Origin of the sequence: Candidatus Pelagibacter sp. HIMB1517 (assembly GCF_052047895.1) — a bacterium.
Lineage (GTDB): Bacteria > Pseudomonadota > Alphaproteobacteria > Pelagibacterales > Pelagibacteraceae > HIMB114.
Genome location: NZ_JBNAIW010000006.1, coordinates 1 through 57,671, shown reverse-complemented (window position 1 = coordinate 57,671; position 57,671 = coordinate 1). Strand labels below are relative to the sequence as shown.

The window sequence follows — 57,671 nt, the reverse complement described above, 5'->3', positions numbered from 1 at the left end:
TTCATTGTGATGTAGTAGATATAAAAAATATTTCTTTAGATAAAGCTCAAAAATTTATTGAGTCGCACAAATGTGGTGCATCTTTATTTTTTATTGGGACAGTAAGAGATCATAATAATGAAAAAGAAGTCACAGGAATTACATACGACTCTCATGATACAATGGTGAAAAAAAGCTTTGAAGAGATATATAATGAAGCAATTAAAAAATTAGATTTACAACATCCGGTAGCATTTATTGAACATGCTAAAGGCTATGTACCACTTGGTGGTATTTCAATTATTATTGCCGTTGCGTGTAAACACAGAAAACAAGTCTACGATTTTTCGAGATTCATTATTGAAGAAATTAAAAAAAGAACGCCCATCTGGAAAAAAGAACATTACAAAGGTGAGGATGCTGAGTGGTTAGATGGGCAAAAGCTTGAGGTTAAAAAATAGTTAGCTTTTCTTCAACTTTTTAAAGTAATTATAAATTTGCATACCCACAATTGCTAACGTGATACATAAAATCACTACTGTAATTGGTCTGCTCCATAAAAAATCAAATGAACCATCACTAATTAGAAGAGATCTTCGAAGATTAGTCTCCATCATTCCACCAAGTACAAATGCTAAAATTAATGGTGGCATTGGAAAATCATAAAGTCTTAAAATCATAGCTACAGCTGCAATAAAAATCATTAAGAAAATATCAAAAGTGTTAAATGAAATCAGGTACACTCCAATGACTGAGAAAAATATAATCATTGGCACTAAAACATTTCTAGGAACTGCAAGTAATCTTGCAATGTAAGGTATTAATGGCAAATTTAATATCAAAAGCACTATATTTCCGATGTACATTGATATTATTACCGACCAAAAAATATCTGGATTTGTATTATAAAGATTGGGTCCTGGCTGAATTCCAAACGCGAGTAACGCTCCAAGCATAATAGCTGTTGTTCCACTTCCTGGTATTCCAAGAGTTAAAAGTGGCACAAAAGAACCTGAACATGCAGCATTATTTGCGCTCTCAGGTGCAGCTAAACCTCTTACGCTACCTTTACCAAACTTTTCTTTATCGGCATCTTTTGCCAAGTTTCTTTCCATTCCGTAAGCTAAAAAAGATGCAATTGTTGCTCCCGCTCCTGGAAGTACACCAATTAAAAAACCAATCACTGAATTTTTTGGCCAAGTTTTAATCATTTCTTTTCTCTCTTCTTGTTCAAGTTTCATAGAGCCAAGTTCTTGAAGAGAAATTTGATCTGCTTTGCTCGCTTTGTCTTCTTTTTTAAAAATCATTATTAAAGCTTCGCACATTGCAAAAGTTGCCATAGCGACGAGAATAAAACTAATTCCATCCGATAATCTTATATTATTAAATGTGAATCGAGTAAGATCTGATAAAGAATCTTGGCCAATGGTTGCTAGCATCAAACCAACTAGGGTCATTGCAATTGCTTTTAAAAATTGACCTTTTGAAGAAAAAGCTGCAACAGCAGTTAATCCTAAAATCATTAAAGCAAAATAATCTGGAGATCTAAAAGATAAACTAATTACCGATAAGGACGGCGCTGCTATTAATAAAAATACAGCAGAAACAGTTCCGCCAGCAAAAGAACTGTAAGCAGCGATTGCTAGTGCTTTACCTGCTTTTCCTTGTTTTGCCATTGGGTAACCATCAAATGATGTAGCAACGGTACTAGCAACTCCAGGAGCATTAATCAAAATCGATGAGGTTGAGCCTCCAAATACTGCTCCATAATAAACTCCTGCCATTAAAATTAACCCCGCAGCTGGATCTAAACCATACGTAATTGGTATCATCAGAGCAATTGCTGTCATTGGACCAAGGCCTGGAAGCATTCCAATTATTGTTCCAGCAGAACATCCAACAAATACCATAATTAAATTCTTAAAATTTAACGCAGTACTAATTCCCGATAAAATTCCATCAATCATGAAATTAATCCAATCATTTTAAGGAAAGGATCTCTTAAATAAATATCTAAACCCTTAATTAAGATTAGCATAAAAATAGCTACAAATGGGAACGAGAAAAAAAACAAAACTTTTTTTCTCCTTTCGCCTAAAGCATAAAAAGCAAATAAAAGAAAAAAACTAGTTGAAAGAAAAAAACCTACTGTTTGAATAAAAAAAGCATAAACTAACATCAAGATTAATAAAATTGCAGTATTCTTAAAGTCTAAAGCTTTATAATTAACATTTGGTTTTGAAGCTTCAGGTAAAACTATAAATAGAGCAGAAATACCTATTCCGACCATCCCAATAAATTTGGGGAAAGTTGCTGCATTAAATGGCGCATTTAAATCAAATGCATGAATTGGAATATTATATGATCCATACAAGTAAAGACTTGAAATTACAAAAAATATTAAAAAAATTATTTTGTTTTCACTAATCATAAAAAAAGGCGGCCCTATATCGGGCCGCCATTATTATTTAAAAATTATAAAACTCCTAATTTTTTCATTAGGCTTGTCATAACTTTTGTTTGATCAGCTAAGAAACTGTCGAACTTAGAACCTGGATTGTAAATATTCACCCAAGCATTTCTTTTTCTTACAGCTTCCCACTCTGGAGTTTTTTGAACATCGCCAAGTAATTTAGCAACAGCATTTTTATCCTTGCTGCTCATACCTGGAGGTCCAAAGAAACCTCTCCAGTTAACAAAAGTTACATCGTAACCTTGTTCCTTTAATGTAGGAACATTTGGAGCATCTTTTAATCTATTTGGAGCAGTGATACCTAAGATTCTTACTTGATCTTGAGCACCAACAACTTCACCTAGACCTGTAGACATTAAACTTACCTCTCCTGATAGAAGACCAGCCATTGCTTTTCCTCCAGCATCATAAGGAATGTAAGTTACTTTTGCAGGATCAGCACCAGCGGCTTGGAAAGCAGCAGCACCAATTAAATGGTCCATACCACCTCTTACAGATCCACCAGACATTTTTACTGATTTTGGATCTTTTTTGTAAGCTGCAACTACATCTTTAAAGTTTTTAAATTTAGAATTTTTTGCAACAACGATTGCACCGTAGTCACCAATAATTCCAGCAATAGGAGTTACATCTTTGTAAGATAGCACTCCTCCACCAGATTTTTTAAAACCTTTGTGATTAGTAATTGATCTAATCACAATTGGTGTTGAATTCACCATGATTGTACCTTTTGGTTTTTGAGAAATCATGAATGAGATCGCTTTTCCACCACCACCACCTGACATATTTTCAAATGATGCAGATTTTAGCATACCTGATTTAGTTAAAGCCTCTCCAGTTCCTCTAGCAGTTCCATCCCAACCACCACCAGCTCCACCAGGAATGATGAAGTGCAATTTATCAATTGCAAAAGATGATGAAGGAGCTGAAAGAGCTATTGCAAATACTGAAAGAGTTGCAAATAGTCGCTTAAAAGTTTTAAGCATTTATCCCCCTTGTTTAAACGTTTAATATTAATAAGTTATACAATATAAGAAATGTATTCAATATTTATCAGATGAAAAAATACAGAGTATTAGACCTTACAAATGTATTAGCTGGACCTTACTGTTGCCACCTTTTGGCACACTTAGGTTGTGAGGTAATTAAAGTTGAAAACCCCTCCGGTGGAGACTTGGCAAGACAACTAGGTGCATCAATTAACTTTAACAAAAAAAAGATGGGTATTTCTTTTTTGGCTCAAAATGCTGGTAAAAAATCAATTGCAATAAATATCAAATCAAAAATAGGAAAGGATATATTTTTTAAATTAGTAAAAAAATCTGATGTCATTGTAGAAAATTTTAAACCAGGAACTATTAAAAAACTTGGTATAGGCTTTAGCAAATTAAAAAAAATAAATAAAAAAATTATCCTTGCTTCAATTTCTGGTTTTGGACAAAATGGTTCTTTATCTAAACTTCCTGCCTATGATCAAATTATTCAAGGTTATTCAGGTGTAATGAGTATAACTGGTAAAGGTAAAAATATTTTTAGAGTTGGTTATCCAGTTGCTGACACAATTGGCGGACTTAATGCTGCTTTAGCTATTACATCATTATTAAATAATAAAAACAGAAAAGCTTCTCATATTGATATTTCAATGTTGGACTCGGTTATTTCTTCTATGGGCTGGGTTGTATCTAACTATCTTAATGCGAATGTAATACCAAAACCACTTGGAAATGAAAATTTTACAGCATCCCCATCAGGAACATTTAAAACAAAGAATGGTATGATAAATATTGCTGCTAACCGACAATCTCATTTTGAAGGAGTATGTATTGCTTTAAATTTAAAAAACTTAATTAAAAATAAAAAGTTTTGCGATAGACAAAATAGGTTAAAAAACAGAAAACTTTTAAAACAAATCATTGAAAAAAAACTACTAAAACAAAAAACAAATGATTGGGTAAAAAAATTTCAAAAATTTAATGTACCTTGTGGACCTATTCTTTCAATTCCAGAAATCTTAAAACACAATCAAATTAAAAGTAGAAAAATTATTACCTCATATAAAATAAAAGGTTTCCCAAAGTTAAAATTACTCAAAACCTCAATGAGAATTAATAATAAAATTAATCGTGTAAAATCACCACCTCCTAAACTTGGTCAAAATACAAATTCAATTATGAGAACGTTAGGATATACTAGTAGGCAAATAACTACCTTTAAAAAAGAAAAAATAATAAATGAATAAAATTGAAAAAGAAATTTTAGACTGGTGGTCAACATCTATTATCAAAATGTCACCAAATAAGATTTCCTATAGAGGTAATAAAATTGAAAGTTTGATAAAACAAAACTTTAGTTTATCACAAATGATTTTCTTATTAACTCTAGGGAAAAAAGTATCTAAAGATAAAGCCAAGTTATTAGATCTTACATTAATGGCATCTGTGGATCATGGACCACAATCTCCAGCGATTGCAGTATCTAGAATGGCTATGACTTGTGGTATTGGAATTAATAATGCTATGGCTTCTGCTGCAAACGTTTTGGGTGATGTTCATGGGGGTGCAGGTCAACAATCGCTAGAAATGTATAATGAATTACTTAATAGCAAGCAATCTATTAAAGTTTTTTTAAATCAAAAAATAAAAAATAAAAAAAATATACCTGGTTTTGGGCACAGATTTCATAAAATAGACCCTCGGGTAAAACCACTAAAAAATGCGCTAAAAAAATTAATTAAAAAAAAACAGATTAAAGGAAAAATATTAAAAATTGCAGAACAGGTGGAATTACAATTAAAAAAAATTAAAAATAAGTCTATTCCAATGAATATTGATGGAATATCTGCAGTAGTTTATGGCGAACTTGGTTTTCCACCAATTTTGGCAAGAGCACTTTTTGTAATTTCAAGATCTATTGGGATTATGGCTCATGCTTATGAACAATCTCTTGAAAATGAAAAAAACAAAGGTCCAATTCCAAAAAGATATACTTGGACTTATAAAAAATAAATAATATCTAACATTTTCTTTTAATGGAACTAAATACATTGTTTTTCATATGCACCGCTCCTGCAGTTATTCTTTTTGGAATAGCAAAAGGTGCAGCGATTGGATCATTAGCCCTAATCGCAACACCATTGATGTTGCTGGTCATGCCATTGCCACAAGCGCTCGCGGTTCTTTTGCCAATTCTTATGGTTATGGATTGGTTAGCTTTTTACAGATACAGAAAAAACTTTAGTAAAAAAAATTTACTTATAATGATTCCAGCTGGGCTGGTTGGAACGATAATTGGTTTTTATACTTTTACGTTTTTTAAAGAAGAGGATCTCAAGTTAATTATTGGTATTATTGGTCTAATTTTTACACTTAATTATTACATAAAAATTAATAAAGAAATCATTAAACAAAAAACTTCTTTTATTAAAGGCAGTTTCTGGTCAATTGCATCAGGCTTTGCAGGTTTTTGTGTTCACTCTGGAGGAACACCAATTAGTGTATACCTAGTACCTTTGGGCTTAGAAAAATCTGTTTATGTTGGAACTAGAATTACATACTTTTTTTATCTCAATATATTTAAGTTGATGTTTTATATTCCATTAGGAATAATTAATCTTGATAATTTCAAAACATCTTTGATGTTATCTCCATTTATACCAGTGGGAATTTTATTTGGATTTTGGATTGTAAAAAATGTTCCTCAAAAAATTTATTATAATATTATTTATGCTTTAATCTTTTTATCTAGCTTAAAATTAATCTATGAAAATTGGTTTAAAGTTTTTTAAAAAGTAAATGCTCTATAAATCATTGCAGCTCCACCCAGAATTACACATACTTCAATTATAATTGTATGTAACTTGACCCCAAGTTTATCTGCAATTTTTTTAGCAGTATAAGATCCAAAAATCGCAACGATACCAATCATTGATCCAACATAAAGAGCATCAAGATTTAACAATCCAAGATTCCAAAATGAAATTAACCGAATGATAACATTGATTAGAGTAATAAAAGAATCTGTTCCTATAATTTGTGCACCGACCATTCCATTTGCAGCTAATGCTGTAAGTAATACTGATCCAGGTCCTAAAATAACTCCGCTTATAGTTCCATAAAATACAGCCATTACTCCCAAACCAAACCATCCAATATTTAGATTAATTTTTTTAAATACTCTTCTTAAGATGACAATAAACGCTAATCCAAAACCTAGACAAAAATATAAAGTCTTGGGTGAAACTGCTGCGTAAAAATTTGTACCAGCAATTAGAAACGGTGTTGAAATAGCAGCAAAATAAATACCTTTTTTCCAAAAAATATTTTTTCTGTAATAGTACATTCTTGAAAAATTAGAAAATAAAACAAAAACTGACATTAATGGAACAAGTAACTTGATTGGAATAAATGGTGACACCAAAAGACCAAGTGTCATTCCACCGCCGTATCCAGATATTCCTGAAACCACTGATGCAAAATAAGCAGTTAAAATTAAAATACTTAATTCAAAAAAACCAAGACTTGCAAATAACGCCGCTATATCAAAATCAGCTTCCATGATTTGAATTATTGAATAATAATTTTTGTAAAATCTGGTTTTTCAAAAATTGTATCAACAAAAGAATTTAAATTTTTTATCTCTTTATCGCTAATTTTGGAAAATTTTAAATTTGCTTGATATTTTTTCTCAATATCTTCTTTGGTAACAGGTTGTTTTCGGCCACCTCTAAAACAAGGTTGATGCTCTTCAAAAACTCCATCATCAGTTTCACAAATCAATGTTCCGGTGTAATTTTTTGGGTATTCATCATTAGGATCAATCTCATATTGAACTTTATGAGCTAATTCTAAGATCTCTTTGTCTTTAATACTTTGTTCATTAAATTCACTTAAACCCGCATCACCTCTTAAAAAACCAACTGCAACACAATATGGAACAGAGAATTTAGCTGAATATGGAGTGGATGGATTTTTCTTTTCTTTTGAAGGTTCCCATAATCTATGAACCGTTCCTTCTCCAACTTTTGCTAAAATTGATTTAACTTTTTTTGGATCTTTTACTTTTTCTTTTAATTTCACTGCACAATCTACAAATGGTTGAGCCATAGTTCCACAAGCATATGGTTTAAATGCTAAATTTTCTGTCTCCCATCTTGATCCTAACTTATCGGTTAAATGAGAATAATCTCTTTCAATTTCTCTTAACGCAAATGCTCTAAAGAAACCATGCTCACCTTCAAATACAGTTCTTGGACCGTAAAAATCAGACTTTGCCATTAAAGCCGCATTCATTCCTGAATTTGCAGACCAACCTGGGTGTACTCTTTTGGTCCACGATCCTTCGGCTAAGTATTCAATAATACCAGAAGTAAAACTTCCAGCTACTCCAAGTGCAGATGACATTTGTTTTTCTGACATATCAAGAACTGATGACAAACCTGCTGCAACTCCAAAAGTTCCACATACAGCTGTTGGATGAAAACATTGTTTGTGCATTGCTGTAGGAGCAACTAAAGCTAATCTACAAATCAGTTCAGAACCTACAATCATTCCCTTTAAAATTTGATCTCCAGATAAATTAAATTTTTGTGCAGCAGATAACATTGCTGGTATCATGGATGCTCCAACATGCATTGGATTACCTTCAAATGTATCGTCAAAATCTTCTCCATGTGCAGCGGTGCCGGCAATAATTGCGGCTGAAAACATATCAAAATCTTTTCCGTGACCAAGAGAGATAAGAGAACCTGTTCCTTTATAAGTTTTTACTAAACTTTGAACATAATTCTCGTTTCTAGCCGAAACGATGACTCCACAAATATCTTTAAATAAAAACTCTAAAGTTTGTCTTGATTTATCTGATATGTCTTTTGTTGAAAGGGATTTTGCCCAACTTGAAAACTCTTCAGCTATTGTCATGGGGTATAGCTACCACCATTAACATGTAGTGTTTGACCGTTAATATAATCAGCTTCTTTTTTGCATAAATTGGCAATCACCTCTGCAACCTCATCAGGATTTCCGAATCGATTAAGAACAAGATTTGGTGTTTGAGGATGTCTTAACCAATGACCTTTAAGAGCTTTTTCTTTACTGTCAAAATCTTCTATAAAACCAGGTACAACACAGTTACACGTCACACCTCGTTCTAAAAACTCCATACTTATAGCTTTTGTCAAACCAATTAATGCAGCTTTTGAGGTTACAACATGCGCTCTTTCTTTTGCTCCAATGTGAGCTGATAAACCACCAATATTAATGACTCTTCCCCACTTCTGTTTAGTCATGTGACCTATCAATGCTTGTGTACAAAGAAATGATGCATCAACATTTACAGTCATTACTCTCTTCCAATCTTCATAGGTGATTTTCTCAAAATCATCATGAATTCTTAAACCTGCATTATTAATTAAAACTGAAGGGGTACCTAACTTTTCAGCAGCACTTTTAATTTTATCAATTGTTTTAATATCTGCTAAATCGCCATCAATAAAATCAGATTGAACTCCATATTCCTTAACGATAGCTACAGTTTTTTTTGCTTCATCAATACTTTTGCCGCCTGTATGAATAAGAATGTTAAAACCTTGATCAGCTAATTTTTTAGCAGTAGCGCGGCCAATTTTTTTTGCCCCACCAGTAATAACAACAACTTTATCTTTATTAAAAGGCTGATTCACTTTTTTTACCTGATATCGCTTGCTTTATCTTACCCCAGAAAGGTGTAGATAAACTGATAACGGTTAAAATCATGAAGAATATAAATACTCCACTTTCAAAGAAATTTAAGAATTGACTGTCATAAATCACCATTGATTGCGTGAATGTCTCCTCAACCATTTTACCAAGAATTAAACCCATCACAAATGGTGCAGGTGAAAAACCATTTCTCAAAGCAAAGTAACCAATGATACCTGAAATTAACATAACCCAAACATCAAAAATTGCAGAACTGTAAGCGTAAGAGCCTATTAAAGAAAATACAAATACTGATGGCCATAAAAACTTTTTAGGAATGAATGTTACATAAGAAAAGAATCTCGCTCCTGCTAAACCAATCCCCATAAATGCAAAGTTTGCAAATAACATAGCTCCAAAAATAGCATAAACAAGATGTGGAGTTTCAGTAATTAAATAAGGCCCAGGTCTAAATCCATGCATAACTAATGCAGCTAAAATTAATGCAGTTGTTCCACTGCCAGGAATACCCAGTGCTAAAGTAGGAACCATTGCGCCACCGGCCGCAGCATTATTTGCAGCCTCTGGACCAGCTATTCCTTCAGCGTGTCCGGTACCAAATTTTTCTGGCGTTTTAGACCATCTTTTAGCTTCGTTATAACCCATCATTGCAGCAACAGTTGATCCTTCTGCTGGCAAAATTCCAATAAACGTTCCAAGTCCTGATGATCTTAGAATTGTTCCTTTTAAACTTTTTAGCTCTGCCCAAGTTGGTAATCTCAAAGCTTTTGCTGACATTCTTTCAACTGCAGCATTTAAAGTTTTTGACTGTGTCAGTAATTCTGACATCGCAAATAAACCAATTAATACTGGTACGAATTTAATACCTTCGGTTAATTCCTCTACTCCAAAGTCAAATCTTTCTACACCTGTCGCTAGGTGTACTCCAATTGTTGAAACCAATACTCCCATAGTTCCTGCAATTAAGTTTCTTATAGATGACTTTCCACTCATTGCCGCTAACATTGAAAGCGCAAAACAAGATAATCCAAAGTATTCAACTGGACCAAACTTTAGAGCGATTTCAGCTAGTAAAGGTGTTGCAAATAAAAATATGATAATAGCTATAATTCCACCAATCACGCTAGACATTGCAGCTAGTCCAAGTGCTCTACCAGGTTCACCATTTTTAGCCATTTGATAACCATCTAAAGCTGTAGCAACAGCAGGTGGTGCACCGGGTGCATTAATTAAAATTGCAGTAATAGATCCACCAAAAGTTCCTGCACAATAAAGTGCTGCCATCATTGAAATTGATGCAACAGGATCTAAACTGATTGTAAAAGGCATTAATAAAGCAATTGCCATCGGAGAACTAAGTCCAGGCAAAGCGCCAACTAATACACCAACTAAAACACCGCCAAATATCAAAGCGATATTTTGAAACTCTAATAATAAACCAAAACCTCTAATGACATCTTCCATAACTATTTAAACATCTCCAATAATCCAGGGTTAAAATATAATCCAAGTACTTTATTAAATAACAAATAAACACATACTGGAAAAATAATTGCATAAAGTGCAACGGCCACATATCTCTTCTCACCCCATAACAATGGAATTGTCAGACAAATAACAAACATAGTTAAAAAAGAACCTAAAAATTCTGCAAGAGCTACAATAGTTAACAAAACTCCAATTGTAATCCACGTAATTAATGGTGTTTCATCACCTCTATCTTTGTCAATTTTATCAATCTTTTCTGGAGTGATTTTAAATTCAAAAGGAACGATAGCTACTAAAAAAAGTAACAGCACAACTAACATTCTAGGAAATACTTCAGCATTAAGTGTATCTCCTAAAACTAATGGTGCTTCTGGAAACTTTCCGGCTTCATAATACATGAAAGATCCAAAAGCTATTAGCAATAAAGCTAATATCAAATCTTTTTTATGAACTAACCCTGCGCCTAGTGTCCTAGGCGCAAAGTCGATAGATTTTTTTTCGTTAGACATGAATGAACTACTTAATTAATCCAAGTCCTTTTAAAGCAGTCTGAGCTTTCTTAAAGTTTTCTTTAAGTTGCTTGTCCCAAACCTCTGTACCAGCTGGACTAGTTGCAGGATCTAGTGAAGCACCTTTAAGATAATTTGCGAAAGTATCATGTTTCATTGCTTTAACCATAGCTTTAGAAATTTCCTGAATTACTGGCTCAGGAGTTCCTTTAAGCACTGCGTAACCTCTAGTAGTCACAACTTTAACTTCGTGACCCATAGAATATGACGTAGGTACTTTTGGATAGTCAGCTAATTTTTTATCATGCAATAAAACAATCGCTTTAACTTTTTTATCTTCAATTAAAGCAGCAGCTTCTGAAGGGTTTAAAAGTGCAGCATCAATTTTTCCAGATGCTAAAGCTTGTAAACTTTGTGCACCAGAACCGAATGATACAGCTTTAAACGGAATACCAGCAGCTTTAGAATAATTGTACATTCCAATGTGCTCAGTACCACCAATAGATGCAATACCTACACTTACAGGTTTTTTATTTGCTTCTTTGATGAATTTTTTTGCTGTGCTTAATTTTTTATTTTTTGCATTAACTACAACGAAAGTTGGTTCTTCCATTGCTCTAGCAACACCAACAAGATCATCGATCTTCATGTTAGATTTGCCTCTCGCCATTGTGTATAGGTGAGACTCGGTTAATGCCATGATCGTACAACCATCTTTTGGTCTAGTTAAAGTGTAGTTCTGAGCTTTCGCACCAGATCCACCTCTTTTTCCTACGATCTGCATATCTGCTTTTAGATATCTTCTTGTTCTGATTGACATCATTCTTGCAGTAGTATCTGTACCACCACCGTATGATGCGTGAATCACAACTTGAACAGGATCACACTTATCTGTTGCATAACTGCTTTTTTTCTTTTTATGAGATCCAGCTAAAGATGCGTCACCAAAAGAAGTTAAGATAAGAGCGAATAATGCAAATAAGCTAAAAAGCTTTTTGAATTTAAAATTGAACATATATCCCCCTTTAATGTTAAGTTTAATTGATCAATTAAATTTACAGAAAGTTAACATAAGTCTATAAGATATCAATATGTAAAACTTCGTTTCACATTATGAAACTATAATCAAAATAAATGATAAAATTTAATATTAATATCCAACAATCAGGCGAGAAATTAAAAAAAGAAAACCAATTAGCTTACCGCATTGCCGTAATGTCATCTGAAGAATGGAATTTAACAGATGAAATAACTGAAATGGTTGGCAATAGAATAATAGATAATGCTGGTGTTGCAGTAGCAGCTTTAAACAGAGAAGCGGTTAAAATTTCAAGAGCACAAGCTATGCAATTTGAGAATAAAAATGGCGCCACACTCTTTGGTCTTGAGGGTAATAAAAAATATGATTGTCAGTGGGCTGCTTGGGCTAATGCTGTTGCAGTTAGAGAATTAGATTTTCATGATAATATTATGGCTAAAGAAACTTGTCATCCAGGAGATTGTATTCCAACAATTTTAGCTGTAGCTCAACAAAAAAATTGTAATGGTGAAGATTTGGTAAAAGCAATAGCAACAAGTTACGAAACACAATTAAGATTATCAATGTCAATTGCGCTAAATCCAAATCGAATAGATCATGTTGGTCACTTGGGTCCAGCAATCACTAGTGCATTAGGTAAACTTTTAAAATTAGATGCTGATACTATTTATCAGGCAATTCAATGGAGTGCACATACATCAATTTTTACAAGACAAGGAAGAAAAGGTGAGCTTTCAAGCTGGAAAGCTTATGCGCCAGGTCTAGTTGGAAAAAATGCAATCGATGCAATTGATAGAGCAATTCGTGGTGATACCTCTCCTAGTCCAGTGTGGGAAGGTGATTACGGAATCATTCCAATATTATTAAAAAAAAATAATGATGATTTAGATATTGAGTTACCTGTTGGAGATGAACCTAGAAAAGGAATTTTAGGAACATTTACTAAAGAACATTCTGCTGGGTATCATGGCAACTCTTTAATCGATATTGCATTTAATATGAGAAAAAAAATTAAAAATACTAAAGAGATTAGTAAAATTAATATTCATAGCAAACAATATACCCATATTGTAATGGGCAGTGGAAGTAATGATAAAGAAAAATATAGCCCTAAAGCAACACGCGAAACATTAGACCATTCAGCTATGTATATATTTGCCGTAGCATTAGAGGATGGAGAATGGCACCATGAAAAAAGTTACAGCGAAGAAAGAAAAAATAGAAAAGAAACTGTAGAACTTTGGAATAAAATTGAAACTTTTGAAAGTCCTGAATGGAATAAAAAGTATTATGATGAACCAGATCCTTTAAAAAAAGCTCAAGGTGCAAAAGTTGAAATTATTTTAAACAATGGTGAAAAAATTATTGATAGTTTAGAATTTGCAAATGCTCATCCAAGTGGCAAAACCCCATTTGGAAGACCAGAATATATTAAAAAAATGGAACCTTTGTTTGAAAACATGGTAAATGAAAAAGAACAAAAAAGATTTTTAGATTTAATAAATAATTTGAAAAGTCTTTCTTCTGATGATGTTAAAAAACTTAATGTAACATGTGATGAAAATAAAATTAATTTTGATAAAAATAATATTAAAGGGATTTTTTAATGGATATTCAACAAACGCTAACAAAATATATATCTGAAGCATTATCACACGAGTTACCAAAAGAAACTGAATTAAATACAAGGTTTCATCTGTTAGATACCATGGTTGCTATCCTAACAGGAAGACTTTTGCCTCCAGGTAAAAAAGGTTTTGAATTTTCTAAAAATCAAGGCGGTCCTAAAGAAGCAACATTATTAGGTAACGATATTAAAGTATCTGCAATTCATGCAGGCTTTGCAAATGGAATGGCAGCGCACGCAAACGAAACTGATGACTCACATACAAATGGTAGGTTTCATCCAGGATGTGCAATTGTTCCGGCGACATTAGCAATCGCTGAAAGAGAAAATTTAAGTTCTAAAGAAATTTTAAAAGCAATCGCACTTGGATATGATATTGGCGTAAGAATTACCACAAGCTTAGGTTATAAAACTCCAAAAACAACAATCTTTGCAACACATAGTTTAGGTCCAATTTTTGGGTGTGCTGCATCAGCTGGCGCATTATTAAAATTAAACCACCAACAATGTAATTATTTATTATCTTATACGATACAACAAGCTTCAGGTTTAGCTTGTTGGAACAGAGATCCTGATCACATTGAAAAGGCATTTGTATTTTCTGGAATGACAACAAGAAATGCAATTTATTCAGCGCTTCTTGCAAAAGAAAACTTTACATCTGTAACTGATCCACTTCTAGGAGAAAGAGGCTTTCATGAAGGTTTTGCTCATAATCCTAAGCCTGATTTAATAATAAGTGAACTTGGAAAAAAATTTGAAATTGATCATTCATCTTTAAAAAAATGGTCGGTAGGATCTCCTATTCAATCCATGATGGATGCAGTTGAATATCTTTTAAAAAATAATGATTTTGATCATAAAGATATCAAAGAGCTTACAATTGAAATACCATCGGATCGTTTTCATATTGTGAATGACAGAGAAATTCCTTCAATAAGCGCACAACATTTAATTGCTGTGCATTTAATTAAAAAGACTATGGGATATGAAGAGGCTCATGATGAAAAGCTTTTTAATGATCCAGATGTAGTAACATTAAGAAAAAAAATTAAATCGGTATCAAGTGATGAACTGGCCAAAGCTAGACCTGAAAGACAATCAAAATTAACAATAATACTTAATGATGGTAAAAAGCTTTTTTATCATGCAAGTTCAGTCAGAGGTACACCAGATAATCCAATGGATAAAGATGACATCACTGCAAAATCTAAAAGATTATTTAAAGTATTTAATAATTCTAAAACTGATGATCTAATTGATTGTATTTTAAATAAGGACTTTACGATTAAAGAATTTGTTGAGCTTTCAAACTTAAATATTTCATGAAAAAAAATTTTTTAATTGCTACTTTTGTCGTAGCGATCGCCGAGTATATATCTTTACTATTATCTAATTATTCAATTGTAATATCATCTGCAATTGTATGTATCCTTGCAGGGCTTTTGATTAATCATTTTCAAATAAGTAACTTTGAAAATATTAATAACATTCTAACCAAAAATTTTTTAAAAATTGGAGTTGCTCTAATTGGAATTAAAATCAGTTTTTTTGAGTTTTATAATTACGCAAGTATTTCTTTTTTTATTATTGTTTTAAATTTTGTTTTAATTTTTATTTTAATTAAAGTTTTAAACTCATTTTTTGACTCAAATAAAGGAATGATAAACTTAATAGGAATCGGCTCTGCAGTATGCGGTATTACAGCTATTATGGCGGCAAGCTCGGTCATGAATAATAAAAAAAACGATATTACATGTGCAGTTGCTGTCATTACTCTGATTGGTACTTTGTCTGTATTTTTTTCTCCTTTTTTTGCAAATCTGATATTTGAACAAGAACAAATCAAAGCAGGCATACTGCTTGGTGCAACAATTCATGATACATCACAAGTAACAGCTGCAGGTACTATTTTTCAAAATATTTATGGTGACGCTCAATCTTTTAATTCAACAATATCAACTAAATTACTTAGAAATTCTTTTTTAATTATTTTGATACCTTTGCTAGCGTTTTATTGTTCATCCCAAGAACAAAAAAATAAAATAAAATTTTTTAATCTTCTTCCACCCTTTATTATTTTTTTTATACTTTTAGCGGTTTTTAGAAGTATAGTTGATGCAACAATTGAAGTCTCAATGTTATCTAATTGGGAAAAAATAGTTAGTTTTGTTTCAACGGTTTCTAAATATTTGATATTATTTGCATTATTTGGACTTGGGTCTAGTATTTCCATTAATGATTTAAAAGGATTTGGTTTTAAACCTTTCTTAGTTGGATTTTGTATTAGCGTGGTATTAATTGTTTCTACTACTATTTATTTGAAATTAATTTAGTGGAATTAATAAATTTATATTTACCTGACTCTGTATCCTTGGCTGGAGCTTTAGCGTTAATATTAATTAATTTATTATGCTCATTTATTTCAACTGCACTGAGCTTAGGTGGGGGGCTTTTAATGCTAGTAAGTTTATCCTTCATTGTACCTCCGGTAGCTTTAGTTCCTGTGCATGGAATAATTCAACTTGGTTCAAATTTTGCAAGAATATTTGTTTCACTCAAAGATTTAGATATAAAAATAATATTACCCTTTATGGGTGGGACGCTAATCGGTTCATTCCTTGGAGCAAATGTTGTGGAAGTCTTATCTCCTGCAATTGGGCAAATTGGAGTGGGATTGTTTATTTTATACTCATTGTTTGGAAAGTTTCCAAAGCTTGGAAAAAAATATATTTTTTTTGGAGGAATTGCCTCATCAACCATGTCAGTAATGTTTGGAGCCTCTGGACCGCTTGTTGCAACTTTAATAAAAAATATGAATTTTAATCCTATAAAACATGTTGCAACACATGGTTCAATGATGACTTTTCAGCATTTATTTAAATCTTTTGCGTATTTTTTTATTGGGTTTTCTTTTCAACAATATTTGCCGTTAGTCACTGTGATGATTTTAGTAGGTTTTCTTGGAACTTACCTTGGAAAATTGGTTCTTATTTCAAAGGGTCAAAGTTATTTTAAAAAGATCTTAAGTATAATTTTGTTTTTTGGAGCAATTAGATTGATTTATTTTGGTTTTCAGAACCTCTAAAATTTGACTATAATTTAAAAAATAATTAATATTATTGTATGGAAATTATCAAAAGTGGTCTAGCTCTTGGTGCTGAAGTCAAAGGTATGGACTTAAGCAAAGATTTAAGTTCAAATGAAGTCGACCAGATTAACAAAGCATGGGATGAAAATTTAGTTTTGGTTTTTAAAAATCAAAATCTAACTGATCCTGATTTAATTAAATTTAGTAAAAATTTTGGTAATTTGGATCACCCAGCACCAAATCCATTTGGTATAAATTTTTCTCCAGAACATCCAGAAATCAATGTAATTTCTAATGTAAAAAAAGAAGGTAAACCTACTGGAATTTTAGGAGATGGTGAAGCAACCTGGCATTCTGATATGTCTTATCAAGATGTGCCACCTAAAGCTGGTATTTTATATTCTTTAGAAGTTCCAAAGGATCAAGGAGATACTCATTTTGCAAACATGATCGCGGCTTACGAAGATATGCCAGAAGATTTAAAAAATAGAATTGAAGGAAAAATTTTAATTCATGACTCCGCACACAACAGTGCTGGACAATTAAGGAAAGGGTATGAAGAAGTTTCTGATCCATCAAAAACACCGGGCGCAAAACATCCAATAGTCTTTAAAGACCCTAATACTGGAAAAAAAGCTCTTTTTATTGGGAGAAGACCTCACGCTTACGTTATTGGATTGGAACTAAGTGAAAGTGAAAAATTGCTTGATGATATTTGGGCACATGCAACTCAAAAAAAATATACCTGGACACAAAGGTGGAAGGCAAATGAATTGCTAATGTGGAAAAATCTTTTCGTTCTTCATAAAAGAGATGCTTTTGATCCTAATGCTAGAAGAGTAATGCACAGAACTCAAGTTACGGGTGAAATAAAAATTTCAGCTTAGACTAAAACTTCACCTCTCATAAGAGGTCTAAAAGTTCTATACATAATTGCCGATTTTGCATGAGGCTTCCCATCAACTTGTTCGATAATGGCACCAGCGGTCATAACTCCCGATGGATTTCCAGCTCTAAGCTCTAAAGGGTTTGAACCTTTTCTTTTTATTAGATTTGGAATTGTGCCTTCAATTGCTGCTGCAACTCCAATATTAACTCCAGCGGTACCCATAATAGCTTTATGAGTTTTTCCCATTGAAAACATTCTTGCGGTAATATCTTGATCATCACCTTTAATATTTGATTTATCTAAACTGATATAATCTTTGGGTGATGTAACAATACCAATTCTCGGCGTATTCATTGGAGCTTCATGTTCTGACTTTGATAGACCAGTCATAAAAGCACATTTTCTTCTTATCTTTTGAATGATTTCCATTTTTTCCGCATTACCGTCTAGCTCATCAGGACTTTCAGTTCCTTTAAGGCCTAAATCTTCTGCTTGAATATAAATAAGTGGTGTAGCAGCATCGACAACGCTAACTTTTATTTTTCCAAAGCCATCAATTTCAATTTCATCTACAACATTTCCCGTTGGTAATAATTTACCAGTACCAGAGCCACCTGGTTCTAAATAATCAAGTCTTACTTTTGAGCTTTCACCATAAACACCAGCGATAGTATAATCACCTTCAATTTCAGGTTTTCCATTTTTAACATTAAAAGTTGAATGAATAATTTTATCGGTATTAACTTGATAGATTCTTATTTTATTTTCACCCTCTTTTGGTTTTATAATACCTTCTTGAACAGCATAAGGACCAACGGCACCTGATAAATTTCCACAATTATTATTCCACTCTGCAATTGGTTGATCTACTGCAATTTGAATAAAATTATAATCAACATCTGCGTCATCTCTTTCAGATGGACTGATAATTACACATTTTGATACTGAAGAAACTCCGCCACCCATGCCATTTAATTGTCTTCCATTTGGATCGGGGCTTCCAATAACTTTTAAGAAAATTTTATTTAATTCTTTTTCATCTTGTGTTGGTAAATCTTTTTTTTGAAAGAAAACTCCTTTGCTAGTTCCACCCCTATAATATGTTGCTTTAATCCAATTTTGACTCATTAGGCTTCCTTATAAGCTGTAGGCAAAATACCTCCATTTTTCCAAAATGTAACTTCTTCAGGAACATCTAGCCTAACATTTAATTTCACATCTATCACATCGCCACTATCTTTGTGAATTTTCATCGTAACTTTTTTATTATCATTACTAATTTTATCTAAACCAATGATGCTAAATTGATCAGTACTCATTATCTTTAATTCCTCTATACCCTGTCCTTTTTCGAACTCTAAAGGCAATAATCCCATACCTACTAAATTTGATCTGTGTATTCTCTCAAAGCTTTTAGCAACTATAGCTCTAACACCAATTAATAATGGACCTTTAGCTGCAACATCTCTGGATGATCCACATCCATAATTTTCTCCAGCTAAAACAATAATTTCTTTGTTTTCTTTTTGATAACCCATCGCGGCTTCATAAAGTCTCATAGTTTTATTCTCAGGATACTTAACCGTAATACTTCCTTCCTGATCAGGAGTCATAAGATTTCGCAATCTTAAACTTGCAAAAGTAGATCGTGCAACGATTTCATGGTTTGCTCTTCTTGTTAAATAATTATTGAAGTCTTTTGGATCTAATCCTAATTCAGTTAAATAATCCCAAGCAGCAGTTCCTTTTGTAATTACACTAGATGGAGATATGTGATCTGTTGTTACAGAGTCTCCTAAAAGAACAATAGGTCTTGCTAAATCAATATCTTTAATGACATTATTTTCAGCATTACTCATATAAGGAGGTTTTTTTATATAAGTGCTTTCTGGCCAATCATAGTTACTAGAATTTGAAACTTGAAGACCTTCCCAAAGATCCCCCCCATCATTTACCTCTTTATATTTTTCACTAAAAGTCTCTGATTTGTAAAATTGATTAATAATTTTGTTTACGTCTTCATTTGATGGCCACACATCTTTAAAATAAACATCTTTACCATCTTTATCTTTTCCCAGGCTATCTTTTGTTAAATCTTTTTTTATTGTCCCTAAAATAGAAAATAGAACTATCAAGCCTGGTGACGCCAAGTAGGATGCTCTAATGTTTGGATGAATTCTACCTTGAAAATTTCTATTTCCTGATAAAACAGCAATTGAAAAAACTTTTTCTTTCTCAATAGTATTTGTAATATTATCGTCTAATGGTCCTGAACTCCCGTTACAAGTCGTGCAACCAATACCCACCATATTAAAACCAAGCTCATCTAAATATTTTTGTAAACCTGTTTGAGATAAAATTTCGGCAGTAACTTTGCTCCCTGGCGCAAATGATGTTTTAACTTTTTCATTTCTCTTAATTCCAAGCTCTACTAATTTTTTAGCAATCAGTCCTGCTGCAATCACATTTTTAGGATTTGCAGTATTTGTACAACTTGTTATCGCTGCAATCATTATGTCTGCGTCTTTAATTTTAAAACCAAGCTTAGGAACTTCAAATTCTTCATTGCGCAAATCTTTTTTGTAAAGCATTTGCGAATGTTTATTTGCCGAACTTGAGAATTGATCTAGATTAATCTTATCTTCAGGATTTTTTGGGCCAGAAACACATGGGGTTATTGAATCAAGATCTAACTCTAAAACTCTATTATACATTGGAGCATCTCCAGGATTTCTCCAAAGTTTTTGATTTTTAGAATATTCTTCAACAATTTTAATCTCCTCATCTGTTCTGCCAGTCATTTTTAAATAATCTAAAGTTGAATTATCTACTGGAAACAAAACATTCGTTGCACCATATTCTGGTGCCATATTGGAAATAGTTGCTCTGTCGCCAACTGTTAAATTTTCAACACCATCTCCGAAAAACTCTATGAAACTTCCAACAACTTTGTTCTCTCTTAACAATTTAGTGATATATAAAACTAAGTCCGTTGAAGTGATACCTTCTTTTAAGTTATTTTTTAAATTAACTCCGACAACCTCGGGCACCGTCATTGGAATAGTTCTACCAAGCATTGATATTTCTGCCTCAACACCTCCAACTCCCCAGCCCATTACACCAATTGCATTAACCATAGGAGTATGGCTATCCGTTCCAATGCAAGTATCTGGATGCATTAAATTATGACCTTGCTTTTTCTCTCTCCAAATAACTTTTGATAAATATTCAATATTGACTTGATGACATATTCCAACTCCTGGAGGTATGACGTTTACCTTATCTAAAAACTTTGAGCACCATCTTAGAAATGAAAATCTTTCAGAATTTCTTTCATACTCTTTTTGTAAATTTTTAATTTTAGCTTCATCATTACCAAAAAAATCAACTTGCAAAGAGTGATCAATAACAACATCAACTGGAACATCAGGTTGAATTGAATCAGAACTGATACCTTTTTTTTGTAAAGCTTCTCTGTATGCTAAAAAATCAACTAGCATAACTTTTCCTAAAATATCATGACTTAAAATTCTGTTTGGTGCAAAATTAATTGCAGAACCAATCTTATTATCCAAAATAGATTTTACTTGTTGATGTGCGTTCTCGTTTCTTCCAAGCAAACTTTGTCTGATAATATTTTCAATTAAAATTCTGTAAGAAAATGGAATTTTATCGATATCATTTATATTGCTAATATCAGCAACATCATAGCCTTGATTTTGAATTGTTATTTTTTTAAAATTATCTGGTATCATGCATGCTATTGTAGCATGTTTCTTAAAACATACTGAAGAATTCCACCATTAATGTAATATAAAACTTCATTATCCGTATCAATTCTACAAGTCGTATCTATAGTTTTTGCAGTTCCATCAGCGTATTTGATTTCAACTTTAACATCTTGAAGAGGTTTTAAACCTTTCTCCACATCAATAATTGTAATCAATTCTGATCCAACTAATTTTAAACTTTTTCTATCCATACCTTCTTTAAATTGTAATGGCAAAACTCCCATTCCAACTAAATTTGATCTATGAATTCTTTCGAAACTTTCAGCGATAACAACTTTAACGCCTACTAATTGAGTCCCTTTTGCAGCCCAGTCTCTTGAAGACCCTGTTCCATAAAGTTTTCCTCCAACAACAACTAGAGGTGTTCCTCTTTTTTTATATTCCATGACTGCATCAAAAACTGTTGCATCTTTTCCTTCAGGATAAATTTTAGTAAATCCTCCTTCAGTACCTGGTGCCATTTCATTTTTAATTCTTATATTTCCAAAAGTTCCTCTCATCATCACTTCATGATTTCCTCTTCTTGCTCCATAAGAGTTAAAATCTTTTTGAAGAATTTGATGTTCCATAAAATAATTACCTGTTGGACTATCTTTTGGAATAGATCCAGCAGGTGATATATGATCAGTTGTAATCATATCTCCTAAAATTAATAATGGTCTTGCGTCTTTAATTTCTTTAAAACCTTCTGGTTCATCTGGCATACCATCAAAAAATGGTGGTTTTTTTACATAAGTTGAACCTGGGTCCCACGAATAAATACTAGATTCTTCTGAGGTAATTGATTGCCATTCTTTAGGGCCTTCAGAAACTTTTGAATATCTGGATTTGAACATGTTAGCATCTAAGCAAGACATTAGAGTATCTTCAATTTCTTTATTTGTAGGCCAAATATCTTTTAGGAATACATCTTTTCCATCTTTGTCTTGTCCAATTGGATCTTTGTATAAATCAACATTCATTGATCCTGCAATTGCATAAGCAACAACGAGTGGTGGTGATGCTAAAAAGTTAGCTTTGACCACTGGACTAATACGACCTTCAAAGTTTCTATTTCCAGATAAAACTGAAACAGCTAATAAATCGTTATCTAAAATTGCGTTATTAATATCATCCGGTAATGGACCAGAATTACCAATACAAGTCGTGCAACCATAACCAACAGTATTAAATCCTAATTCATCCAAATAAGGAGTAAGGCCTGCTTTATTTAAGTAGTCTGTTACAACTTGAGACCCTGGTGCTAATGAAGTTCTGACCCAAGGCTTAGATTTTAATCCTAACTCTGCTGCTTTTTTTGCAACTATTCCAGCGCCAACTAAAACACTTGGATTTGATGTGTTGGTACAAGACGTAATTGCCGCAATTACGATTTTTCCATCTTCAAGTTCAAAATCATTGTTTTCAACTTTAACAGACTTAGGGTTATCTCTTTTTGAAATATCTTTTAAAACATTTTTAAACGTAGCCGCAGCTTCTGTTAGCAATACTTTATCTTGTGGTCTTTTAGGTCCAGATATTGTTGGAACCACAGTTGACATATCAAGAGATACCGTATCAGTATAAACTGCATTATCATCAGCCCACAAACCTTGTTCTTTTGCATAAAGTTTTACAAGTTCAATTGTTTCATTATCTCTACCAGATAATTCTAAATATTTTATTGTCTCATCATCAATTGGGAAGAAGCCACAAGTTGCTCCATACTCGGGAGCCATATTTCCAATCGTAGCTCTATCTGCTAGTGTAAGATTCTTTAAACCTTCTCCGTAAAATTCAACAAATTTTCCTACAACTCCTTTGTCTCTTAAAATTTTAACAACTGTTAAAACTAAGTCAGTTGCAGTAGTACCTTCAGGTAATTTTCCCTTGACTTCAAATCCAATAACTTCAGGAAGTAACATTGATATAGGTTGACCTAACATTCCTGCTTCAGCTTCAATACCACCTACGCCCCAACCTAAAACAGATAGTCCATTAACCATTGTTGTATGACTGTCTGTTCCAACTAAAGTATCTGGATAAGCATATGTTTCTCCATTAACATCTGCTGTCCAAACTACCTTTGATAAAAATTCAAGATTAACTTGGTGACAAATTCCAGTTCCTGGAGGAACGATTCTTAGGTTATTAAAAGCTTGCTGTCCCCATTTTAAAAAAGAATATCTCTCACCATTTCTTTCAAATTCTTTTTCAACATTTTTTTGAAGCGCATCTTTAGATCCATTGATATCAACTTGAACTGAGTGATCAATTACTAGATCAACTGGTGATAATGGATTAATCTTATTAGGGTCTTTGTTTTTTTCTTTTACGATTTCTCTCATTGCAGCCAAATCTGCTACAGCAGGAATACCAGTAAAGTCTTGTAATAAAACTCTAGCGGGCCTGTATGCTATTTCTTGTGGCGACTTCTTATTTTTTAGCCATTCTTTTAAAGATAAAATTTGATCTTTATTAACCGATAGATCATCTTCAAATCTTAAAAGGTTTTCTAAAACTACTTTTAATGATTTTGGTAATTTTTCAGTACCATCTAAACCATTTTGTGCTGCTTTTTTAAGATTATAATATTTGAATTTTTTGGAACCAACTTGTAAGTCTGATAAAGACTTAAAACTATCTAAACTTTTCATGAATAGCTAAATATTGAAATAAGACAACAAAATCAACAATTAGAGCTGTAATTACCCTGTGGCATAAACATCTATCAACAACCTATGATTTAACTTTATTGTTATTTTAACTTACTTTTTTGAACATGTACGTCTCCAGACATGATTAGTCTAGCGTGCCTAGTTGTTCCAGCAACTAAATTTACAATTTCATCACCTTTATAATCAATTTCTAAATTTAGTTTTGAAATACCTGTTGGATGTTCAATTTCAAATGAACCTTTATCAGAATAATCTGAATAAAACTCAGAACAAATAGTGCCTCTTGATTTTGAGGCAGCCATTAAACAAATTGATCCTGTGATAGCATATCCGTTATGACAGCTCCATGGCATAAAATATCTTGATTTAATAGAACCTTTATCTGGTTTTGATACTAAAGCTACTTTTGGAATCACAGATTTGCTTACATCTCCAAATCCAATTCGTTTTCCAAGTTCTATTCTTATTTTACCCATTTCATCAATTAAGTTTTGATTTTGATTTAATTCCAAGTGACTTTCGTTTCCAGTGACGCCAAAATCTGTTGCTCTAAAAAAAACTACTGGCATAGCAGCATCAACGAGCGAACATTCTTTCCCATTAATTTTATCTATTTTGTTTCCAGTGGGGAAAAGTTTTTTTGTTTTAGATCCAATTGAATCTAAAAATCTAATTTCAACAGGTGTTCCAGAGTTTGGAACTCCATCAATTTTAAAATCACCATCATAAGAAACCTCTCCACCTGGAGTCTGAACAATTTCTTCTATTTTCATTCCAGTATTTACATCGCGAATTGTTACTTTTGTTTCGCCATCGCTTGCTTTAACTAAGCCTCTTTCAATAGAAGCTGGTCCAACTCCAATTAACATATTTCCGCAAGATGGCTTTGTATCTACAATTGGTTCATCTATTTTAACCTGCGCAAAATGATAATTCACATCTACACCTTCTTCATCTGATTTTGATAATATGGCAACTTTACTTTTAACTGGATCAGCTCCACCTATTCCATCAATTTGTCTAACATCAGGTGATCCCATGATAGCTAATAAAATTTTATCTCTTTGATTTAAATCTTCTGGTAAATCTGATTTTAAAAGATATGGACCCCGTGAGGTTCCACCTCTCATAAACAAACACGGAATTTTAATTTGATCAGTCATAATTTAGTTAATTGGCCAAGGTAATTCTACAAAACTTTGAATTAATCCTGGAGGAAAATCCATCACCATAAAATGTGAAATTAACGCTAGTACAATCCATACACCAACACCTCCAATAATAGATTTTCTTACACTAACTTTTGCTATCTTAATTAAAAATATTATTACATACAATCCTATAGAAATATAAAAGCCAATAAATATTGATAACACTAAGGGTGAGATAAACCAAAATATAGGTAGCCAAAAAGGTCTAAGATCTTTTTGTTTTAAAAGAGTTTGCTCGTTATCATATAAAACTGAAGAATATTTATTTGAAAAGAACATTTGAACTGCAATGACAAATGATAAAATAAACATTATAACTGAGACAGAAACTGGATAAACCATACCTAAATATTCTAGGTTTTTAGTTGCTAAAAATGTTCCAATTGAAATTAGCATCATGAGGATAACAAAAATCCACTGCGGAGTTTTCGAAAAATTAAACGCAGTAACTTCATCACCTTTTATTTGTCTGGATTTTTTTATCACAACAACTCCTGAGTAAATTGACAATAGTGCAATAATTATCAAAACTATAAATATTGGACGAGTTATTAATTCACCAAAAGTATAAAACTGCATAGTTTGATATAAATTTGTTTCAATTCCATCACTCAAAACAAAACCAATCATTAACGCTACTCTTGAATAATCAAATCTCTTCATGAATACCGCAATAACTCCAACCATAAGAGCAAAAATTAAGTCACCCCATGATCTTGTAGAATTAAAAATAGCAAACAAAATTAAAGAAATTAAAAATGGAGCTAATAAAGTGAAATTAATTGTTGTTAGATTTGATATTGGCTTAGCCAGTGTTGCACAAATAATTGCACCAAAAATATTCGCAACAGCTAAAGACCAAATTATTGTGTAAACAAGGTCTAATTTTGTTTCAATTAACTGTATTCCAGGATCAACACCAAGCAAAATTAACCCACCCATTAATACTGCTGTTCCACCAGAGCCTGGGATTCCAAACAACAATGTAGGTATTAGAGCTCCACCTTCTTTTGAATTAGAGCTAGATTCTGGTCCTATTACACCTCTGATATCTCCTTTTCCAAAATTATCAGCATCTTTTACGGTTGTTTTAGCATGACTATAACTTATCCAATCAATGCATGAACCACCAATGCCCGGTATCATCCCAATTAAACTTCCGATAAAAGAACATCTTAAAACCAAAAATTTATTTGCTAAAAAATCTTTAAAACCTTGTGCCCATCCAGTTTTTTCTAAACTTGCTTTTTCACTGACTGGTTTATTTGTTCTTAATAATTCAACTATTTCAGGAACAGCAAAAATTGATATTGCAATTACCATCAAGTGTATTCCTCCACTTAAATATGAAACAACAGGATTATGAACATCTAAGAATGTACTCATATCCAATCTATATTCTGAAGTAGCAGGAGCAATGCCAATTGCTCCTATAATTAAACCAAGACATGCAGCCACTAATCCTTTTGCAATACTTGATCCTGTAAGGGTTCCTACAATTGAAATTCCAAATATAGCAAGCATCAGCATCTCACCAGTTCCAAATGCTAATATGATAGGTTTAGCGATTTGAATAATCATTGTTAGTAGTGTTGCCCCAAACAATCCGCCAAATAATGAAGCAAAAAAAGCTGCGGATAAAGCACGAGCTGCTTGTCCTTTTTTTGCAAGTGGAAAACCATCCATTACAGTAGCTTGCGCAGATACTGAACCTGGTACACCAATTAATACAGCGGGAAATGTATCAGAGGTAGCTACAACTGAAAGCAAACCCATCATCATTGCAATTCCAGAAATGGGTTCCATTCCAAAAACAAATGGCAGCAATAAAGATAAACCAACTGTTCCACCAAAGCCTGGTATGACACCAACAATTAATCCAATTACGACACCTAATATCAAAAAGAAAAATGATTGACCTGATAAAACTGTAACAAGTGCGCTTAAGAGAGATTCAATCATTTAATTACAAATTAGTTAATATAGATATAAACCTTATTTTAAAAATAATTCTATCAAATTTTTTATCCATAATTTTTATCGAGCCAATTCATAATAAAATTAGATACCTCATTACTATTTTTTTCATGCATCATCATATGACCATTTCCTTTTATTTTATGATCTTCTAATCTTATAAAATCATGGTTAACACCTGCTTGTTTTAAAAAATTACTGGTCCCATGGTCATATGGTGCATGATATGAAGACTCTGCTGTTAAAATTAAAATTTTGGTTTTAGATAAATTTACTAGTTTTCTTGCAGGTTCTTTTTGCAAAAAACATTGTACTAAATTATCTGGCGTTGTTTGAGTATCAATCTCTGGTATTAATTTTTCACCTTGTTTGAGTGGTGGATCATATGTTAATGCAGAATAGGTTATACCATTTGGTCTATCTGGTTCAGAACTGGTTTGATACCAGTCTTTATCAAAATCATTCTTTTTAAAAGTTTGTTTATCTAAATGGGAATGTTGGATGCCTCCATAAGAGACGTTAAAAAAAGGTGGACCGTTGGGTTCTACCGCAACACAAGCTTTTACTTGTTTGGGCCTAACATCAGCCGCAAGCCAGCAAAATGGTCCTCCTTGGCTGTGACCCAAAACTGCTGTATCGCCTATCTGATCAATTAAGTCTGACAGTGCAATTTTCGACATTTCTTCAATGTCAATTCTATCAGCCATCGTATTTACTTGTGAGGCCATGTACTGTTCAAAAACCTGGTCTCCTCTAAGGCCATTACTAGGCCACTGTGTATGTGTTTTTGCTTGTGGCCAATTTCCCTTGGTAGACATTGCTGTAAAACGTCTTTCAGCATCATCTAAATTTGTTTCTCTTTCTAAATACTTACCATATAAATTTTCTGAATAACCTGATCTTGCTCTACCTGGTTGGTCAACTATGTAAACTTCATAGCCCTTGTCTAAAAAATCATGTAACCAACCTCTTCGACCATCAGCAGTTGAAATAAATCCTGCACCTGACTGTCCACCACCATGAATTAAGATGATTTTTTTTCCATTTGTGTGTTTTGGTTTAAAGGACTCAACATACATTTGCCCTCTTTTGAAAACTTTATTATTTATTTTAAAATCAGTACCACCTACAAAAAAGATTTTATGATCTTTTAAAACAATATCAGAATTTTGACTCATAGAATTTAGAGGGGCAAATAATTGCCCCTCTAATATTTAAAAATTATTTAGTAGCTTTCCAAGCTTGTAAAAACTTGTTCGAAGCAGAGTCAATTGAAGTTGCTTTTTTAAGAGCTGGCTTCAATGCTTTTCCTGTAACTTGGTCATATTTTCCAAGTTTCTTGTTAATAATTTTCATTGCTGAAGGGTCATTAACAATATTTGCTGCTGCTTTAGTCCAAGCTTTTTTAGCTGCTCCGCTAGCTGATTTTGGCAACATAATATATTTTTGTGTTGCAAAACCTGCTGTAAATAAAGCAGTCCAAGCTTTTGCTTCTGTACCTTTAAATTTTTTTCCAGTTACTTTTTCATATACTTCTGGAAAAGAAGGTAAATCAGGGAAGTTAGGATCTCTCACAACTTTGTTTCCATCTAAAGCACCCCAAGTCATTAAAGGTACCATTTCACCTTTTCCAACAAGTGGTTTAACGTGCTTTAAATATGAAGCAGTCGTTTGATAATCAATTGTTGTTTCGCCTCTAAGAATAGCAGCTCTTCCACCTTTTCTACCTTTCATTCCGTAAACAACTTTTGTATCCATGCCAAGCATGTCAAAAGCTAAAATTGGAACAGCGTCTAGAGAAGTTTTTCCTTGAGAACCGTATACAAGTTTTGATGATTTGATTTTATTAAAATCCTTTATGATATCTTTAACTCCAGAGTCGGCTCTTACATATACAACTCCACCAGTACCACTTGCAAAAACAGGATACATATCTTTATATCTGTATCTAACTCTCTTATCTTTAAATAAGAAAGGCAATTGAACTGAACCAGAAGTTCCAAATACTACTACACCGTCTTTGTCTTTGCCGTGTTCTGCAAAGTATTTATTAGAAGCTCCGATTGCTTTTCCTTCGGTTACGTTTTTGACTACAACTGACGGATTACCAGGTAAACTTTTACTTAAGATTGGAGCTAAAGCTCTTGCCCAAGTATCAGATCCTCCACCAGCTTTAAATGGAATCCACATTGTTACTGTTTTGCCAGAATAATCTACTGCGAAAGCAGAAGAAATCATCATGACAGAAGCAACTAATGTAGCAATTATTTTATTTAACATTATTGTTTCCCCTATTAAGTTTATGTTAAGTATTATTTTTAATAATGGTGAACATTAACTAGAATACAAAATCAATTTCAACATGATAAATTAAGCATCATATATGCAACGCAATATTTTAATTAAAAGTTCCCTGCTAAAAAGTATATCCAGTAAAATTTTGAGTAGAATTGGATTAAGTTTAACACACTCTAAAGTTGTATCTGAAATGTTGGTTAGAGCAGATGAGCGAGGGGTGTGGTCTCACGGTATTGTGAGACTTCCAGTGTACGTTCAAAGATTAAATAAAAATGCCGCCAACCTAAAACCAAAATTAAAATTTAAAAAAATTTCACAAAGTGCATTTCATTTAAATGGTGATAACGGGCTAGGATTTATTTCTGCAAATGAAGGAATGAAAAAATGTATTCAGCTAGCTAAAAAAAATGGAATTGGTTTAGTAGGAATAAGCAATAGTAATCATTTTGGAATGGCTGCTAATTATTTAGAATTAGCTGCTAAAAATAATTGTATATCTTGGGTTTTTACTAATGCGTCTAAAGCGCTTCCACCTCACGGTGCTATGGCACCTTTTTTTGGAACAAGTCCATTTGCATTTGGTTGTCCTACAAAAAATAAAAATAAACCATTTATTTTAGATATGGCTTCATCATCAGTTGCAAGAGGAAAATTAAAATTTGCAGCTCAAAATAATATTAAAATTCCATATGGTTATGCTTTAGATAAATTTGGCAAACCAACTAATGATGGGCAAAAAGCATTTGAAGGTATTATGTTACCATTTGGTGGTATGAAAGGTGCGGGTTTATCTTGGATGATGGATATTGTTGCGGGTATATTTACTGGCGCTAATCATAGTGGAAAAGTTAAAAATGCAATTAATGACTTTTCTGGTCCAGCAAACGTAGGGCATCTAATGATTTGTATGCGAACAAATCTTTTTCAATCTCATAAAAATTTTATTAAAAAAATTGAATATGGAATTAAAAAAGTCAAACAACTAAAAAAAGCTAAAGGTTTTAAAAAAATTTTACATCCTGGTGAGCCAGAGTATCTTAACGAAATGCGATTAAAAAAATCAGGCATTAATTTATCTAAAGAAACTGTAATTGAATTAGAAAAACTAGTTAATCAGTATAAAATTAAGAGTCCTTTTTAAACTCTTGCCGCAGATTGGCCTGCAATCTTACCGAATACAGCTCCTGAGGTTAAACCACTTCCACCTGGATAATTAAAATAAAATATTCCACCGATCATTTCGCCTGCAGCATAAAGACCTTTAATAGGTTTCATCACTTTATTTAATACTTGGCACTTATTATTTACTCTTAAGCCACCGAATGTGAATGTAATACCACATGTAACACCGTATGCATAAAAAGGAGCTTGATCTATTTTATTAGCCCAATTTGTTTTATTTACTTTTAATCCTTCTGTACATCTTCTATCTTTAATTGTTGGATCATACTTAATATCGTCTCTAACAGATTCATTATATTCTTTGATTGTCTGTAAAGCTTTAGCGCTATTAACTCCTGAAAGTTTTTTTACTAATTCTTCAATTGTTTTAGCTTTAACCATAGTTGCAGATTTTACATCATATTCTGGATACAGCATGTGTCTGACTTTTTGATCAAAGATCTGCCAGCCAATCTGATTTGGTTGCTTTATGACCTCTCTTCCAAATTTAGCATAAGTATAATTTCTAAAATCTTCTCCCTCATCAACGAACCTTTCTCCATTTGCATTTAAAACAATCCCCCAGGGGTAACTAATTTTTCTATATTTATTACTTATTTTTAAATCACTAAACTCAGGTCCATTCATATCGTGAAATACTGCATGGCAGCCTGACCAATTTCCGTAAGGAGACGCTCCGACTTTTAAAGCCATAGTTAAACCATCTCCAGTATTATGCTTTGTTCCTCTAACTTTGGCCATTTCCCAGCCTGGTCCTAAATATCGTGTTCTCATCTCTGAACTAGACTCGAAACCACCACAAGCTAATACAACTGACTGGGCATAAATTTTTTGAGGTTTGTTTTTATATAATACTTCTACACCTTTAATTTGATTATCTTCATAAATTAAATCAGTAGCTGCTGAATCATATTGAATTTTAATCCCATTTTTTTTTGTAATTTTTAATAATGAATCTACTAATTTTTCACCTTGACCATCAACTTCTAATGTTAAGCCGCCCCAATATTTCATTACTCCATTTACTTTAAAAGACTGTCGACCTTCTATTGGTTTAAACTTCAAACCTTTTTTGCTTAACCAATGAATTGTTTCAAAACTTTTTGAGGTTAATGTTTTTGACAATACTTTATCAGTTTTACCGTCAGTTACTTTTTTCATATCTTTTAAAAAGTCACTCACCGTATATTTCCCATAATCTATACTGTTTGAATTTTTTAAACTTGGAATAATTTTTTTTAAATCTGAAAATCCATTATAAGCAAATCTATATGCTCCATTCGTATATCTACTATTTCCACCACGTTCTTTTTGTGAAGCTTTTTCTAATACTAGAATGTTTTTTGCACCATTGTCTTTTGCTGCTAACGCAGATGATAGTGCAGCATTACCTGCTCCAACGACGACGACATCATATTTGATCATGGGTGAGTATTTAATATAATTTATTTTATTTGAAAGAGAAAAATTATTTTACAATATGAAATCATTCATCTATTTTGAAATCAATGTCAGATTTTAAAAATAAAAATATTGAAGAATGGAGAAAAATTTTAGATCAAGAACAGTTTCTGATTATGCGTGAAGAGGGAACTGAACCTCCAGGTAGTAGTGAATTAAACTCTGAAAAAAGAACAGGGACTTATCATTGTGCCGGATGTGATACTTTATTGTTTGATTCTGAGAAAAAATATGAAAGCGGGAGTGGATGGCCATCTTTCTTTGAAAGTAAACCAGAGGTATTTGAAACCAAAACTGATCATCACGTAGGCTATCCTAGAACAGAGTATCATTGTGCAAAATGTGGTAGTCATCATGGGCATATATTTGATGATGGTCCAGAGCCAACTGGGAAAAGGTTTTGTAACAACGGTAAAGCGCTAAAGTTCAAGCCAAAAGATTAAAGTTAAAAATTATTTTTTTAAATTAGAAATTAATACATCTGTAAAATCAGTAGTTGATAAATTTCCACCAATATCTGATGTTCTTGTCTTTGGATTGATTATAGTTTTATCAATTGCATCTTCGATCATTTGCGCAATTTTTTTTAATTGTTGATTATTATTTTTCTTACCCAACCAGTCTAACATCATTGCAGTAGATCCAATTAATGATACTGGATTTGCAATATTTTTACCTGCAATATCAGGAGCTGATCCGTGCTGAGCTTGGGCAATACAATAATTTTCACCTGCATTTATTGACTCTGCTAAACCAAGGCCTCCAGCTATTTCAGAAGCAGCATCAGAAAGATTATCTCCAAATAAATTTGTAGCTAAAATAACATCAAAGACAGAGGGGTCTCTAATTAACATTGCAGACATCGAGTCTACAATTTGCTCTTTATACTCCACCTCTGGATATTTTTTAGAGACCTGCCTAGCGCACTCTAAAAATAAACCATCACTGTAGCGAAGTACATTTGCCTTATGGATTGCTACTAGTTTTTTCCTTCTTTCCATTGCGTACTTAAATCCAATTTCCGCAATTCTAGTTGAGCCTTTTCTAGTAATATTTCTGATGGAAATCGCTACATCAGGAGTTGGCATCAACTCTCCTACCCCTTTAAACATATTACGGTCTGAATAAAATCCCTCTGTATTTTCTCTCATCACTAAGCAATCGATACCCATTGGAAATCTTTCTAATTTTCCCAGTCTATTTTTTGCAGGTCTTACATTGGCATATAAATCAAAATATTTTCTGATTACCCCTGAAGGGTTTAAACCACCTTCTTCAGTCGGAGGATAATCATTGTGAGAACAGGTACCTAAAATCATACCGTCGCATTTTTCTGCTATTTTTAAAACTTCACTTCTAAAAGTTGTTTTGTGTTTTTTCAAAGAAGCAAAACCTATTTCTTCGTATACGAGATCAACTTTTAAATCATATAGTTTTAGTGCTGCTTGTAATACATCAACTGATGCTTTTGCAATTTCAGGACCAATTCCATCACCCTCTAGTACTAAAAATTTAAGATTACTCATTTTCAACTTTTTATATATATATTGAAAAAAATGAAACAAATTAAAGAAAAAATTTTTAAAGAACAAAAAATCAAACCCATTAAAAGGTTTGGTAGCGTAAAAACTAAAATTTTTATTAACAAAAAACAGGGATCAAAAAAAATGATTAGTGGAATAACAATAATTCCTCAAAATAAATCTATTAACTTACATTATCATAACTGTGAGGAAGCTGTGATGATCCTTGAAGGCACGGCTATAGCTGAAATTAATAAAAAAAAATATATTTTAAAAAAAGGAGAAGTTAGCTGGATACCAGCTAAAATTCCACATCGTTTCATGAATAAAAAAAAAGAGAAATTAAAAATTTATTGGACATATGCAAATGCTAATGCAACAAGAACTGATGTACTAACTGGTAAAACTAATAAAATTTTAAATGAACATAAATAATCAATGACCGAGAATTTTAGAAATATAAGTAAAGTTGGTTTCATGAAACACAATGGCGGATTAGAGTTTAGAAAAATATCAGATACTGAATTTGAGTTTACTACTACTATTAAAGAATTTCATATGAATGCTGGTGGTGTAACTCATGGTGGTTTTGTTATGTCGATGCTGGACTCAGGCATGGGTACCTCGGCACATCAAGTTATCAAAGGTAGAGCAGTGACCATTAGCTTAAATACTAATTTTATTGGAGGATCGAAAGTTGGAGATAAAATCATTGGATATGCAAAAATAAAAAAACATACTAATACACTGATCTTTATGTACGGAGAAATTAAGTGTGACGATAAACTTTTAGCTACAGCTGAAGGTATTTGGAAAAAATTATAATTTTAATTTAAAACTCTTAAAGGCTTGCCATCAATATAAGCCTGCAAATCTTCAGCCATCTGAGAATAAAATTTAGAATAATTTTCAAATGTTACATAACCAATATGCGGAGTTAAGAATGCATTTGGTAAAAACCTTAACTTATGATTTTCTGGTAATGGCTCAATTGAATAAACATCAATACCAGCACCAGCAATTTTTTCTTCCTGTAAAGCTTTAACAAGATCATCCTCATCAATTATTGGACCTCTTGAAGTATTGATTAAAAATGCTGTTTTCTTCATTTTACAAATATCATCATATTTAATTAGACCTTTGCTTCTTTCACTCAATATATAATGTATTGATATAAAGTCTGATTTCTCTAATAATTCATCTTTAGTTACTGCCAATGCACCATTCTCTTCTGCGTGAGCCATTTTTAAATTTTCACTCCAAGCTATAACTTCCATACCAAAAGCTTTTCCAATTTTAGCAACCTGACAACCTAATTTACCAAGACCAATAATTCCTAATGTTTTTCCTTTTAATTCTACACCCAAGGTAGTCTGCCAATATCCTTGATACATATTCTCTGTTTCCTGTCTTAAATTTCTAGCCAAACCTAATATTAATGACCAAGTTAATTCTGCAGTTGGATTTTTGTTTCCATCGGTCCCTGAAACTATTATGCCTTTTGATTTCGCATATTCCATATCAATCGCTAAATTTCTCATACCGCTTGTTGCAATAAATTTTAAATTTGGACAGCCATCAATAAGTTTTTTTGTTATTGGCGTTCTCTCTCTCATTATCAAGAGAGCTTCAAAATCATTTAAGTTTTCTATTGCCTGATCTTCATTTTCGAAAGGCTGAGTAAAAACTTTTATATTGCAGGAATTGTTTAAACTTGACCAATCAGCGAGTTGCTCAGCAACCCCCTGATAGTCGTCAAGTATAGCAACTTTCATTAAAAGTTATTTTGATAAAAGTTTACTTAATTTAGATATATCTTTTAATTTTTCTAAATGTCTTACCGTTTCAATGATAGCTTTTGATTTTTTAGTAGACCATTTAGCAAATTCACAACATCCTAAGAATTTATCTGCTACTTCATCATAAGACATTGGGATCATTGGACTTCCTTTTCCAAAATCACCTCTACCAGATATTTTCTTTCCATTTTTAAGATAAATATCAATAATAGTTGTCATCTTGTCATAACCAGCAGCCTCAGCAACTTTATTTTTATAGAAATTAATTTTTCTTAGCATTTTCTGAACATCTGGCTTATTAATTCTTTTATCTTGATATTCAGGTATGTAAGCTCTTCTTTGAACCAATAAAATTGCCATAGAATATTCCATACTAAATTTTGCTTGGAACTCATTAGTTGGTCTATGGTGGATTAATGCATTTTGCATGTTATGATTTGTACCCACATCAACTTTAACGACGTCTTGTGGTTTGATGTCATGCTTTAAAATTAGTTCTAACATTTTTGTCATTCCAGGGTGTGTTAAAGATCCACATGGATGCGGTTTAATTGAAATACCTGGTTTAGAAAAAGTCCAAGGTCTACCTAACTGACCTTTGATCGAATTTAAATTATATCCACCACCATGAGCTTGGAAGAAACCTCTTGGTGACTCTAAAATTTTATCGGTTGCAGACCATCCATATCCAACTAAATCACAAGCAACAACTCCACTCTCTGCTGCTCTTCCAGCGTGAAGTGGTTTTGTCATTGTACCAAAGTTTTCTCTTAGTCCTGCACTTAATGATGCAGCAATTGCTAATGATCTTTGTATTTGATCAACATTATATCCTCTAATTTTTGCTGCTGCAGCTGCAGAAGCCAAAGTTCCACATGTTGCAGTCGAGTGAAAACCATGCTGATAATGTCTAGGTGACATTGCTTCTGAAACTTTACATTCAACATCAACTCCAATTAAATAAGCATTTAAAAAGTCTTTACCGTTAATTTTTTTTAATTCACCTTCTGCAAAAGCACTTGGTAAACATGGTGCTGTCGGGTGAGTAAGTAAGCCGTAAACTCTATCTTTTTGTACTGCAAGTTGCGTATCATCATAATCATCTGAGTGAATTCCAGTACCATTAGCTAAAGCTGCAAAACGTGAAGTAACTTTCATCTTAGAACCAATTACTGTTGCTCTACCTTTTGCTGAATTCTGTTTAATATGCTTAAATAAGTAATCTCCAGTCCTTGCGACTGAACCTGATAATGCTAGACCGAAGCCGTCTAAAATATGTTTTTTTGCTAACTCAACAACATTTTTTGGTATTGAGTTGTATTTATTTTTTTTAACAAACTCTGCTACATATTTAGTTAAGTTTTTACCTTTATCTGATTTAATATTTGGTGTGTAAGCTTTGCCCATCTTAATCTCCCCTATTTTTATAAAAAATATAGTTCTGCAAAAAAAATATAGATTGTCAACAAATTTTATAATATAAAATGATGTTTCACATTGTAAAACATTATGAGTACCATAAAAGTATTAGATAAAGCTTTCCAAATTTTAAATTCATTCGATGATGCAAATAAAAGTATTTCTTTAAAAGAATTAACAGTGATCACTCAATTAAATAAATCAACAATATTAAGAATATGCAGTTCTTTAATAAAGCATAATTTCCTGATTAAAAATGAAATTAATGGAAGTTACCGCTTAGGTCCTGGAAGTTGGAAACTTGGTTCAATTTACAATTCAAATTTTAAAATTGGAAATGAAATAAAAGAAATTTTAAGCGAAATTTGTGAAGCTACAGGTCAGTCAGCAGGTTATTGGGTAAAAGCTGGAAATAAAAAAGTATGCCTATATCGAGTGAATTCTAAATCTGAGTTAAATCATTATGTCGTAGAAGGTACGACATTTGAATTAAAGTCAGCAACTGGAAAAGTTTTATTAGCTTATACTGAAGACAATTCAGAACTAAAAAATCAAATAGATAAAAAAGGCTATATTTTTACTACAGGTGAGAGACTAGACAATATTGCTAGTGTAGCTGTACCTGTTTTTGATAAAAAAGAGAATTTCAAAGGAACAATAAGTGTATCTGGATGGAAACAATTTTTTACTAACAGGTCAGTACCAAAGTACTATAAAATACTATCAAGCTACCGCAATAAATTAAAAGAATTATTATCAAATGAATAAAAAAACTTTACTCTTAAGGAAGTATTTAAAAGATAAAAAAACCTATCATCTTCCAACTTGTCATGATCCTTTATCTGCAAAATTAATTCAGAGTAAAGGTTTTAAAATTTCGTTTATTGGAGGTTTCGCTTTGTCCTCTGCAAGTTTGGGTTTTCCTGATGCTAGTTTAATTACTCAAAAAGAATTAGTTGATGCGACTAGAAAAATTTGTAGTCATACAAAATTACCAATAATTGTAGATGCAGATACTGGATTTGGCGGTCTTGCTAACGTCTATAGAACTGTAAAAGATTTAGAAGATGCAGGAGCTTCAGCACTAGTGTTAGAGGATCAAATTTTTCCAAAAAGATGTGCGTTAACTGATCATGTTAAACTATTAAACCTTAAAGAAGCAAAGGAAAGAATTAAAATTGCAGTTAAAGCTGCAAAAGAAAATAAAAATATCCTAGTTGTTGCAAGAACAGATGCTTTGACTGCAGGTTCGCTTGATGAGACTATTACAAGAGCTTTGCATTTTAAAAAGCTAGGCGCAGATTGTATTTTTATTACCGGCATTAACTCAATAAAACAATTAAACACGATAAACAAAAAAATAAAAAATATACCTTTAATGCTTAACATTACTCAAAATGTAAAATTTACTTTAAACGATGTTAGTAAAAATAAATTTAAATTTGCTTTATTTTCTCAACAAATATTAAATGGATATATAGACTCAACTAAACAAACTTTAGATTTGATTAAAAAAAATATAATTCCTAAATATAAAAATAAAGCAAGTGATACCTTGAATTTATTAGATTTTAAAAAATATATAAAAATTGAAGAAGGAAACAAATAAACGTGGCTGAATATTTTGAAGCAATTAAAAAAAGTTACAAAAGTATAATTATTGGAGCAATAGGCGGATATCTGGGTACATTAGTTCATTTGCCTTTACCTTGGTTATTAGGCGCACTACTTCTTAATTTATTTGTTTCTTTCACAAGTTATAAAATAACTTTTGATAAAAAAATATTCCTACCAGTTCTTTTAATCATTGGTGTGATTTTAGCTGGATCATTTAATATCACGTTATTATATAAAATTCATTTATGGATCTATTCATCTATAGCAATGATCATATGTACGATTATTGGTTCAATTGTAGTTGCGTTTTATTTTTATAAAGTTTGTAAATTTCGAAAACTGGTTGCCGTATTAGCTGGGTTACCTGGCGCTTTTGTTGTTATAGCTGCGGCAATCAACCAAATGACTGATAGTAAGAAAGAAAGTGGACAGGTTGTTATTCCACAAGCAACAAGAGTTTTGTTTATTGTATTAATCTTACCTTTTGTGTTTGTTACTCAGGTTGGTTATCAGGAAATCTCATCACATGGAAATAATCCAGATTATAGTTTGAGATATTTTCTCGAATTAATTTTTTTATTAGGAATCGCACAGTTAGGATCAATGGGATTAAAAAGATTAAAAGTTCCTTCCGCACCGATTCTAGCAGCTATGATACTCTGTGGAATTTTCTACACATTTGAAATAACAACTGCAAGATTTCCCGACTTCTTTATTAATATTGCGTTCGTATTTCTAGGATCTGCAATTGGATGTCGTTTGAGTGGTTTGCCAATTAGAGAAATAGGTTATTATTCTTTACACGGGTTTATTGTTTCAGTTTTGCTTTTAGGTATCGCAGCAATCTTCGCCTATCTTTTAAAAATCTTTCTAGGTTTTGATTTCATGGCAGCATTTCTAAGTTTTGCGCCTGGAGGTTTGCACGAAATGGTAGTTATCAGTATAGCCTATAACATTGACCCATTATTTGTGACCTACCATCACTTTTTAAGAATATTTTTAATTATTTTTTCTATTCCGTTTATTTTGAAATTTTTTTCTAAACGCTAATTCCAGATTTTTTTTAATCTTTGAACTCGGCCACAAGTAGTTTTGTAATACTTATATCTTAATGGATTTCTTTTATAAAAATCTTGGTGGTAATCTTCAGCTGGATAAAAAACATCTAATTTTTTTATATGAGTAGCAAATTGCGCAACATCTTCTTTATTTAACCTTTTTTTAGATTCTTCATAAGCTTTTTTCTCATCATCATTTTGATAGAAAACTGCAGATAAATAACTCGATCCTTTATCACAAAATTGACCTTTGGCATCATATGGGTCTATATTTTTCCAAAAAACATCTAAAAGTTGATCATAAGAAATTTTATTTGAGTCATAAATTACTTCAACAGCTTCGTAGTGACCTGTTTCTTCGTATGTTACTTGCTCATATGTTGGATTTTTTACATGTCCGCCAGTATAACCTGACTTAACTTCTTTAACTCCATCAGTTTTTTCAAATGCTTCTTCAACACACCAAAAACATCCACCTGCAAAGTATGCTTTTTTTTCATCGGCCATTGTTAAATTATTTAAACTAAATAAGATTAAAAAAAAGATTATAAATCTAATCACTTATAAAAAACACCTCTTTGTCTAAGAAGTTCTCTGTATAGTTTAGGGTGAGGTTTAAACGCTTTTCTCCCATGTAACATAAAATAATTATTTGAAAAAATTGCATAACCAGGGGGTAATTTAAAAGATATAAGTTTTTTGCTTCCCTCTAAAGATTCTGACAAACTATTTAGATATAGACCCTGCTTTAAACTTTGTGGCTCAGGAAACTGATCAATGTATGAAATAATAGGTTTTCCTTGCTGATCCGTAGAAAAAATTGGGTGTTCTATTTTGTAATCTACATTTTTACTTTTTGGAGAGCCCCAGACAAAATTTTCTTTTCCAATCGGGTCAGTGAAAAATTTTTCACAATCTTCCCAATCATCTAAATGTAACAATGTACTTTCTCCGCCCTCTGAATTTTCTTCTTTCATTTTCATCATTAAAAGCCAGTCGGTTTTTTCTTTGACGTACGTCCCATCTGTATGAAGATCTAATTTTTTTGCTGCCTTTCTTAAGTAGCTATCACTATTATCAGTATTTTTAACTTCAAACCTTGCATAATATTTTCCATACATTGCATCAAAGTTAGGTATACCAACAAGATGTGTAAGAGCCGTCGATAGCTTAACCAAAAAATCAGTATCGTATTTAGATTGATCCATTTCTTCTGGACCTATAACAAATGCTCCTTGATCTCTATTTAATAAAATAGCTTTAGTTAAACTTTGAATTTTCTCATTAAAAATTTTGTTAAATATATCGGTAATATGAAATCTCAAAAAAGGTTTATACTCAATATCCAGTAAATCAAATTGATCAAACTGCTCTTTAACTTTATCTAGATAATCATTTTCGATTTTAATATCTACTAGTCTCTGACTAGCTGAATGATTATTAACTTTTAATCCTGTGACTTTTTCCATTACAAAATATGATTTAGTATCACAAAACAGATTGTACTGCTAGATACTGCTAATATTACATTTTTTTTGAATAAAAAATAAACGACTAATAAAATTAAGGTACAAATAATTCTTACCAACATAGTAGACTCGGTTAATATCCCAACTGGGAAAAAAACTATTCTTGCAATAACAGCAGCAATGACAGCCATAGAGACACATCTGATCCAATGAAAAATAGGGCTATCTACTTTAATATTTTTGGCACTAAACATGCCAAAAGCTCTACAAAAATATGTACCAACACTTGCGACCAATATTGATAAGTAAATAAATTGACTACTCATTATTCTCTTTTCTGAAGATAAAAAAACCTAATGTTCCTGCTAAAACTCCAGCAATTAAAACTGACCAGCCAGGAAAAACATTATTTAAAAATATACTTAAAGTTGCCCCAACTAAAATTGAGCAAATAATCTTTTTTTCTTCTAAATTACTTACTGTCATGACTAAAAAATACATTGGATTAATAAATACAAGAGCAATTAAAATTTCATGAGGAACCAGATTGGAAAACAAGTACCCTGCTACCGTACAAACAACCGAGTTAGCCCACAAAAATCCTCCTAATCCAACAAAATAATTAAACTTTTCATCTTCCTTAATATTTTTTTGAACAGAGAAAAAATTAAACCAAGATGTCACTGCAATGAAATGTGCTCCAATATATTGTTTCCATTTAGGAACGTTTGAATTTCTAATTAATGGAGTGATATTTACAGTCATTGGGTACAAACGACTATTCGTTAATAAGACAGCTAGAAAAATATTTAACAAAGTTCCTCCAGCTAAAATTGTCTCTGCCATCACAAACTGACCAGGTAAAGCAAAAGTAAAAAATGTTGAGAAGAAGCTCTGATAAATATCGAAACCAGCGCTATGTAAAAAAGCTCCAAAAGCAAACATACTTGAGCCAAGCCCTAAGGCTGGAACGCCAATTGCGTGCTTAACTCCGTCTTTAAAAGATTGTGATGAAAGCAAGGTTTAGATTATCCTCCAAGGAATAATCTACCGACATCTGGGTTATTTAGCAATTCATCTCCCTTACCAACGATTGCCAATTCTCCCGAAACTAAAACATATCCAATATCTGCAAACTCGAGACCTTTTTTTGCATTTTGCTCAACTAAAATAATTGTTTTCTTCTCATTTTGTTGAAGGTCTTTTAAAATTTCAAATACCATCTCAATATATCTTGGTTCTAAACCAATTGATGGTTCGTCAACTAATAAAACACTAGGTTTCATAACCAAAGCTCTTGAGATTTCTAATAACCTTCTTTCACCACCAGATAAAACTTTAGCAGGTTGGTTTCTTCTATTTCTTAGTCTTTCATATTTTTCTAATACTCTTTGTGCTTCTTCATAAGCTTCTTCTGTTTTATCTTTTGTATAGCCTCCCATTAACAAATTTTCCTCAACGGTCATATCTGGGAACACAGAGTTATCTTGTAAAATATACGCAATACCAAATGACTTTAATTTCTCAGCTGGTGTTACATTTGTAACTTCTTTTCCATCAATATTAATTTTTCCTGAAAAAATATTTGTAAAGCCATAAATAGAATGAAGAATAGTTGACTTACCTGCTCCATTTGGGCCAATCAAACAAAGTGATTGAGCTTTGCTACATAACAAATCTATATTATGCAAAATTTCCATTTTACCATATCCAGCTGTTAAACCTTCAATTGTGACATGTGTTTCTCCAGATGAAAGTTTTTCTAGATCTGATTTTGTTGGTTTTGCACCTAATACTGAATATTGATCTGCCATTATTGTGCTCCTAGATAAGCATCAATTACTCGCTTGTCATTTTTAATTTGATCTGGATTTCCCTCGGCCAGAAGTTGACCGTGTGCCACACAGAATATTTTTTGAGCTAATTGCATAATAACTTTCATATTATGCTCAATTACTAAAAGTGTAATACCGTACTCTTTATTAACAGAAATTAGTCTTTTAATGATACCATTAATTAAGGTAGGGTTAATCCCTGCAGTTGGCTCATCAAGTAATAACATTTTGGGATCGCTCATTAATGCCATAGCTAACTCTAAAAGTTTTTGCTGACCAAAAGATAAATCTCCAGCCCTTAAATTTCTTTTTTGATAAAGCCCTACAAATTTTAAAATATCTTCTGCCTTGGCTGTTAAGTCAGCAGGTATTCCTGAAAAAACTGTGAAAACAGTTTCGTCTCTTGGTTTATGAGAAATGAGCATATTCTGAACACAGTTAAGTTTTCCATAAATTCTTGTTTGCTGAAAAGTTCTAAGTAATCCTAATTTTGCAATAGACGGAATGGTTAACTGAGAGATTTCTTTTCCATCAAAATTAATTGAACCTTGGTCAATTGGATGTGTTCCAACTATTGAATTAAATAATGTTGTCTTTCCAGAACCATTAGGTCCAATAATTCCAACAATAGATCCTTGTTCAACTTGCAGTGAAATATCTACATTGGCTTTTACACCACCAAAAGATTTTGAAACATTGTTAACTTCAAGTAATGCCATTAATCTAAACTTATTTGAGCCTTTCTATCTTTTTCATCAATAACTTCTCCAAACCACTCTGGTTTTTTTTCTCTTAAATATCCCATTAAACCTTCTGGGAAATAAATAACGATTACAATGATTAAAACTCCAAGAGCTACATATTGCCAACCTAAAAATAAAGTCCAGAAACTTTCTTTAAATATATGAAATGCAGAAGCTCCAATTATTGGTCCCCATAAAGTTCCTTTTCCTCCAAGAATTGTCATTAACACCATAAACACACCCATTTCTCTTCCATCAAAGGCTACTTCAACTGGTTCTATGTAACCAACCATTGTTCCTACAAGACCTCCTGCTAAACCACAGAAAAATGCTGAAATCATCCAACCAGTAATTTTATAACGCATAGTTTCAATACCCATCGCTTCAGCTTTGTCCTCATTGTCTCTTATGGCATTTAAAACTAATCTAAATCTCGTCGTGTATAACCATCTGATGAAAGTAAACGTAGCAACTAAAAGAATTAAACATAGGAAATATAAAAACTCTCCTCTAGTTTCTAAATCTCCAAGACCTTTTGGGAATGGTGGGGCTGTCATGCCTTGTCCTGCTCCAATTAATTCTATTCCACCTGCCAATTCACCTGACGCAATACCAATTCCTAAAGTACAAATGGCAAAATAATGTCCTCTTAATCCTAAAATTCCATAACCAATCAAACCCGCAATAATTGGTGGAATTAGTGCAGCAAAGGCTAAACCTAGTGCTAAACCTTTAAAATATTGATCTGGTTCATGAACGAATGTTTTTTCTCCACCACTTTCTGTCCATTCAGCTAGAGGGAAATACAAACCAATTTGCATACTCGCGCACAAATACATTCCGACTCCAAAAAACATTATGTTTCCAAAAGAATTGTATCCCATTTCTCCACCTTGAATGTTCCATGTCATTGCAAGAATGATAAGGATTAACATGAATGCTAATTGTAATTTAAAATTAACGAATACAAATGGAGCAACTAATAAAAAAAGTAAAAGCGCACCACAAATATAAAGTTCTCTTTTTGTAAAAGCTAACATTGATTTATTTTAGATACTCCCTCGTTTTGGCAAGTTTAAATCTTCTATAAACTAAAATTAATACTAATAAAAAGAATACAGTTGCAATTCTAAACTCTGTTCCTAGTAAATAATCAGCAAACTCTTCAAATACTCCCAAGCCCATACCAGACATTGCAACACCAGGTAAGTTACCAAGACCTGCAACAATTACTATCATGAAAGATCTTACCGTATAGGGCAAACCAACATAAGGGTGTAAAGTAAATGTTATAGCAACCAACGCACCAGCTACACCACATAATGCAGCATTAATTCCAAAAGTTGAAGCATAAACTTTTTCAGTATCTACACCTAAAATTTTTGCTGCCCTTGCATTCTGAGCTGTTGCTCTAATTGCACGACCAAGTTTAGATTTCTTCATATAAATAGTAAGTAATACTGCACAAACAATACTTACAACTGCTGAGAAAATTTTTGAATTTGGAAGTGTGACTGAATTGTTAAATAACATCGTTGTACCAAAATTTGATTGTGCAACAACCACATCTGAACCAAAACCAAAGTTCATTAATTGCATCATTAAAATACTGATCCCGAATGTTGCTAAAATTGAAATAAACATGTCACGGTCAACGACTTTGTTTATTACAAGTTTATAAATAAATACTCCCACAAAATACATAATGATTGGCGACACAAATATACCCCAGGCAGGATGAATGCCGGACATGTACATAAAGTAGGCAATATAACCACCCATGATAACAAGTTCTCCTTGAGCAATATTGATGATGTTCATTACTCCCCATTGAAGAGCCATACCGTAAGCTATTAAAGCAAATAAAATTCCCAAAAGAATTCCGTCAAGAATGGCTTGGGCAGTTAAAGCTGGAACTTGAAATACTAAAAAATCCATTTTAAAAAAAACTGCCCTCTTCTAAACTAAGAAGAGGGCAATTTCTATATCTTAATTATCTTTTTGACCAAGGTGGTATTGGATGAATTAACTCAGCCGCTGCCCATTTAGTTGGAGCAACAACTACGTTTTCACATTTGCCACTTTTGCACATAACTTGGAAAAGCACCATTGGCTTTGCCGTGTTTTGTCCGCCTGATCCAAACTTTATATTTCCATAAAAAGTTTGCATTTCAGTTTTTGCTAATGCATCTCTAACTTTTTTAGTATCGAAAGAGTTAGCTCTTTCAAATGCATCTTTAAAAACTAATAATGCTGCAGAAGACTCTGCTGCTTGATATGGAGGCGCATAACCATAAGCTTTTGTGAAGTCTTTGTCATACTTTATACCGTCACCAAAGAATTTATCTTTGTAGGTTAAAGTTTTATGCCATTGAGATGCACATAAAGCATATTCAGATTTTGCACCGTGTTGTTTAGCTAATTTTGAAGCGTCGCAGTGTGTCATTGCTAACATTGGAACATCAACTTTCATTTCTGAAATTTGTCTGATCGCTGTTAACGCACCTTTTGAGTGACCTGACACAACAAGAACGTCTGGCTTTACAGCTTTAACTTTTGCTAAAGTTGCTGCCATATCATTAAGTTCTTTTGGAAGCTTATCGTCGATGATAATTTTTGATCCAGTTCTTTTCGCTGCATCTAATACACCTAATCTAACGTCTTGTGAGAATGCATCTTGCTCGAAAGCTTGCGCAATTCTGACTGGCTTTCCACCGTTCTTTTCAACTGCAAGATCGATTGCTACTTCAAGATACTGGTTTGCAGGTGATAACACTGCGAACAAGTATTTATATCCTTTAGTAAATAACGATCTTGATGCACCATTTGCTTCAACCATAGGAATTTTATTTTCCTCAGTCACTGGTGCAATCGCTTTTGTTAATCCTGAACTGTAAGGTCCAAGCATATATTTAACACCATCTTGTTTGATAAGTCTCTCTGCTAACTGAGCAGCTCTTTTTGAATTAGACTCATCATCATAATAAATGATTTTAAACTTATAGCTTTTTCCTCCAACCTTTACTCCACCCATACTGTTAATTCTTTCAACGGCAAGGTTGTAACCATTTTTGGTATGCTCACCATTTGTAGAATATTTTCCAGTTAAAGATACTGCTGCGCCAAGAACAATTGTATCGCCCTCAACTTTTGCATTTGCAGTTCCAAAACTAAAAACTAATGCAAGTACAGAGATAAAAGTTAAGATAGATCTATATAGATTTTTCATATTCTCCCCTGTTTGTTTTTGTTAATTAACTTTATAAAATTACATTTAAAAATATTTGTAATCAACTTCAAAAGCTAAATAAAAAAAACAACTTTTGATTGAATTATACTTTTATTGCAATAAAAATTGCAATTACAGTAAGCGCTGCAGCAGAAACATAATTTAATGTTTTTGGATTTGACTTTAATTGATCAATAATTTTTTCAGCTACCTTTGAGTAAATTGCTAGAGTTAAAAAATCTAAAGTTACCCAGCTGATAAGCATAATAATAAAGTGGGCAATATAATTTTCACCAGTTAAAAAAGTTGGAAATACAGCAGCAAAAAAAACTATGGCCTTTGGACTAAAGAAAGCAATAAAAAATCCATCTCTAAATAAAGCGGTATTAGATTTAATTTGTTTTCCAGTTTTAATATCTAAGTTTGCTTTAGATTTAAAAAAACCAAAAGCAACATATAATATGTATGAAATACCAACCCACTTAAAAACTGAAACAATATTTGGAAATATTTCTATCAATGCACTTAAGCCAAAAAGAACAAGTAACATCTGTACAGAATTCGCTGTAACATCACCAAAAGCTGTCCATAAGCTTTTTTTAAAACCATAATTTATTGACTGAGACATGATTAGAACTCTAGGTCCTCCGGGAGTAACAAACATCACAATAATTATTTGTAAAAAAAGCAAGTAGTTTTCTGGGAACATTTCAATAATATACATTAAAGTTATTTAGTTTAAAAGAATTGAAAATGTACCAAAAATTTGAAAATAAAAATTTTACTGCTGATAATAAAGCTAGAGCTTTTATAGAGTCTAAAAAATTAAAAACTTTATGGTTCAATACAGGAACGCTTTGTAATCTAACTTGTAAAAATTGTTACATTGAATCAAGTCCTAAAAATGATCGCTTATCTTATCTTTCTTTTGATGAATTTAAGATGTTTGTAAATGAAAGTATTCAAAATGAAATGGGAACTGAAGAAATTGGATTTACTGGTGGTGAGCCATTTATGAACAAAGATATTTTTAAGATGATTAAATATTCTCTTGATAACCGGTTTAAAACTTTAGTGCTTACCAATGCAATGAAACCAATGATCAATAATAAGAATGATTTAAATAAATTAAATCATTTAAACCTAACAATTAGAGTTTCAATTGATCATTATAATAAAGATAAGCATGAACAAATCAGAGGTCCAAATAGCTGGGGTCCAATGATTGAAGGATTAAAATGGCTGTCTGAGAATAAATTTAATTATTGTTTGGCAACCCGTTTGATGTGGAATGAGGACGAAGAAACAACAAGAAGAAATTTTAAAAAATTTATTGATCAATATCAACTTGCTTTGGATGTGGAGAATAAAAACCAATTAGTAACTTTTGCAGAAATGAATGAAAAACAAGATACTCCAGAAATAACAACTGAATGTTGGGGAATTTTAAATAAAGATCCAAATACTGTAATGTGTTCAACTTCTCGAATGATTGTTAAGAAAAAAGGAAATGAGAACCCAAGTGTAATTGCATGTACTTTACTTCCTTATAAACAAGAGTTTGACTTGGGCAATAGTCTGAAAGAATCGATGAAAAAAATCTACCTTAATCATCCGCACTGTTCTAAATTTTGCGTTTTAGGTGGTTCCAGTTGTAGTTAATGACTAATAAAATTTTTAAAATTTTTATTATTTTAATCTTTGTAGGAACCATTTCGTTTGGGTTGCTTTTTGATTATAGCCAATACTTTTCTTTTGAAACGATTAAAAGCCAACATGATAAATTAAATGAATTTATCAAATTAAATTATTCTTTATCTATAGTGGTATTCTTTATTATTTACGTGATAGTGACAGCATTTGCATTACCTTTTGGGGCATTGAAAACAATCTTGGCTGGGGCTCTTTTCGGCTTAATTCCAGGTGTGATACTAACGTCATTTGCAAGCTCAATTGGTTCAACTTTATGCTTATTAATGTCCAGGTTTGTTTTAAGAGATTATGTAGAAAAAAAGTATTCCAAATATTTAGAAAAAATAAATGAAGGAATTAAAAAAGATGGAATTTATTATTTATTTTTCTTAAGATTAAGTCCGATATTTCCATTCTTTATTATAAATTTGGTATTTGGTCTGACTAAGATGAGAGCACTGACTTTCTATTTGGTATCTCAAATCGGTATGTTTCTTGGAACTATCATTTTTGTAAATGCGGGTGTTCAATTATCAAAAATTAATAAAATTGAGGATATACTAAGTATCGAGATAATTATTTCATTTGTATTGATAGGTTTGGTTCCATTAATTATAAAGAAATTGATAGAAAAATTAAAAAAATGAGTAAAGATATTACTAATTACATCAAAACAGAGTGTGGGTTATCTGAGTATTACTTGCTAAAAGCAAGAAAAGGTTTTTTTAATAAACTAAGGTTCTACTGGTTTGTTGCTATAGCAACTTTAAGAGATCTACCTAAAAAAAAACCTGAATTTAAAGATAATTAGTATTTACATAAGATATTATTTAAATATAAGAGTGATCAAGCGCTGATTTATTTCAAATTGCGGGCGCTATAAAAATCCAGCTAAAGCGAAAAGTAACCACCGCTTTAGCCGGTGGTTTTTTTTTGGAAAATTTTCATAAAAAAACCTGGGTATTTGAACCATATTGTACACCCGGCATGTGCCAAAGTACTAAAAAGGAGATGTTGAATGAACTTTTATGCTCCCATGTTTGTGTTTGTTCAACTTTCTCCGAAAATTATAAGGAGAAAAATATGATTAAAAATTTAGTAGAGAGATTAAATCAAGGTCCTGTTATTTGTGCAGAAGGTTTTTTGTTTGAGATTGAAAGACGAGGATATTTGTCTGCAGGAGAATTTGTGCCAACAGTTGCTCTTGATCAACCAGACGTACTTGAGAGTTTGCACAGAGATTTTCAACATGCTGGGTCTGATGTGGTGCAAGCATTTACCTATAATGTTCATAGAGAAAAAGTGAGAGTTGCAGGAAAAGAAGATTTATTAGAAAAATTAAATAGAGCTGCACTTCAAATTGCAAAAAAAGTTGCCAAAGATAGTCCAGATAAATCAAAGCCAAATTTCATGGCAGGAAATATATCTAATTCTAATATTTGGAATGACAAAGATAAAAGTACACATTTAAAAGTAGAGAGAATGTTTACTGAGATGGCTGAGTGGGCTGTCGATGAAAAAGCAGATATTATGATTGGTGAAACTTTTTATTATGCGGAAGAAGCTTTTAAAGCTTTAGAAGTTATAAAAAAAACAAAATTACCAGCTGTTTTAACAATTGCACCTATGGGTGAAGATATCATGAGAGATGGTTGGTCAGTTGTAGACACTTGTAAAGAATTAGAACAACGCGGTGCTGACGTAGTTGGTATGAACTGTTTTAGAGGTCCAGACACAATGAAAGACTACGTTTTAGAAATTAGAAAAGCTGTGAAATGTCATGTAGCTGCATTACCAGTTCCATATAGAACAAACAAAAACCATACTACTTTTTTTAATCTACCAGATAGAGGTGGCGAATGTGGCTGTGAGGCTCCTCACGGAAGAACTTTTCCAACAGCACTAGATCCTCTGTATTGTAATAGATATGAAATCGCAAAATTTACAAAAGATCTTTATAGTAATGGAGTAAACTATTTAGGAGTTTGTTGTGGTGCAAGCCCAGCATTAATTAGAGAAGTTTCTCACTCTGTTGGATTAGAAGTTCCTGGTTCAAAATATAAAGAGAACATGTCTAACCACTTCATGTATGGAAATAATGAGAGAATTCCTGAACACATGAAACAGTACGGAAATAAAGCATAATATAAATAAGATTCCGTTTTGATATGAAAAGATCAACTACCAGAAATTAAACAATCAAGAGCTCAAGGTGAACAGGCTCACGTGTCTGGTGATCATAAAGAATCTGAAGAAATGCTCAAACAAGCCTTAGGTTTGCTTGACGGTTAGCGGTCAAAAAAAAGTCAAATTTACCCAAAAACTCAGTCACATTTAAAATTTATATACATGATATATGAAAAAAAATAATTTAATAAAACTAGCTCAAGTTGATCCAATTGAGATTGATCAAAAAACCAATTCTTTTTTTAATAAAGGAACACAACTATTATTAGGGGCAAATTTAGTTGTAATGGTAATGATTTATTTAGTGATTTACTAATTATCAGTTTTTACCATAAATTTTATTAGAAATAAAAAAACTGGTTTTGGTAAAATTTTAAGAGTTTTAAATATTAAACTCATCATAAGAGGAAATGTAATATCATATTTCTTTTTCTCTAAACCTTTAAAAATAATTTGCGCAGCCTTTTCAGCAGACATTAAAAAAGGCATTTCAAATTTATTCTGATCTGTAAGTCTTGTTTTAACAAAACCAGGATTAATTAAGCTCACATAAATATTATTTTTTTTACAATCATTATAAATAGACTCTGAATAGTTCATCATAGCAGCTTTACTTGGTCCATAACCGGACGAATTTGGTAAACCAAAAAATCCTGCTAAAGAACTAATCATAGCAATATGACCTTTTTGTTGATTTTTCATAACAGGCAAAATCATCGACATCACATTAATTAAACCCATAAAATTTACCTCTATAGTTTTTCTATAAAGATCTAAATCTACATCAAAAGTATTATTGGGTTTATAAAAACCACTAGAATAAATTACTAAATCAATATTTTTTACTTCATCTATAACTGAAGTTAAAACTTCTCTACATTCACTTGCTGAAGTTACATCAAGTTTTTTTGTAATTACTTTGCAATTTTCGTTTAGAAAATCTTCAGATATTTGTTCTAATTTATCTTCATTTCTTCCAAAAATGATCAAATTTTTAGAATTTTTTAAATAAATCTTTCCAAGTTCAAAGCCTATACCAAAAGTTCCACCTATTATTAATGTGTTCATTGTTTTTATTAATTTAATATATATATATAAATTATAATCAAATATGTCTTCAAGAACTGAATTTGATAGTTTTGGTAAAATAAAAGTTCCTTCAGATAAATACTGGGGAGCTCAAACACAAAGATCTATAAAAAATTTTAAGATTGGCAAAGTAAATGTGCCTCTTGAACTAATTCATGCGATTGGCATAGTTAAAAAATCTGCAGCAATAGTTAATGCTAAATTTAAAGACTTAGATAGTAATTTATCTAAATATATTCAAAAAGCTGCTGATGAAGTAATAGCAGGAAAACTAGACGATCATTTTCCTTTAAAAGTTTGGCAAACAGGTTCTGGTACACAAACAAACATGAATGTTAATGAGGTAATTGCAAATAGAGCAATCGAGATGCTTGGTGGAAAATTAGGCTCAAAAAAACCAGTTCACCCAAATGACCATGTAAATATGGCACAATCTACAAATGATACATTTCCAACTGCAATGCATATAGCCATTGCAATACAAACAAATAAAAAATTAATCCCTTCCCTTATAAAATTGGAGAAAGCTCTTTTAAAAAAAACTAAGCAATTTAAAGATATTGTTAAAATTGGAAGAACTCATTTGCAGGATGCAACTCCATTAACCTTGGGTCAAGAATTTTCAGGTTATCATATGCAGATTAAAAATTCTTTAGAAAGGGTACGGATAGCATTAAAAGAAATATATTATCTTGCTCAAGGAGGAACAGCTGTAGGCACAGGAATAAACTCAAGAAGAGGTTGGGACAAAAAAATTGCTAATGAAGTCAAAAAAATTACTAAACTTCCATTCAAAACAGCGAGAAATAAATTTGAAGCTCTCGCAAGTCATGATCCAGTGGTAAATTTTTCCGCGAGCTTAAACACAACAGCTGTAGCACTAACAAAAATAGCTAACGATATCAGATTTTTAGGATCTGGTCCAAGAGCAGGTTATTCAGAACTTGAGCTTCCTGAAAATGAACCTGGTTCATCTATTATGCCTGGAAAAGTTAATCCAACTCAATGTGAAGCCATCACAATGGTTTGTACTAAAGTAATAGGTAATCACACAGGAATAACAATTGCTGGAACTCACGGACACTTTGAACTTAATGTTTTCAAACCAATGATCGCACATAATATAATTCAATCCATTGATCTCATAGCTGACTCTGTAAATTGTTTTGTTGATTATTGTGTAAATGGAATAAAACCAAATAAGAAAAAGATAAATGAACTTTTAAATAACTCTTTAATGCTTGTAACAGCTCTATCACCAAAAATTGGATATGATAATGCAAGCAAGATTGCAAAAACTGCACACAGAAATGGAACAACCCTTAAAGAAGAAACTTTAAAAACTGGCTTAGTAACAGAAGCAGAATATAATAAGATAGTTGATCCCAAAAAGATGGTAAGGCCAAAATAATTTATAACAAAGTAAAGTATCTTGGTAGATCAAACAAATTTTCAAGTTTTCCAAAGATTACAATCGAATTTAGATTTGTATTTAATTTTTGAATCTCATTATCATTAAACTGCCTATTTACAAAATTTTCTTGGACAGTAATTTTTGATTTATTAATATTTAGAATTCCTTTTGATTGTAATTTAAATTCACCATCTATAGCTCTATCAATTAAAGATTTATCATTACAAATTTGAGAACAAAGTCTTTTTAAATTTTTTGTTGAAAATATAAAATCATAAAATAGGAGATTATCTTTTTGGTATGTTACATTTCTTCCCTTGATGTTAATTGAATTGTTATCTGAATAAATATCTATATCTTCAAAAAAAACATCTCCATTTTGAAATAAGACATTTAGTTTAATATTTTCAAAAACTTCTTTATCACTCTTGAAATTATTAAAGCTTAATTTTACTCTACCATCGAAAAGATTAGCCAATAAATTAAGGTTTTGTGATAAAAAAGTTGCCAAGTCTGTTTTACTAATTTTTTTAAATTTAGAATTTTCAAAATATCCATCGAGTACAATTATATTTTTATCATTATTATTGTTTATATTGATTATTCCACTAAATATATTTGTTTCAAATTCTTTAGTAATCAAACTAAATTTATTTTCATTTTGCTCATAAGTAAAAGAGGTAAAAATACTATCAACCCCTGGAAAAATTGAACTATTATTGTAATCTAATTTTATCAATTTTTTTGTATTTAAAAAATTTTCAATGCTAGCTTTGAAATTTATTTCTGGAGATTTCAAACTTAACTGATTTTCTTTAAATTTAATTTTAAACAAAATCTCACCAACATAAAATTTACCATTTATTTTATCTATTTTTTTATTTTTATATAAAATATTGCCTGAAAATTCGTTTATGCTAAAAGTCTGCTTATTATCAAAAAACTTAATATTAACCTTTTCAAAATTAATTTTTTTATTATCAAATTCTTCAATACTCGATAAAACTTCCAAATTATTCAGATTAATTATAAATTCTCCACTATTAATAAGAATATTTTTGTATGAGAATTTATTTTTTAATAAATCAAAAATAGATACATTTAAAACAATTTTATTTAGAATACTGTTTTCTTCATCATTCGTTATATGCACCTCAGAAATTTCTAAGCTAGGTAGGGGATTTAGTTTATATTGAATATTGCCCTTAATGTTTACTTTATAAAATATTAATTCAGATATTAAATTTTCAATTCCAGTTTTCTTATCATCATTGAAATTAATTAAAAAAGGTGAGCAGACATAGGCTGTTACAGAAAAAACTAAAAATAAAATTGATATTAACAGCTTTTTTGCATTTTTTTTTAACATTTATTTTTGTTGTGCTAATTTAATTATTAGATGAGTAGTTATTTAAATTCATTGAATAATCAACAAAAATTGGCTGTCTCAAACACAGAGGGGCCATTACAAGTATTGGCTGGCGCTGGCTCAGGAAAAACAAAAGTTCTAACTTCAAGAATTGCTTATTTAATTCAACAAAAAAAATGTTTTGGACAACAAATACTTTGTGTGACTTTTACAAACAAAGCCGCAAGTGAAATGCGTGAACGGGTTTTAAAATTAGTTAATTCTAAATCAGTGGCATTTCCATGGCTTGGAACTTTTCATTCAATTTGCAATAAAATGTTAAGAAAAAATGCTGAAGCAGTTGGTTTAAAACCAAATTTTACAATTATTGATACCTTAGATCAGATTAAGTTAATTAAGAATATTTTAAGTGCAGAGAATATAGATATTAAAAAAAATCCACCTAAGCAAATTGCATTTCATATTGACCAATGGAAAAATAAAGCTTTGTTGCCTGATCAAGTAAAGTTAAAAAATCAAGAATTTAATTTAGTAAATGCGCTCAAGGTATACAAAATCTATCAAAAAAGATTGTTAGTGATGAACTGTGTAGATTTTGGTGACTTAATTTTACATGTTGTAACAATTTTAAAAAAATTTGAAGATATAAAAAAAATATATCAAAGAAACTTTAAATATATTCTCGTAGATGAATTTCAAGATACTAATTATGTTCAAAATCTTTGGCTCCAGTTATTAACTTCTGAAAAAAAAAATATTTGTGTTGTGGGTGATGATGATCAATCAATTTATAGTTGGCGAGGTGCTGAAGTAAAAAATATATTAGAATTTAAAAATAATTATCAAAATACTCAAACAATAAAATTAGAACAAAATTATAGATCTACAGAAAATATACTAAATAGTGCAACTTCTCTTATTTCAAATAATGAAGATAGACTGGAAAAAAATATTTGGTCAGAATTAGGTGATGGAGAAAAGGTAAAAATTAAATCTTATTTTGATGGCATAAGCGAAGCGACGGGTATCTCGGATATCATTGAGCAAAATTTATCAAAAAAGTTTAAACTTAATGAAATTTCGATTTTGGTTAGAGCCGCATTTCAAACAAGGGAATTTGAAGAAAGATTTATAAAAATTGGACTACCGTATAGAATTATTGGAGGTTTAAAATTTTATGAAAGATCAGAAATTAAAGATGCCTTAGGTTATTTAAGACTAATCAATCAGTCATCTGACGACATTTCATTTGAAAGAATAATTAATAACCCAAAAAGATCTATAGGTGACAGCTCAATAAAAAAAATCCATGATTTTGCTAGAGAAAAAGATTTATCACTTTTTGATGCTTCTCAAGAAATATTAAAAGAAAATATACTTAAACCAAAAACAATACAAAATCTTAAATCTTTTTTAGTAAATATGATTTCCTGGAAGCAAAAATCTAAAGATATTGATCACATTTCATTACTTGAAATTGTGCTAGATGAGTCGGGTTACTCTTCTATGCTTAAAAATGAAAGAACGCCTGAAGCTGATGCAAGATTAGAAAATTTAAAAGAATTAAAATCTTCAATGAAAAACTATTCATCTTTGAATGAGTTCTTAGAAAATATTTCTCTTCAGACAGCAATAGATGAGGAATGGGATGGTGAAAAAATCAATATCATGACAATCCATTCAGCTAAAGGTTTAGAATTTGATGCAGTTTTTTTACCTGGTTGGGAGGAAGGTTTGTTTCCACATCAAAAGTCAATTGATGAAAAAGGAGCAGACGGTATAGAAGAGGAAAGAAGATTAGCGTATGTAGCCATTACAAGGGCAAAAAAAGAATTATTTATTTCTTTTGCAAATCAAAGAAAATTTTATGGAAGACAAAATGATAATTATGACTTTTATTCTTCGTTGCAGTCACGCTTTATCGACGAAATAGACGATAAATATACCGAGATATCAATTGATGATACTGCAGAGGATGAGTTTATCTTCGATCAAGATTTCAATATTGAGGGGAAAAAAAATAGCCCAGGCTGGAACAGATTAAAGAGCAATTTTGCAAATAAAAATGAGGAAAATATAAAAACTATTTCTTACACTGAAAATTTCACAGATTTTACTGTAGGTGAAACTGTGAAACATGAAGGTTTTGGTTTAGGAAAAATTATTCATATCGATGGAAACAAATTACTTATAAATTTTAAAGAGCAAGGTGAAAAAAAGGTAATAGATAAATTTATTCAAAAAGCATCTAATGAATAGCGTATTAAAAATTAAAAATTACTTAAAAAATAATAATATAGAAGCTTGTTTAATTTCAAAAAATAATACTTTTTTAAATGAATTTGTAGAAGATAGAGATAATTTTTTATTAAAAATTACAAAATTTACAGGATCTCTAGGTTATGCAATTATATATAAAAATAAGCAAAATTTATATGTTGATGGTAGATATACCCAACAAGCAAGAGTACAAACAAAAAATTTTATAATAAAAGATATATCTTTACTAAAAAATGATGTTGGCAAAATAACAAATTCTAATAAAAAATTACTCATTGATCCAAAAACTTTTTCATTAAGTTTTTTTGATAAATTCAATTATGAAAATCTTCACTTTTTTAACTCAAATAAAAATTTAAAAAAAAAAGAAAAACTCTTTTACCTTACAAAAAATTATAGTGGGCAGGACTCTTTTGAAAAATTAAAGAAAGTTAATAAGAAACTTACTTTAAAAAAAAATGAAGTTTTTTTAATTACTTCACCTGAAAATATTGCTTGGTTAAGTAATATTAGATCTTATGATAAAAAATTTAGTAAAATTTTTAATTGTATTGCATTAATTAAAAATAAAAGAATTTATA

The 57,671-nt window shown here is 31.5% G+C and carries 56 protein-coding genes and 1 riboswitch (1 of these 57 running past the window's edge); of the genes, 24 read left to right on the top strand and 32 right to left on the bottom strand.

Annotated features, from left to right (window positions below):
- Positions 1–440 carry the 3' portion of a molybdopterin synthase catalytic subunit gene (locus tag ACTTAT_RS03965; RefSeq protein WP_440679785.1) on the top strand. Its footprint begins 4 nt before the window's first position, so 440 of the gene's 444 nt are visible here — the last part of the coding sequence; the start codon falls outside the window, past its left edge; it ends in the stop codon at positions 438–440.
- Here ACTTAT_RS03965 and ACTTAT_RS03960 read toward each other — a convergent pair whose 3' ends face one another.
- From ACTTAT_RS03960 to ACTTAT_RS03950, 3 genes are read right to left on the bottom strand one after another with little or no spacing between them, the layout of a single operon-like run.
- Entirely contained in the window at positions 441–1,946 is a 1,506-nt protein-coding gene (locus tag ACTTAT_RS03960; protein WP_440679784.1) for a tripartite tricarboxylate transporter permease, read from the bottom strand.
- Positions 1,943–2,410 (bottom strand): tripartite tricarboxylate transporter TctB family protein, encoded by a 468-nt coding sequence (locus tag ACTTAT_RS03955; RefSeq protein ID WP_440679782.1) that lies wholly within the window; start codon positions 2,408–2,410, stop codon positions 1,943–1,945. The genes ACTTAT_RS03960 and ACTTAT_RS03955 overlap by 4 nt, the downstream gene beginning before the upstream one ends.
- Before the next feature lie 44 nt (positions 2,411–2,454).
- Positions 2,455–3,438, bottom strand: a complete 984-nt coding sequence (locus ACTTAT_RS03950; protein WP_440679781.1) for a tripartite tricarboxylate transporter substrate binding protein — start codon at positions 3,436–3,438, stop codon at positions 2,455–2,457.
- Positions 3,439–3,509: 71 nt separating this feature from the next.
- Here ACTTAT_RS03950 and ACTTAT_RS03945 point away from each other — a divergent pair, with 71 nt between their 5' ends.
- Genes ACTTAT_RS03945 through ACTTAT_RS03935 form a run of 3 tightly spaced genes read left to right on the top strand, consistent with a single transcriptional unit; the run spans position 3,510 to position 6,236 of the window.
- A complete protein-coding gene (locus ACTTAT_RS03945; protein ID WP_440679780.1) occupies positions 3,510–4,691 on the top strand; it encodes a CaiB/BaiF CoA transferase family protein in 1,182 nt (393 codons plus the stop codon).
- On the top strand, positions 4,684–5,457 hold the full coding sequence (locus tag ACTTAT_RS03940) for a citryl-CoA lyase (RefSeq protein ID WP_440679779.1): 774 nt from the start codon (positions 4,684–4,686) through the stop codon (positions 5,455–5,457). The genes ACTTAT_RS03945 and ACTTAT_RS03940 overlap by 8 nt, the downstream gene beginning before the upstream one ends.
- 23 nt (positions 5,458–5,480) lie before the next feature.
- Positions 5,481–6,236 (top strand): sulfite exporter TauE/SafE family protein, encoded by a 756-nt coding sequence (locus ACTTAT_RS03935; RefSeq protein WP_440679778.1) that lies wholly within the window; start codon positions 5,481–5,483, stop codon positions 6,234–6,236.
- Here the strand turns inward: ACTTAT_RS03935 and ACTTAT_RS03930 are convergent.
- Genes ACTTAT_RS03930 through ACTTAT_RS03905 form a run of 6 tightly spaced genes read right to left on the bottom strand, consistent with a single transcriptional unit; the run spans position 6,233 to position 12,159 of the window.
- On the bottom strand, positions 6,233–7,006 hold the full coding sequence (locus tag ACTTAT_RS03930; RefSeq protein ID WP_440679777.1) for a sulfite exporter TauE/SafE family protein: 774 nt from the start codon (positions 7,004–7,006) through the stop codon (positions 6,233–6,235). The two genes, ACTTAT_RS03935 and ACTTAT_RS03930, sit on opposite strands and share 4 nt — an antisense overlap.
- Before the next feature lie 8 nt (positions 7,007–7,014).
- Positions 7,015–8,367: an MmgE/PrpD family protein gene (locus ACTTAT_RS03925; RefSeq protein ID WP_440679776.1), complete on the bottom strand. Its 1,353-nt coding sequence runs from the start codon at positions 8,365–8,367 to the stop codon at positions 7,015–7,017.
- Positions 8,364–9,128: an SDR family NAD(P)-dependent oxidoreductase gene (locus tag ACTTAT_RS03920; RefSeq protein ID WP_440679775.1), complete on the bottom strand. Its 765-nt coding sequence runs from the start codon at positions 9,126–9,128 to the stop codon at positions 8,364–8,366. Before ACTTAT_RS03920 ends, ACTTAT_RS03925 begins: the two co-directional genes overlap by 4 nt.
- Positions 9,112–10,611 carry a tripartite tricarboxylate transporter permease gene (locus ACTTAT_RS03915; RefSeq protein WP_440679774.1) on the bottom strand — a complete coding sequence of 500 codons (1,500 nt, stop codon included), beginning with the start codon at positions 10,609–10,611 and terminating at the stop codon, positions 9,112–9,114. Before ACTTAT_RS03915 ends, ACTTAT_RS03920 begins: the two co-directional genes overlap by 17 nt.
- A 2-nt stretch (positions 10,612–10,613) precedes the next feature.
- Entirely contained in the window at positions 10,614–11,144 is a 531-nt protein-coding gene (locus ACTTAT_RS03910) for a tripartite tricarboxylate transporter TctB family protein (protein WP_440679773.1), read from the bottom strand.
- Between the two features lie 7 nt (positions 11,145–11,151).
- On the bottom strand, positions 11,152–12,159 hold the full coding sequence (locus tag ACTTAT_RS03905; protein WP_440679772.1) for a Bug family tripartite tricarboxylate transporter substrate binding protein: 1,008 nt from the start codon (positions 12,157–12,159) through the stop codon (positions 11,152–11,154).
- A 119-nt stretch (positions 12,160–12,278) separates the two neighbouring features.
- Here ACTTAT_RS03905 and ACTTAT_RS03900 point away from each other — a divergent pair, with 119 nt between their 5' ends.
- The 5 genes from ACTTAT_RS03900 to ACTTAT_RS03880 are packed head-to-tail and all read left to right on the top strand — an operon-like array spanning position 12,279 to position 17,788.
- Positions 12,279–13,790, top strand: a complete 1,512-nt coding sequence (locus tag ACTTAT_RS03900) for an MmgE/PrpD family protein (RefSeq protein ID WP_440679771.1) — start codon at positions 12,279–12,281, stop codon at positions 13,788–13,790.
- Positions 13,790–15,139, top strand: coding sequence for an MmgE/PrpD family protein (locus ACTTAT_RS03895; RefSeq protein WP_440679770.1), 1,350 nt, complete (start codon positions 13,790–13,792; stop codon positions 15,137–15,139). The genes ACTTAT_RS03900 and ACTTAT_RS03895 overlap by 1 nt, the downstream gene beginning before the upstream one ends.
- Complete coding sequence (locus tag ACTTAT_RS03890; protein ID WP_440679769.1) at positions 15,136–16,146, top strand: YeiH family protein; 1,011 nt, start codon at positions 15,136–15,138, stop codon at positions 16,144–16,146. The genes ACTTAT_RS03895 and ACTTAT_RS03890 overlap by 4 nt, the downstream gene beginning before the upstream one ends.
- Positions 16,146–16,898, top strand: a complete 753-nt coding sequence (locus ACTTAT_RS03885; RefSeq protein ID WP_440679768.1) for a sulfite exporter TauE/SafE family protein — start codon at positions 16,146–16,148, stop codon at positions 16,896–16,898. Before ACTTAT_RS03890 ends, ACTTAT_RS03885 begins: the two co-directional genes overlap by 1 nt.
- 38 nt (positions 16,899–16,936) lie before the next feature.
- Positions 16,937–17,788 carry a TauD/TfdA dioxygenase family protein gene (locus ACTTAT_RS03880; RefSeq protein ID WP_440679767.1) on the top strand — a complete coding sequence of 284 codons (852 nt, stop codon included), beginning with the start codon at positions 16,937–16,939 and terminating at the stop codon, positions 17,786–17,788.
- Here the strand turns inward: ACTTAT_RS03880 and ACTTAT_RS03875 are convergent.
- The 7 genes from ACTTAT_RS03875 to ACTTAT_RS03845 all read right to left on the bottom strand — a co-directional run bounded on the left by ACTTAT_RS03875 (position 17,785) and on the right by ACTTAT_RS03845 (position 29,706).
- Positions 17,785–18,918 carry a 2-methylaconitate cis-trans isomerase PrpF family protein gene (locus tag ACTTAT_RS03875; RefSeq protein ID WP_440679766.1) on the bottom strand — a complete coding sequence of 378 codons (1,134 nt, stop codon included), beginning with the start codon at positions 18,916–18,918 and terminating at the stop codon, positions 17,785–17,787. The two genes, ACTTAT_RS03880 and ACTTAT_RS03875, sit on opposite strands and share 4 nt — an antisense overlap.
- Positions 18,918–21,545: an aconitate hydratase AcnA gene (gene acnA, locus ACTTAT_RS03870; protein ID WP_440679765.1), complete on the bottom strand. Its 2,628-nt coding sequence runs from the start codon at positions 21,543–21,545 to the stop codon at positions 18,918–18,920. The genes ACTTAT_RS03875 and acnA (ACTTAT_RS03870) overlap by 1 nt, the downstream gene beginning before the upstream one ends.
- A gap of 5 nt (positions 21,546–21,550) precedes the next feature.
- The gene (acnA, locus tag ACTTAT_RS03865) at positions 21,551–24,217 is read right to left on the bottom strand and encodes an aconitate hydratase AcnA (RefSeq protein ID WP_440679764.1); all 2,667 of its coding nucleotides are present in this window, start codon (positions 24,215–24,217) and stop codon (positions 21,551–21,553) included.
- Positions 24,218–24,318: 101 nt separating this feature from the next.
- Positions 24,319–25,401, bottom strand: coding sequence for a 2-methylaconitate cis-trans isomerase PrpF family protein (locus tag ACTTAT_RS03860; RefSeq protein ID WP_440679763.1), 1,083 nt, complete (start codon positions 25,399–25,401; stop codon positions 24,319–24,321).
- Between the two features lie 3 nt (positions 25,402–25,404).
- Complete coding sequence (locus ACTTAT_RS03855) at positions 25,405–27,411, bottom strand: tripartite tricarboxylate transporter permease (protein ID WP_440679762.1); 2,007 nt, start codon at positions 27,409–27,411, stop codon at positions 25,405–25,407.
- Between the two features lie 62 nt (positions 27,412–27,473).
- Positions 27,474–28,604, bottom strand: a complete 1,131-nt coding sequence (locus ACTTAT_RS03850; RefSeq protein ID WP_440679761.1) for an alpha/beta hydrolase — start codon at positions 28,602–28,604, stop codon at positions 27,474–27,476.
- Positions 28,605–28,647: 43 nt separating this feature from the next.
- Entirely contained in the window at positions 28,648–29,706 is a 1,059-nt protein-coding gene (locus tag ACTTAT_RS03845; RefSeq protein WP_440679760.1) for a transporter, read from the bottom strand.
- 103 nt (positions 29,707–29,809) lie between these two features.
- Between ACTTAT_RS03845 and ACTTAT_RS03840 the strand changes: the two genes are divergently transcribed.
- On the top strand, positions 29,810–30,865 hold the full coding sequence (locus tag ACTTAT_RS03840) for an Ldh family oxidoreductase (protein WP_440679759.1): 1,056 nt from the start codon (positions 29,810–29,812) through the stop codon (positions 30,863–30,865).
- On the opposite strand, the gene tcuA is transcribed toward ACTTAT_RS03840, so the two are convergent.
- Positions 30,862–32,331, bottom strand: a complete 1,470-nt coding sequence (gene tcuA / locus ACTTAT_RS03835; RefSeq protein ID WP_440679758.1) for an FAD-dependent tricarballylate dehydrogenase TcuA — start codon at positions 32,329–32,331, stop codon at positions 30,862–30,864. The genes ACTTAT_RS03840 and tcuA overlap by 4 nt on opposite strands.
- Positions 32,332–32,414: 83 nt before the next feature.
- Between tcuA and msrB the strand changes: the two genes are divergently transcribed.
- Positions 32,415–32,810: a peptide-methionine (R)-S-oxide reductase MsrB gene (gene msrB, locus ACTTAT_RS03830; RefSeq protein WP_440679757.1), complete on the top strand. Its 396-nt coding sequence runs from the start codon at positions 32,415–32,417 to the stop codon at positions 32,808–32,810.
- Between the two features lie 9 nt (positions 32,811–32,819).
- On the opposite strand, the gene ACTTAT_RS03825 is transcribed toward msrB, so the two are convergent.
- The gene (locus tag ACTTAT_RS03825) at positions 32,820–33,893 is read right to left on the bottom strand and encodes an isocitrate/isopropylmalate dehydrogenase family protein (protein WP_440679756.1); all 1,074 of its coding nucleotides are present in this window, start codon (positions 33,891–33,893) and stop codon (positions 32,820–32,822) included.
- 30 nt (positions 33,894–33,923) lie between these two features.
- On the opposite strand from ACTTAT_RS03825, the gene ACTTAT_RS03820 reads away from it, so the two are divergent.
- Together ACTTAT_RS03820 and ACTTAT_RS03815 are read left to right on the top strand one after the other, a co-directional pair.
- Positions 33,924–34,325 carry a cupin domain-containing protein gene (locus tag ACTTAT_RS03820; RefSeq protein WP_440679755.1) on the top strand — a complete coding sequence of 134 codons (402 nt, stop codon included), beginning with the start codon at positions 33,924–33,926 and terminating at the stop codon, positions 34,323–34,325.
- A gap of 42 nt (positions 34,326–34,367) precedes the next feature.
- Positions 34,368–34,715, top strand: coding sequence for a PaaI family thioesterase (locus tag ACTTAT_RS03815; protein ID WP_440679753.1), 348 nt, complete (start codon positions 34,368–34,370; stop codon positions 34,713–34,715).
- Between the two features lie 2 nt (positions 34,716–34,717).
- Here ACTTAT_RS03815 and ACTTAT_RS03810 read toward each other — a convergent pair whose 3' ends face one another.
- A complete protein-coding gene (locus ACTTAT_RS03810) occupies positions 34,718–35,665 on the bottom strand; it encodes a D-2-hydroxyacid dehydrogenase family protein (protein WP_440679752.1) in 948 nt (315 codons plus the stop codon).
- 6 nt (positions 35,666–35,671) lie between these two features.
- The gene (locus ACTTAT_RS03805; protein ID WP_440679751.1) at positions 35,672–37,096 is read right to left on the bottom strand and encodes an MmgE/PrpD family protein; all 1,425 of its coding nucleotides are present in this window, start codon (positions 37,094–37,096) and stop codon (positions 35,672–35,674) included.
- A gap of 102 nt (positions 37,097–37,198) precedes the next feature.
- Between ACTTAT_RS03805 and ACTTAT_RS03800 the strand changes: the two genes are divergently transcribed.
- Genes ACTTAT_RS03800 through ACTTAT_RS03790 form a run of 3 tightly spaced genes read left to right on the top strand, consistent with a single transcriptional unit; the run spans position 37,199 to position 39,775 of the window.
- Positions 37,199–37,876 (top strand): IclR family transcriptional regulator, encoded by a 678-nt coding sequence (locus ACTTAT_RS03800; RefSeq protein WP_440679750.1) that lies wholly within the window; start codon positions 37,199–37,201, stop codon positions 37,874–37,876.
- Positions 37,869–38,717, top strand: coding sequence for an isocitrate lyase/PEP mutase family protein (locus tag ACTTAT_RS03795; protein ID WP_440679749.1), 849 nt, complete (start codon positions 37,869–37,871; stop codon positions 38,715–38,717). Before ACTTAT_RS03800 ends, ACTTAT_RS03795 begins: the two co-directional genes overlap by 8 nt.
- Before the next feature lie 2 nt (positions 38,718–38,719).
- The gene (locus ACTTAT_RS03790) at positions 38,720–39,775 is read left to right on the top strand and encodes an AbrB family transcriptional regulator (RefSeq protein ID WP_440679747.1); all 1,056 of its coding nucleotides are present in this window, start codon (positions 38,720–38,722) and stop codon (positions 39,773–39,775) included.
- Here the strand turns inward: ACTTAT_RS03790 and msrA are convergent.
- From msrA to ACTTAT_RS03740, 10 genes are all read right to left on the bottom strand, one after another.
- Positions 39,772–40,290, bottom strand: a complete 519-nt coding sequence (gene msrA, locus ACTTAT_RS03785) for a peptide-methionine (S)-S-oxide reductase MsrA (protein WP_440679746.1) — start codon at positions 40,288–40,290, stop codon at positions 39,772–39,774. The genes ACTTAT_RS03790 and msrA overlap by 4 nt on opposite strands.
- A gap of 50 nt (positions 40,291–40,340) precedes the next feature.
- Complete coding sequence (glaH, locus tag ACTTAT_RS03780; RefSeq protein WP_440679745.1) at positions 40,341–41,252, bottom strand: glutarate dioxygenase GlaH; 912 nt, start codon at positions 41,250–41,252, stop codon at positions 40,341–40,343.
- The gene (locus tag ACTTAT_RS03775; RefSeq protein WP_440679743.1) at positions 41,252–41,578 is read right to left on the bottom strand and encodes an AzlD domain-containing protein; all 327 of its coding nucleotides are present in this window, start codon (positions 41,576–41,578) and stop codon (positions 41,252–41,254) included. The genes glaH and ACTTAT_RS03775 overlap by 1 nt, the downstream gene beginning before the upstream one ends.
- Entirely contained in the window at positions 41,571–42,272 is a 702-nt protein-coding gene (locus ACTTAT_RS03770; RefSeq protein WP_440679742.1) for an AzlC family ABC transporter permease, read from the bottom strand. Before ACTTAT_RS03770 ends, ACTTAT_RS03775 begins: the two co-directional genes overlap by 8 nt.
- An 8-nt stretch (positions 42,273–42,280) precedes the next feature.
- Complete coding sequence (locus ACTTAT_RS03765; RefSeq protein ID WP_440679741.1) at positions 42,281–43,066, bottom strand: ABC transporter ATP-binding protein; 786 nt, start codon at positions 43,064–43,066, stop codon at positions 42,281–42,283.
- Positions 43,066–43,806, bottom strand: a complete 741-nt coding sequence (locus ACTTAT_RS03760) for an ABC transporter ATP-binding protein (RefSeq protein WP_440679740.1) — start codon at positions 43,804–43,806, stop codon at positions 43,066–43,068. The genes ACTTAT_RS03765 and ACTTAT_RS03760 overlap by 1 nt, the downstream gene beginning before the upstream one ends.
- The gene (locus ACTTAT_RS03755; protein ID WP_440679739.1) at positions 43,806–44,870 is read right to left on the bottom strand and encodes a branched-chain amino acid ABC transporter permease; all 1,065 of its coding nucleotides are present in this window, start codon (positions 44,868–44,870) and stop codon (positions 43,806–43,808) included. Before ACTTAT_RS03755 ends, ACTTAT_RS03760 begins: the two co-directional genes overlap by 1 nt.
- A 4-nt stretch (positions 44,871–44,874) precedes the next feature.
- The gene (locus tag ACTTAT_RS03750) at positions 44,875–45,768 is read right to left on the bottom strand and encodes a branched-chain amino acid ABC transporter permease (RefSeq protein ID WP_440679738.1); all 894 of its coding nucleotides are present in this window, start codon (positions 45,766–45,768) and stop codon (positions 44,875–44,877) included.
- Between the two features lie 55 nt (positions 45,769–45,823).
- A complete protein-coding gene (locus ACTTAT_RS03745) occupies positions 45,824–47,059 on the bottom strand; it encodes an amino acid ABC transporter substrate-binding protein (protein WP_440679737.1) in 1,236 nt (411 codons plus the stop codon).
- 103 nt (positions 47,060–47,162) lie between these two features.
- Positions 47,163–47,783, bottom strand: a complete 621-nt coding sequence (locus tag ACTTAT_RS03740) for a LysE family translocator (RefSeq protein ID WP_440679736.1) — start codon at positions 47,781–47,783, stop codon at positions 47,163–47,165.
- Between the two features lie 29 nt (positions 47,784–47,812).
- Between ACTTAT_RS03740 and ACTTAT_RS03735 the strand changes: the two genes are divergently transcribed.
- The 5 genes from ACTTAT_RS03735 (at position 47,813) to ACTTAT_RS03715 (ending at position 51,254) form a co-directional block, all read left to right on the top strand.
- On the top strand, positions 47,813–48,721 hold the full coding sequence (locus ACTTAT_RS03735) for a radical SAM protein (RefSeq protein ID WP_440679734.1): 909 nt from the start codon (positions 47,813–47,815) through the stop codon (positions 48,719–48,721).
- Positions 48,721–49,398, top strand: a complete 678-nt coding sequence (locus ACTTAT_RS03730) for a TVP38/TMEM64 family protein (RefSeq protein WP_440679733.1) — start codon at positions 48,721–48,723, stop codon at positions 49,396–49,398. Before ACTTAT_RS03735 ends, ACTTAT_RS03730 begins: the two co-directional genes overlap by 1 nt.
- Positions 49,395–49,562 (top strand): hypothetical protein, encoded by a 168-nt coding sequence (locus tag ACTTAT_RS03725; protein WP_440679732.1) that lies wholly within the window; start codon positions 49,395–49,397, stop codon positions 49,560–49,562. The genes ACTTAT_RS03730 and ACTTAT_RS03725 overlap by 4 nt, the downstream gene beginning before the upstream one ends.
- A 138-nt stretch (positions 49,563–49,700) precedes the next feature.
- Positions 49,701–49,765, top strand: a riboswitch (SAM riboswitch).
- A gap of 69 nt (positions 49,766–49,834) precedes the next feature.
- On the top strand, positions 49,835–50,896 hold the full coding sequence (locus ACTTAT_RS03720) for a homocysteine S-methyltransferase family protein (protein WP_440679731.1): 1,062 nt from the start codon (positions 49,835–49,837) through the stop codon (positions 50,894–50,896).
- A 211-nt stretch (positions 50,897–51,107) separates the two neighbouring features.
- On the top strand, positions 51,108–51,254 hold the full coding sequence (locus ACTTAT_RS03715; RefSeq protein WP_009359905.1) for a hypothetical protein: 147 nt from the start codon (positions 51,108–51,110) through the stop codon (positions 51,252–51,254).
- On the opposite strand, the gene ACTTAT_RS03710 is transcribed toward ACTTAT_RS03715, so the two are convergent.
- Complete coding sequence (locus ACTTAT_RS03710; RefSeq protein ID WP_440679730.1) at positions 51,251–52,006, bottom strand: SDR family NAD(P)-dependent oxidoreductase; 756 nt, start codon at positions 52,004–52,006, stop codon at positions 51,251–51,253. The genes ACTTAT_RS03715 and ACTTAT_RS03710 overlap by 4 nt on opposite strands.
- 43 nt (positions 52,007–52,049) lie before the next feature.
- On the opposite strand from ACTTAT_RS03710, the gene fumC reads away from it, so the two are divergent.
- Positions 52,050–53,438 (top strand): class II fumarate hydratase, encoded by a 1,389-nt coding sequence (gene fumC / locus ACTTAT_RS03705; protein ID WP_440679729.1) that lies wholly within the window; start codon positions 52,050–52,052, stop codon positions 53,436–53,438.
- A gap of 1 nt (position 53,439) precedes the next feature.
- Here fumC and ACTTAT_RS03700 read toward each other — a convergent pair whose 3' ends face one another.
- A complete protein-coding gene (locus tag ACTTAT_RS03700) occupies positions 53,440–54,810 on the bottom strand; it encodes a hypothetical protein (protein WP_440679728.1) in 1,371 nt (456 codons plus the stop codon).
- A gap of 30 nt (positions 54,811–54,840) precedes the next feature.
- On the opposite strand from ACTTAT_RS03700, the gene ACTTAT_RS03695 reads away from it, so the two are divergent.
- Complete coding sequence (locus tag ACTTAT_RS03695) at positions 54,841–57,069, top strand: ATP-dependent helicase (protein WP_440679727.1); 2,229 nt, start codon at positions 54,841–54,843, stop codon at positions 57,067–57,069.
- The coding region (locus tag ACTTAT_RS03690; RefSeq protein WP_440679726.1) for an aminopeptidase P family N-terminal domain-containing protein at positions 57,062–57,671 on the top strand (610 nt) is incomplete at its 3' end. The genes ACTTAT_RS03695 and ACTTAT_RS03690, both read left to right, overlap by 8 nt.

What these genes read in the sequence shown, in the direction of transcription:
- ACTTAT_RS03825 (WP_440679756.1), bottom strand. Translation starts at nt 33,893, where the DNA reads ATGAGTAATCTTAAATTTTTAGTACTAGAGGGTGATGGAATTGGTCCT.
- msrB (WP_440679757.1), top strand. Translation starts at nt 32,415, where the DNA reads ATGTCAGATTTTAAAAATAAAAATATTGAAGAATGGAGAAAAATTTTA.
- ACTTAT_RS03930 (WP_440679777.1), bottom strand. Translation starts at nt 7,006, where the DNA reads ATGGAAGCTGATTTTGATATAGCGGCGTTATTTGCAAGTCTTGGTTTT.
- ACTTAT_RS03850 (WP_440679761.1), bottom strand. Translation starts at nt 28,604, where the DNA reads ATGAGTCAAAATTCTGATATTGTTTTAAAAGATCATAAAATCTTTTTT.
- ACTTAT_RS03955 (WP_440679782.1), bottom strand. Translation starts at nt 2,410, where the DNA reads ATGATTAGTGAAAACAAAATAATTTTTTTAATATTTTTTGTAATTTCA.
- ACTTAT_RS03900 (WP_440679771.1), top strand. Translation starts at nt 12,279, where the DNA reads ATGATAAAATTTAATATTAATATCCAACAATCAGGCGAGAAATTAAAA.
- ACTTAT_RS03845 (WP_440679760.1), bottom strand. Translation starts at nt 29,706, where the DNA reads ATGTTAAATAAAATAATTGCTACATTAGTTGCTTCTGTCATGATGATT.
- ACTTAT_RS03820 (WP_440679755.1), top strand. Translation starts at nt 33,924, where the DNA reads ATGAAACAAATTAAAGAAAAAATTTTTAAAGAACAAAAAATCAAACCC.
- ACTTAT_RS03945 (WP_440679780.1), top strand. Translation starts at nt 3,510, where the DNA reads ATGAAAAAATACAGAGTATTAGACCTTACAAATGTATTAGCTGGACCT.
- ACTTAT_RS03905 (WP_440679772.1), bottom strand. Translation starts at nt 12,159, where the DNA reads ATGTTCAATTTTAAATTCAAAAAGCTTTTTAGCTTATTTGCATTATTC.
- ACTTAT_RS03710 (WP_440679730.1), bottom strand. Translation starts at nt 52,006, where the DNA reads ATGAACACATTAATAATAGGTGGAACTTTTGGTATAGGCTTTGAACTT.
- ACTTAT_RS03765 (WP_440679741.1), bottom strand. Translation starts at nt 43,066, where the DNA reads ATGGCAGATCAATATTCAGTATTAGGTGCAAAACCAACAAAATCAGAT.
- tcuA (WP_440679758.1), bottom strand. Translation starts at nt 32,331, where the DNA reads ATGATCAAATATGATGTCGTCGTCGTTGGAGCAGGTAATGCTGCACTA.
- fumC (WP_440679729.1), top strand. Translation starts at nt 52,050, where the DNA reads ATGTCTTCAAGAACTGAATTTGATAGTTTTGGTAAAATAAAAGTTCCT.
- acnA (WP_440679765.1), bottom strand. Translation starts at nt 21,545, where the DNA reads ATGATACCAGATAATTTTAAAAAAATAACAATTCAAAATCAAGGCTAT.
- glaH (WP_440679745.1), bottom strand. Translation starts at nt 41,252, where the DNA reads ATGGAAAAAGTCACAGGATTAAAAGTTAATAATCATTCAGCTAGTCAG.
- ACTTAT_RS03840 (WP_440679759.1), top strand. Translation starts at nt 29,810, where the DNA reads ATGCAACGCAATATTTTAATTAAAAGTTCCCTGCTAAAAAGTATATCC.
- ACTTAT_RS03940 (WP_440679779.1), top strand. Translation starts at nt 4,684, where the DNA reads ATGAATAAAATTGAAAAAGAAATTTTAGACTGGTGGTCAACATCTATT.
- ACTTAT_RS03925 (WP_440679776.1), bottom strand. Translation starts at nt 8,367, where the DNA reads ATGACAATAGCTGAAGAGTTTTCAAGTTGGGCAAAATCCCTTTCAACA.
- ACTTAT_RS03910 (WP_440679773.1), bottom strand. Translation starts at nt 11,144, where the DNA reads ATGTCTAACGAAAAAAAATCTATCGACTTTGCGCCTAGGACACTAGGC.
- ACTTAT_RS03700 (WP_440679728.1), bottom strand. Translation starts at nt 54,810, where the DNA reads ATGTTAAAAAAAAATGCAAAAAAGCTGTTAATATCAATTTTATTTTTA.
- ACTTAT_RS03860 (WP_440679763.1), bottom strand. Translation starts at nt 25,401, where the DNA reads ATGACTGATCAAATTAAAATTCCGTGTTTGTTTATGAGAGGTGGAACC.
- ACTTAT_RS03730 (WP_440679733.1), top strand. Translation starts at nt 48,721, where the DNA reads ATGACTAATAAAATTTTTAAAATTTTTATTATTTTAATCTTTGTAGGA.
- ACTTAT_RS03795 (WP_440679749.1), top strand. Translation starts at nt 37,869, where the DNA reads ATGAATAAAAAAACTTTACTCTTAAGGAAGTATTTAAAAGATAAAAAA.
- ACTTAT_RS03810 (WP_440679752.1), bottom strand. Translation starts at nt 35,665, where the DNA reads ATGAAAGTTGCTATACTTGACGACTATCAGGGGGTTGCTGAGCAACTC.
- ACTTAT_RS03855 (WP_440679762.1), bottom strand. Translation starts at nt 27,411, where the DNA reads ATGATTGAATCTCTCTTAAGCGCACTTGTTACAGTTTTATCAGGTCAA.
- ACTTAT_RS03735 (WP_440679734.1), top strand. Translation starts at nt 47,813, where the DNA reads ATGTACCAAAAATTTGAAAATAAAAATTTTACTGCTGATAATAAAGCT.
- ACTTAT_RS03895 (WP_440679770.1), top strand. Translation starts at nt 13,790, where the DNA reads ATGGATATTCAACAAACGCTAACAAAATATATATCTGAAGCATTATCA.
- ACTTAT_RS03805 (WP_440679751.1), bottom strand. Translation starts at nt 37,096, where the DNA reads ATGGGCAAAGCTTACACACCAAATATTAAATCAGATAAAGGTAAAAAC.
- msrA (WP_440679746.1), bottom strand. Translation starts at nt 40,290, where the DNA reads ATGGCCGATGAAAAAAAAGCATACTTTGCAGGTGGATGTTTTTGGTGT.
- ACTTAT_RS03695 (WP_440679727.1), top strand. Translation starts at nt 54,841, where the DNA reads ATGAGTAGTTATTTAAATTCATTGAATAATCAACAAAAATTGGCTGTC.
- ACTTAT_RS03745 (WP_440679737.1), bottom strand. Translation starts at nt 47,059, where the DNA reads ATGAAAAATCTATATAGATCTATCTTAACTTTTATCTCTGTACTTGCA.
- acnA (WP_440679764.1), bottom strand. Translation starts at nt 24,217, where the DNA reads ATGAAAAGTTTAGATAGTTTTAAGTCTTTATCAGACTTACAAGTTGGT.
- ACTTAT_RS03815 (WP_440679753.1), top strand. Translation starts at nt 34,368, where the DNA reads ATGAAACACAATGGCGGATTAGAGTTTAGAAAAATATCAGATACTGAA.
- ACTTAT_RS03890 (WP_440679769.1), top strand. Translation starts at nt 15,136, where the DNA reads ATGAAAAAAAATTTTTTAATTGCTACTTTTGTCGTAGCGATCGCCGAG.
- ACTTAT_RS03750 (WP_440679738.1), bottom strand. Translation starts at nt 45,768, where the DNA reads ATGGATTTTTTAGTATTTCAAGTTCCAGCTTTAACTGCCCAAGCCATT.
- ACTTAT_RS03915 (WP_440679774.1), bottom strand. Translation starts at nt 10,611, where the DNA reads ATGGAAGATGTCATTAGAGGTTTTGGTTTATTATTAGAGTTTCAAAAT.
- ACTTAT_RS03715 (WP_009359905.1), top strand. Translation starts at nt 51,108, where the DNA reads ATGAAAAAAAATAATTTAATAAAACTAGCTCAAGTTGATCCAATTGAG.
- ACTTAT_RS03800 (WP_440679750.1), top strand. Translation starts at nt 37,199, where the DNA reads ATGAGTACCATAAAAGTATTAGATAAAGCTTTCCAAATTTTAAATTCA.
- ACTTAT_RS03950 (WP_440679781.1), bottom strand. Translation starts at nt 3,438, where the DNA reads ATGCTTAAAACTTTTAAGCGACTATTTGCAACTCTTTCAGTATTTGCA.
- ACTTAT_RS03755 (WP_440679739.1), bottom strand. Translation starts at nt 44,870, where the DNA reads ATGTTAGCTTTTACAAAAAGAGAACTTTATATTTGTGGTGCGCTTTTA.
- ACTTAT_RS03880 (WP_440679767.1), top strand. Translation starts at nt 16,937, where the DNA reads ATGGAAATTATCAAAAGTGGTCTAGCTCTTGGTGCTGAAGTCAAAGGT.
- ACTTAT_RS03740 (WP_440679736.1), bottom strand. Translation starts at nt 47,783, where the DNA reads ATGTATATTATTGAAATGTTCCCAGAAAACTACTTGCTTTTTTTACAA.
- ACTTAT_RS03935 (WP_440679778.1), top strand. Translation starts at nt 5,481, where the DNA reads ATGGAACTAAATACATTGTTTTTCATATGCACCGCTCCTGCAGTTATT.
- ACTTAT_RS03960 (WP_440679784.1), bottom strand. Translation starts at nt 1,946, where the DNA reads ATGATTGATGGAATTTTATCGGGAATTAGTACTGCGTTAAATTTTAAG.
- ACTTAT_RS03720 (WP_440679731.1), top strand. Translation starts at nt 49,835, where the DNA reads ATGATTAAAAATTTAGTAGAGAGATTAAATCAAGGTCCTGTTATTTGT.
- ACTTAT_RS03725 (WP_440679732.1), top strand. Translation starts at nt 49,395, where the DNA reads ATGAGTAAAGATATTACTAATTACATCAAAACAGAGTGTGGGTTATCT.
- ACTTAT_RS03760 (WP_440679740.1), bottom strand. Translation starts at nt 43,806, where the DNA reads ATGGCATTACTTGAAGTTAACAATGTTTCAAAATCTTTTGGTGGTGTA.
- ACTTAT_RS03775 (WP_440679743.1), bottom strand. Translation starts at nt 41,578, where the DNA reads ATGAGTAGTCAATTTATTTACTTATCAATATTGGTCGCAAGTGTTGGT.
- ACTTAT_RS03875 (WP_440679766.1), bottom strand. Translation starts at nt 18,918, where the DNA reads ATGAGTCAAAATTGGATTAAAGCAACATATTATAGGGGTGGAACTAGC.